Source organism: Streptomyces katrae (assembly GCF_000966975.1).
In the GTDB taxonomy this organism is placed as follows: Bacteria; Actinomycetota; Actinomycetes; order Streptomycetales; family Streptomycetaceae; genus Streptomyces; species Streptomyces katrae.
Genome location: NZ_JZWV01000019.1, coordinates 1 through 45,201, shown reverse-complemented (window position 1 = coordinate 45,201; position 45,201 = coordinate 1). Strand labels below are relative to the sequence as shown.

The 45,201-nt window shown below is 73.7% G+C and carries 32 protein-coding genes and 6 pseudogenes; 11 read left to right on the top strand and 27 right to left on the bottom strand.

Annotated features, from left to right (window positions below):
• Positions 1–66: 66 nt before the first annotated feature.
• Positions 67–771, top strand: a pseudogene (locus VR44_RS01590) (cytochrome P450); the annotation flags it as partial.
• On the opposite strand, the gene VR44_RS01585 reads toward VR44_RS01590, so the two are convergent.
• Positions 762–1,247 carry a hypothetical protein gene (locus tag VR44_RS01585; RefSeq protein ID WP_045945504.1) on the bottom strand — a complete coding sequence of 162 codons (486 nt, stop codon included), beginning with the start codon at positions 1,245–1,247 and terminating at the stop codon, positions 762–764. The pseudogene VR44_RS01590 and the gene VR44_RS01585 overlap by 10 nt on opposite strands.
• 34 nt (positions 1,248–1,281) lie before the next feature.
• The gene (locus tag VR44_RS01580) at positions 1,282–2,871 is read right to left on the bottom strand and encodes an MFS transporter (protein ID WP_052713410.1); all 1,590 of its coding nucleotides are present in this window, start codon (positions 2,869–2,871) and stop codon (positions 1,282–1,284) included.
• A 281-nt stretch (positions 2,872–3,152) separates the two neighbouring features.
• On the opposite strand from VR44_RS01580, the gene VR44_RS01575 reads away from it, so the two are divergent.
• Positions 3,153–4,943 (top strand): S9 family peptidase, encoded by a 1,791-nt coding sequence (locus VR44_RS01575; protein WP_245691575.1) that lies wholly within the window; start codon positions 3,153–3,155, stop codon positions 4,941–4,943.
• A gap of 89 nt (positions 4,944–5,032) precedes the next feature.
• Here VR44_RS01575 and VR44_RS48285 read toward each other — a convergent pair whose 3' ends face one another.
• From VR44_RS48285 to VR44_RS01555, 4 genes are read right to left on the bottom strand one after another with little or no spacing between them, the layout of a single operon-like run.
• On the bottom strand, positions 5,033–7,093 hold the full coding sequence (locus VR44_RS48285; RefSeq protein WP_045945503.1) for a dipeptide ABC transporter ATP-binding protein: 2,061 nt from the start codon (positions 7,091–7,093) through the stop codon (positions 5,033–5,035).
• Positions 7,093–8,079, bottom strand: coding sequence for an ABC transporter permease (locus VR44_RS01565; RefSeq protein ID WP_045945502.1), 987 nt, complete (start codon positions 8,077–8,079; stop codon positions 7,093–7,095). The genes VR44_RS48285 and VR44_RS01565 overlap by 1 nt, the downstream gene beginning before the upstream one ends.
• Complete coding sequence (locus tag VR44_RS01560) at positions 8,076–9,044, bottom strand: ABC transporter permease (RefSeq protein WP_045945501.1); 969 nt, start codon at positions 9,042–9,044, stop codon at positions 8,076–8,078. Before VR44_RS01560 ends, VR44_RS01565 begins: the two co-directional genes overlap by 4 nt.
• Before the next feature lie 23 nt (positions 9,045–9,067).
• Positions 9,068–10,810, bottom strand: a complete 1,743-nt coding sequence (locus VR44_RS01555) for an ABC transporter substrate-binding protein (protein WP_045945500.1) — start codon at positions 10,808–10,810, stop codon at positions 9,068–9,070.
• A 154-nt stretch (positions 10,811–10,964) separates the two neighbouring features.
• Here VR44_RS01555 and VR44_RS01550 point away from each other — a divergent pair, with 154 nt between their 5' ends.
• Entirely contained in the window at positions 10,965–12,386 is a 1,422-nt protein-coding gene (locus VR44_RS01550; protein ID WP_052713409.1) for a hypothetical protein, read from the top strand.
• Between the two features lie 168 nt (positions 12,387–12,554).
• On the opposite strand, the gene VR44_RS01545 is transcribed toward VR44_RS01550, so the two are convergent.
• From VR44_RS01545 to VR44_RS01505, 9 genes and pseudogenes are all read right to left on the bottom strand, one after another.
• Positions 12,555–13,265 carry a GntR family transcriptional regulator gene (locus tag VR44_RS01545; protein ID WP_045945499.1) on the bottom strand — a complete coding sequence of 237 codons (711 nt, stop codon included), beginning with the start codon at positions 13,263–13,265 and terminating at the stop codon, positions 12,555–12,557.
• 56 nt (positions 13,266–13,321) lie between these two features.
• A complete protein-coding gene (locus VR44_RS01540) occupies positions 13,322–14,284 on the bottom strand; it encodes an ornithine cyclodeaminase family protein (protein WP_245691574.1) in 963 nt (320 codons plus the stop codon).
• Positions 14,281–15,300 (bottom strand): proline racemase family protein, encoded by a 1,020-nt coding sequence (locus VR44_RS01535; protein WP_045945498.1) that lies wholly within the window; start codon positions 15,298–15,300, stop codon positions 14,281–14,283. Before VR44_RS01535 ends, VR44_RS01540 begins: the two co-directional genes overlap by 4 nt.
• A complete protein-coding gene (locus VR44_RS01530; protein ID WP_045945497.1) occupies positions 15,297–16,301 on the bottom strand; it encodes a proline racemase family protein in 1,005 nt (334 codons plus the stop codon). Before VR44_RS01530 ends, VR44_RS01535 begins: the two co-directional genes overlap by 4 nt.
• 62 nt (positions 16,302–16,363) lie before the next feature.
• Positions 16,364–17,302, bottom strand: coding sequence for a dihydrodipicolinate synthase family protein (locus VR44_RS01525; RefSeq protein WP_045945496.1), 939 nt, complete (start codon positions 17,300–17,302; stop codon positions 16,364–16,366).
• Between the two features lie 34 nt (positions 17,303–17,336).
• Positions 17,337–18,858, bottom strand: a pseudogene (locus tag VR44_RS42125) (FAD/NAD(P)-dependent oxidoreductase).
• Positions 18,839–19,150, bottom strand: a complete 312-nt coding sequence (locus tag VR44_RS01515; protein ID WP_094191359.1) for a (2Fe-2S)-binding protein — start codon at positions 19,148–19,150, stop codon at positions 18,839–18,841. The pseudogene VR44_RS42125 and the gene VR44_RS01515 overlap by 20 nt, the downstream one beginning before the upstream one ends.
• A gap of 79 nt (positions 19,151–19,229) precedes the next feature.
• Positions 19,230–20,313, bottom strand: a pseudogene (locus tag VR44_RS01510) (NAD(P)/FAD-dependent oxidoreductase).
• A gap of 91 nt (positions 20,314–20,404) precedes the next feature.
• Positions 20,405–22,792 (bottom strand): collagenase, encoded by a 2,388-nt coding sequence (locus VR44_RS01505; protein WP_045945494.1) that lies wholly within the window; start codon positions 22,790–22,792, stop codon positions 20,405–20,407.
• Positions 22,793–22,964: 172 nt separating this feature from the next.
• On the opposite strand from VR44_RS01505, the gene VR44_RS01500 reads away from it, so the two are divergent.
• Positions 22,965–24,341 (top strand): aminopeptidase P family protein, encoded by a 1,377-nt coding sequence (locus tag VR44_RS01500; protein ID WP_045945493.1) that lies wholly within the window; start codon positions 22,965–22,967, stop codon positions 24,339–24,341.
• Here VR44_RS01500 and VR44_RS01495 read toward each other — a convergent pair.
• Positions 24,338–25,240, bottom strand: a complete 903-nt coding sequence (locus tag VR44_RS01495) for a LysR family transcriptional regulator (RefSeq protein WP_045945492.1) — start codon at positions 25,238–25,240, stop codon at positions 24,338–24,340. The genes VR44_RS01500 and VR44_RS01495 overlap by 4 nt on opposite strands.
• Positions 25,241–25,351: 111 nt before the next feature.
• Between VR44_RS01495 and VR44_RS01490 the strand changes: the two genes are divergently transcribed.
• Together VR44_RS01490 and VR44_RS01485 are read left to right on the top strand one after the other, a co-directional pair.
• Positions 25,352–26,098 (top strand): SDR family NAD(P)-dependent oxidoreductase, encoded by a 747-nt coding sequence (locus tag VR44_RS01490; protein ID WP_045945491.1) that lies wholly within the window; start codon positions 25,352–25,354, stop codon positions 26,096–26,098.
• A gap of 40 nt (positions 26,099–26,138) precedes the next feature.
• Positions 26,139–26,363: a tautomerase family protein gene (locus tag VR44_RS01485; protein ID WP_045945490.1), complete on the top strand. Its 225-nt coding sequence runs from the start codon at positions 26,139–26,141 to the stop codon at positions 26,361–26,363.
• 64 nt (positions 26,364–26,427) lie between these two features.
• Here the strand turns inward: VR44_RS01485 and VR44_RS01480 are convergent, their stop codons facing one another.
• Both VR44_RS01480 and VR44_RS01475 read right to left on the bottom strand, forming a co-directional pair.
• Positions 26,428–26,841 (bottom strand): RidA family protein, encoded by a 414-nt coding sequence (locus tag VR44_RS01480; RefSeq protein ID WP_045945489.1) that lies wholly within the window; start codon positions 26,839–26,841, stop codon positions 26,428–26,430.
• Positions 26,838–27,962, bottom strand: coding sequence for an acyl-CoA dehydrogenase family protein (locus VR44_RS01475; RefSeq protein ID WP_045945488.1), 1,125 nt, complete (start codon positions 27,960–27,962; stop codon positions 26,838–26,840). The genes VR44_RS01480 and VR44_RS01475 overlap by 4 nt, the downstream gene beginning before the upstream one ends.
• Positions 27,963–28,095: 133 nt before the next feature.
• Here VR44_RS01475 and VR44_RS01470 point away from each other — a divergent pair.
• The 3 genes and pseudogenes from VR44_RS01470 to VR44_RS01460 all read left to right on the top strand — a co-directional run bounded on the left by VR44_RS01470 (position 28,096) and on the right by VR44_RS01460 (position 31,733).
• A pseudogene (locus VR44_RS01470) lies at positions 28,096–29,723 on the top strand (AMP-binding protein).
• Positions 29,724–29,727: 4 nt separating this feature from the next.
• Positions 29,728–30,538 (top strand): annotated as a pseudogene (locus tag VR44_RS46300) (PaaX family transcriptional regulator).
• 355 nt (positions 30,539–30,893) lie between these two features.
• A complete protein-coding gene (locus VR44_RS01460; protein WP_045945487.1) occupies positions 30,894–31,733 on the top strand; it encodes a GNAT family N-acetyltransferase in 840 nt (279 codons plus the stop codon).
• Positions 31,734–31,755: 22 nt separating this feature from the next.
• On the opposite strand, the pseudogene VR44_RS01455 reads toward VR44_RS01460, so the two are convergent.
• Together VR44_RS01455 and VR44_RS01450 are read right to left on the bottom strand one after the other, a co-directional pair.
• Positions 31,756–34,009: pseudogene (locus VR44_RS01455) on the bottom strand (bifunctional salicylyl-CoA 5-hydroxylase/oxidoreductase).
• A gap of 130 nt (positions 34,010–34,139) precedes the next feature.
• Entirely contained in the window at positions 34,140–34,967 is an 828-nt protein-coding gene (locus tag VR44_RS01450; RefSeq protein WP_045945486.1) for an enoyl-CoA hydratase family protein, read from the bottom strand.
• 238 nt (positions 34,968–35,205) lie between these two features.
• Here VR44_RS01450 and VR44_RS01445 point away from each other — a divergent pair, with 238 nt between their 5' ends.
• A complete protein-coding gene (locus tag VR44_RS01445) occupies positions 35,206–35,625 on the top strand; it encodes an ATP-binding protein (protein WP_045945485.1) in 420 nt (139 codons plus the stop codon).
• Positions 35,626–35,667: 42 nt separating this feature from the next.
• On the opposite strand, the gene argF is transcribed toward VR44_RS01445, so the two are convergent.
• The 7 genes from argF to VR44_RS01410 form a co-directional block, all read right to left on the bottom strand.
• Positions 35,668–36,678: an ornithine carbamoyltransferase gene (argF, locus tag VR44_RS01440; RefSeq protein ID WP_045945484.1), complete on the bottom strand. Its 1,011-nt coding sequence runs from the start codon at positions 36,676–36,678 to the stop codon at positions 35,668–35,670.
• A 131-nt stretch (positions 36,679–36,809) separates the two neighbouring features.
• Positions 36,810–38,036: an arginine deiminase gene (locus VR44_RS01435; protein ID WP_045945483.1), complete on the bottom strand. Its 1,227-nt coding sequence runs from the start codon at positions 38,034–38,036 to the stop codon at positions 36,810–36,812.
• A 54-nt stretch (positions 38,037–38,090) separates the two neighbouring features.
• Complete coding sequence (locus VR44_RS01430; RefSeq protein ID WP_245691573.1) at positions 38,091–38,549, bottom strand: hypothetical protein; 459 nt, start codon at positions 38,547–38,549, stop codon at positions 38,091–38,093.
• A 198-nt stretch (positions 38,550–38,747) separates the two neighbouring features.
• A complete protein-coding gene (locus VR44_RS01425) occupies positions 38,748–41,300 on the bottom strand; it encodes a polynucleotide kinase-phosphatase (RefSeq protein WP_045945481.1) in 2,553 nt (850 codons plus the stop codon).
• Positions 41,297–42,829 (bottom strand): 3' terminal RNA ribose 2'-O-methyltransferase Hen1, encoded by a 1,533-nt coding sequence (locus tag VR44_RS01420; protein WP_045945480.1) that lies wholly within the window; start codon positions 42,827–42,829, stop codon positions 41,297–41,299. Before VR44_RS01420 ends, VR44_RS01425 begins: the two co-directional genes overlap by 4 nt.
• 43 nt (positions 42,830–42,872) lie before the next feature.
• Positions 42,873–43,757 carry a homocysteine S-methyltransferase gene (gene mmuM / locus VR44_RS01415; protein ID WP_045945479.1) on the bottom strand — a complete coding sequence of 295 codons (885 nt, stop codon included), beginning with the start codon at positions 43,755–43,757 and terminating at the stop codon, positions 42,873–42,875.
• A gap of 48 nt (positions 43,758–43,805) precedes the next feature.
• Positions 43,806–44,729: an LLM class F420-dependent oxidoreductase gene (locus tag VR44_RS01410; RefSeq protein ID WP_045945478.1), complete on the bottom strand. Its 924-nt coding sequence runs from the start codon at positions 44,727–44,729 to the stop codon at positions 43,806–43,808.
• Positions 44,730–44,930: 201 nt separating this feature from the next.
• On the opposite strand from VR44_RS01410, the gene VR44_RS01405 reads away from it, so the two are divergent.
• Entirely contained in the window at positions 44,931–45,200 is a 270-nt protein-coding gene (locus VR44_RS01405) for a hypothetical protein (protein WP_045945477.1), read from the top strand.
• The last annotated feature ends 1 nt before the right edge of the window (position 45,201 follow it).

The following is a 45,201-nucleotide window of genomic DNA, read 5'->3' as shown; positions in this document are numbered from 1 at the left end:
CGCCATGAGAGATGTGTATAAGAGACAGGGCGCGGGGCGGGCCGGGAGGACCGGGAAGGTGAGGCGGGTGAGGAGGGCGGGCAGGATCTGCTGACCCTGCTGGCCGGGGCGCAGGGGGCGGACGGGGCGGTCTTCGACGCCGCCGAGCTGCGCGACCAGGTGCTGGTCTTCCTGCTGGCCGGGCACGAGACGACCGCCACCTCGCTGGCGTTCGCCCTGCACCTGCTCGGCCGCCACCCCGAGGAGCAGGCCCTGGCCCGCGAGGAGATCGTCCGCGTCCTGGGCGACCGTACGCCGGAGGCCGCCGATCTCGACCGGCTGCCGTACCTCACACGGGTGCTCAAGGAGGCGATGCGGCTGTATCCGGCCGCGCCGGTGATGGGCCGCAACGCGGTGGCCGCCACCGAGATCGACGGGTACGCCGTCCCCGCGGGCGCCACGGTGATCCTGGCCCCCTGGGTGACGCACCGCCACCCGCGGTACTGGAGCGACCCGGACCGTTTCGACCCCGGCCGGTTCACGCCGGAGGCCGAGGCGGGGCGGCCGCGCTACGCCTGGTTCCCCTTCGGCGGCGGGCCGCGCGCCTGCATCGGCCAGCACTTCTCGATGCTGGAGTCGGTGATCGCGCTGGCGATGCTCCTGCGGGCGTACGAGGTCGAGGCCGTGGACACCGAGGTGCCGGTGAGCGCCGGGATCACCCTGCGGGCCATGGGCCCGATGCGCTGCCGGATCCGCCCCGTGGAGAAGGAGGAGCCGGAGGGTCAGCGGTAGTCGTCCGGGTGGTCCTGCATCCAGGTGCTGATCTCGTCCCGGGCGCCGAACAGCGCGGGCTGGTGCCTCTTGAGGTTCTCGACGCCGTGGTCGGTGCCCAGTTCCCCGTCGAGGCGGGCGATCAGGGCGATCGGTTCGGGGAAGTGGCCGGGGCCCTTGGGGTCGGCCTTCATCGCACGGTCCATGCGGTGGAGTTCGTCGTGGACCCGGCCGAGGAGGAACGCGCAGTTGGCCGGGGTGCAGGAGTCGTCCAGGGTGGCCTGGAGCCCGGCGAAGGCGTCGCGCACCTTCTCCGGCTGCGGGGACGGAGCGGGCGGAGGACCCGGGTCGGAGGCGGAGGCGGCGAGCGCGGCCGCGGCGGCCTTCGGGCGGTGACCGCCGTCGCCGTCGCCCCCGCTGCCGCAGGAGACGGTGAGCGCCGCCAGGGTGGCGGTCAGGGCCGTCACGGCGGCGGCGCGCAGGATGGGTCGGAGCATCGGTTTCCCCCCGGTGTTCGATGACCAGGCGACCCTACCCGCCGGATTCCCCCTGGATTCCTGCCGGGGTGTGGTTGCCCTGGAGGCGTTCCAGGTCGGAGGGCCGGACCTGGATGGCGAAGACCGCGATCAGCGCGCCCATCAGCGTGAAGGCCGACGCCACCACGAAGGCGGTGCTCACGCCGGCGGTGAGCACCAGGTCCGACCAGGGCTTGGGGTACTGGTGGGTGCGGGCGAAGAAGGCCTTCTGCTCGGGGGTGGAGCCGCGTACGAACGCCACCGCCTGGGCCTTGGCCTCGTTGCGGCTCGCGGTACCGAAGACGGTGACGAGGATCGACAGGCCGAGCGAGCCGCCGACCTGCTGCATGGAGTTGAGGAGTCCGGACGCCGCGCCCGACTCCCGGTCGGGCACGTCGGACAGGGCCGTCAGGGTCAGCGAGACGAACTGCATGCCCATGCCGGTGGCGAACACGAGGAGCGGGCCGAGGATGCTGCCCGGGTAGGTCGAGTCGACGTCGATCCGGGTCATCCAGGCCAGTCCGGCCGCGCAGCACAGCGCTCCCCCGACCATGAAGGGTTTGGGCCCGAACCGGGGCAGCAGCCGGGACGTGACGGTGGCCGAGACGGCGACCATGACGCTGACGGGGAGGAAGGCGAGGCCGGCCCGCAGCGGGCTGAAGCCGAGGACGTTCTGCACGAAGAGGGTCAGGAAGAAGAACATGCCGAAGATCGCGCAGGCGAGGAAGAGCATGATCCCGTAGGTCCCGGCCCGGTTGCGGTCCGCGAACATGTGCAGCGGGGTGATGGGCTGCGGCGAGCGCCGCTCGTTGACGACGAACAGGGTCAGCAGCACCACGGCCGCGGCGAAGGAGCCGAGGGTGAAGCCGTCGGCCCAGCCGTGCTGGGAGGCGCGGATGAACCCGTAGACCAGCGCGACCATGCCGCAGGTGCCCAGCAGCGCGCCCGCGAGGTCGAAATGCCCGGCGTGGCGTGCGGACTCGCGCAGGACCCTGCGGGCCATCACGGCGATGACGACGGCGATGGGGACGTTGACGAAGAACACCCAGCGCCAGTTGAGCCATTCGACCAGCAGCCCGCCCGCGAGCAGCCCGATGGCGCCGCCGCCCGCGGAGACGGCGGCGAACACGCCGAAGGCCCGGTTACGCGCGGGCCCTTCGCGGAAGGTGGTGGTGATCAGGGCGAGGGCGGTGGGGGAGGCGATGGCGCCGCCGACGCCCTGGAGGGCCCGCGCCGCCATCAGCTGGCCCTCGTTCTGGGCGAGTCCGCCGAGCAGGGAGGCCAGGCCGAAGAGCAGGACCCCGGATATGAACACGCGTTTGCGGCCCAGGATGTCGCCGGTTCGGCCGCCGAGCAGGAGCAGCCCGCCGAAGGTGAGCGTGTAGGCGTTGACGACCCAGGACAGGCTCTCGGTGGAGAAATCCAGTGCCGTCTGGATGTGCGGGAGGGCTATGTTCACGATCGTGATGTCGAGGACGACCATGAGCTGGCAGGAGGCGATGACGAACAGGGCCAGCCCGTTCCCGTTCCCCGTGCCGTTCCCCTTGTCGGTTCCCGGGGCCGTGCCGCCGGTCCCGGTGCTGTGCGGCGATGCGTTCGGGTCCACCCGTCGACGCTACGCCCGCACCCCAAGGGTCACCACTCGAATGGGCTAGGCCATGTGATATTGCACATGGCACACTGGGATCATGGACGATTTCCTCAGGCGATCCGCCTCGACGGCCCGGTTCACCCATGGCTCGCCCCGCGCCTTCTCCTTCGGCGACTCAGGCCGCCTCCTGTGGTTCCTGCGCTCGACGGGCCCCGCCGACGCCTTCGAAAGCCTCTGGGTCCTCGACCGGCGGACTCCCCGTCGCCGAGCGCCGGCTGCGCGAGCGCATCCGGCTCGTGGCCGCCGGGATCGGCTCGTACGCCCTCTCCGGCGACGGCCGCCGCGCCGTCTTCCCGCTCCACGGACGGCTCTACGCGGTCACCTGCGACGGCGGCGCCCCCACCCAGCTCCCCACCGCCGGCCCCGCCTTCGACCCCCGCCCCAACACCGACGGTTCGCGCACCGCGTACGTGACGGACGACGCCCTGTACACCACCCCCGGCGGCCGCGTCAGCCCCTGTCTCTTATACACATCTCCCGCCGCCGCCGAGGAGCTCGACCGCGGCCGGGGCCACTGGTGGTCCCCCGACGGGGTCACCCTGCTCGCCGCCCGGGTGGACGAGAGCGCCCTCCAGCGCCGCCACTTCACCGACCCGGCGCACCCCGAACTCCCGGCCGAGGACTTCGCCTACCCCGAGGCGGGCGGCCCCAACGCCGACGTCCAGCTGTGGGTGCTGGGCCCCGAGGGCGGCCGGGTACGGCTCGACTGGGACGCGGAGGCCTTCCCGTACGTCTCCGACGCGGGCTGGGAGTCCGCGGACGAGATCCTGCTGACGGTCCAGGACCGGCTCCAGCAGAACGTCCTGCTGCTCACCGCCGACCCCGCCACCGGCCGCACCCGCGAGCTCTCGCGCACCACGCACCCCCTGTGGGTGGACCCCCTCCCCGGCACCCCCGCCCGCCTCCCCGACGGCCGTGTCCTCACCTCCGCCGACGTCGCGGACGGGGCCGCGCGCGGCCTCGCCCTCGACGGCGAGCCGCTCACCGGCGCGGGCGTCCAGGTCCGCGGCGTGGCCGGGACCCACCGGGGCCGGCTGCTGGTCGAAGCCGCCCTGCGCGACCCCTCCGAACAGCAGGTACTGCTGCTGGACCCGGCCGGCGGAGAACTCACCCCGCTCGCCGACGGACCGGGCGTGCACACCGTGTCCGCCTCGGCCGCCGGGCACCTGCTGCTGACCTCCGCCGGCACCGACGGCGTCCGCCGCACCCTGCGCACCGCCGACGGCCGCGAGCTCGCCCCCCGCGACCTGTCCGCGCCGCTGCCCTACCGGGTCGAGCCGCTCCTGGAACGGGTCACCGAGCTCGGCATCCCCACCGCCCTCGTCCTGCCCCGGGGCCACGTCCCCGGCCGGCGCCTGCCCGTCCTGATGGACAGCTACGGCGGCCCCGGCGCCCAGGACGTCAGCGCCGAGCCCCGCCGCTGGCAGTACCGCCAGTGGTGGGCCGACCAGGGCTTCGCCGTGGTCACGGTCGACAACCGGGGCACCGCGAACGTCTCCCCCGCCCACACCCACGCCATGTACCGGGGCTTCTCCGAGGTCACGCTGGAGGACCAGGTCGCGGCCCTGCGGGCCCTCGGCGCCCGCCATGGCGACCTCGACCTGGGCCGGGTCGGCATCCGCGGCTGGTCCTACGGCGGTTACCTCTCCGCCATGGCCGTGCTGCGCCGCCCGGACGTGTTCCACGCGGCCGCCGCCGGGGCCGCGCCGACCGACTTCCGGCACTACGACACCGCCTACACCGAGCGCTACCTGGGCCTCCCCCAGGAGCACCCCGAGGTCTACGAGCGGGACTCCCTGATCCCCGACGCGCCCCGGCTGACCCGGCCGCTGCTGCTGGTCACGGGCCTGGCCGACGACAACGTCCACCCCTCCCACACCCTGCGGCTGTCGCAGGCCCTGACGGACGCGGGCCGCCCGCACCAGCTGCTGGCGCTGCCCGGCGTCACGCACATGACCCCGGGCGGGGCGCGGGAGAAGATCATGGCGCTGGAGCTGGAGTTCTTCCGCCGCGAGCTGGCGCTGTAGCGGACCCCGGACACCGGACCCCGGACACCGGGAAGGGCCCCGCGGACGCTGTCGTCGGCGGGGCCCTCCCCTTCTTCCCGTGATCCCCGTCAGTCACCCGGGAAGTGACAGGCCACCTCTCGCGAGGCGGCGAGCCGCAGTAGCGGCCGCTCGGTGCGGCAGATCTCCTGCGCCTTGGGACAGCGCGGATGGAAGGTGCAGCCCGGGGGCGGGGCGGCCGGACTCGGCGGGTCACCGAGCAGCACGATCCGCTCGCGCCGCCGCTCCGCCGCCGGGTCGGGCAGCGGGACGGCGGACAGCAGCGCCCGGGTGTACGGGTGCTGCGGGTTCTCGTAGAGGGACTTCTTGTCCCCGATCTCGACGATCCGGCCGAGGTACATCACCGCGACCCGGTCGCTGACCCGCTTGACGACGGAGAGGTCGTGCGCGATGAACACGTAGGCCAGGCCCAGTTCGGCGCGCAGCCGCTCCATCAGGTTGACGATCTGCGCCTGCACGGAGACGTCGAGGGCGGACACGGGCTCGTCGGCGATCACCAGCCGGGGGCTGGTGGCCAGCGAGCGGGCGATGCCGATGCGCTGGGCCTGGCCGCCGGAGAACTCGTGCGGGTAGCGGTCGATGTGCTCGGGGATCAGCCCGGTCAGCTCCATCAGCTCGGCGGCCCGGCGGCGGGCGTCGGCCGCGCTCCAGCCCTGGACCAGCAGCGGGTCGGAGATGATCCGGGCGACGGTCTGGCGGGGGTTGAGGGAGGAGTGGGGGTCCTGGAAGACCATCTGGATGTTCCTGCGCAGCGGGCGCAGGGCGCTCTGGGAGAGCCGGCTGATGTCGCGGCCGGAGGTGGGTTCCAGCAGCCGCACCAGCATCCGGCCGGTGGTGGACTTGCCGCAGCCGGACTCGCCGACCAGGCCGAGGGTCTGCCCGGCCTCCAGGTCGAACGAGACCCCGTCGACGGCCCGCACCGGTGCGGAGCGGCGCCCGGTCAGGCTGCGCTTGCCGGGGAAGGTCATCGTCAGGTCGCGGACCCGCAGCAGCGGCGCGGCCTGCGGGCCCTCCCGCTCGGCGGCGGGATTGGGGCGGGTGGCCGGGGCCGTCATCGGGACACCTCCGGGGCAGGGGCGGCGGCAGCGGGCACCGGGCCGGCGAAGTGGCAGGCGGCCAGCCGGTCCGCCGAGCCGTACGGACGCAGCTCGGGCCGCTCGCCCGTGCAGCGGGCCGCGTCGTCGGCCGCGGCCGCGGCGGCCCCCGCCCGCGGCCGCGGCGGCCACCGCGCAGCGCGGGGCGAAGGCGCAGCCCGGCGCGGGGTGCAGCAGGGACGGCGGGGAGCCGGGGATGGACGGCAGCGGGACGTCGTCCGCGCTGTCGAGGCGGGGCAGCGAGTCCAGCAGACCCCGGGTGTAGGGGTGGGCGGGGTCGGCGAACAGGGCGTCGGCCGGGGCCTGTTCGGCGGCGCGGCCGCCGTACATGACCAGCACCTCGTGGGCGACGCGGGCCACCACCCCCAGGTCGTGGGTGATCATCACGACGCCGAGGCCGCGCTCCTGCTGGAGGCGGGCGATCAGCTCCAGGATCTGCGCCTGGACGGTGACGTCGAGGGCGGTGGTGGGCTCGTCCGCGATGAGCAGGTCGGGTTCGCAGGCCAGGGCCATGGCGATCATCGCGCGCTGGCGCATGCCGCCGGAGAACTGGTGCGGGTACTCCCCCGCCCGGCGGGCGGGTTCGGGGATGCCGACCTCGCCGAGCATGTCGACGGCCCGTCTGCGCGCGGCGGCCCGGCCGGCCCGGAAGTGCACGCGGAAGTGCTCGGCGATCTGCTCGCCGACCGTGTAGTAGGGGTGCAGGCTGGAGAGGGGGTCCTGGAAGATCATGGCCATCTTGCGGCCGCGGACCTTGGCGAGCTCCTTCTCGGGGAGCCCGGTGAGTTCCTGTCCGGCGAGTCTGACGGAGCCACTGACCTCGGCGCCGGCCCGGTGGAGGCCCATGACGGCGAGGGAGGTGACGGATTTGCCGGAGCCGGACTCGCCGACGATGCCGAGGGTGCGTCCGGCCTCGACGGTGAAGCCGAGGGAGTCGACGGCCCGTACGCTGCCGCGGGGGGTGGTGAACGTGACGCCGAGGTCGCGGACTTCGAGGAGGGGGGCAGGGGTGGTCATCAGTACCTCACCCTCGGGTCGATGACGGCGTACAGGAGGTCGACGACGAGGTTCGCGACGACGATGAAGAAGGCGGCGAGCAGGGTGACCCCGAGGACCACCGGCTGGTCGGAGCTGACGAGCGCCCCGTAGAAGAGCCGCCCGATGCCGGGGAGCCCGAAGATGGACTCGGTGATCACGGCTCCGGCGAGGAGGCCGCCGAGGTCCATGCCGAAGATGGTGAGGATCGGGGTCATCCCGGAGCGCAGCCCGTGCTTGACGACGACGGTCCGCTCGGGCATGCCCTTGGCGCGGGCGGTGCGGATGTACGGCTCGGCCATCGCCTCGATCATCGAGCCGCGGCTCTGCCGGGCGTACATGGCGGCGTAGAGCAGGGCCAGCGCGGTCCAGGGCAGCAGCAGGTTGCCGGCCCAGCCGAGCGGGTCGGCGGTGAGCTCGTGGTAGCTGGGGTAGGGCAGCAGCCCGGCGATGCGGATCACCCCGTAGATGAGCATCACGGAGGTGAAGTAGACGGGCAGGGAGGCGGCCGCGACGGCGCCGACCATCAGGGCCTTGTCGGTGGCGGTGTCCTTGCGCAGGGCGGCGGTGACCCCGGCGCCCAGGCCGAGGATCAGCCACAGCACGGCGGCGCCGAAGGCGAGGGAGGCGGAGACGGGGAGCCTGTCCATGAGCAGGTCCCAGACGGGCAGGGAGTTCTCGTACGAGTAGCCCAGGCAGGGGAAGTCGCACTGGACGGCGTACTGGCCGGTGCCGAGGGTGCGGCCGGTGAAGATGCCGGTGAGGAAGTGGGCGAACTGCTCCCAGAGCGGCTTGTCGAGGCCGAGGTAGGCGCGTACGTCGGCGAGCCGTTCGGGGCTGCAGGTCTTGCCGCAGGCCGCGGCGGCCGGGTCGGTGGGCAGGACGTAGAAGATCAGGAAGGTGACGGCGGCGATGGCGAGGAGCACGCCGGCCAGGGCGAGCAGCCGGCGCAGGAGGTAGAGGATCAACTGCGGCCGCCCCTCGGGTCGAGGATGTCGCGCAGGGCGTCGCCGAGGAGGGTGAAGGCGAGGACCGCGAGGAAGAGGAAGACGCTCGGGATGACGAAGTACATCGGGTCGGTCTCGTAGAAGGCGACGGACTCGGCGATCATCTGGCCCCAGGAGGGGGTGGGCGGGCGCACGCCGACGCCGAGGTAGCTGAGGGCGGCCTCGGTGCTGATCATGCCGGGGATCAGCAGGGTGGTGTAGGCGATGACCGGGCCGGAGACGCCGGGGAGGATGTCGCGGGTCAGGATCCGCCAGGCGCCGGATCCGCCGACGCGGGCCGCGTCGACGTACTCGCGGTGTTTGAGGGAGAGGGTCTGGCCGCGGACGACGCGGGCGACGCCGGGCCAGCCGAAGAGCCCGATGACGGAGGTCATCAGCACGATCCGGTTGACGTCCTTGGCCACGGACAGCATCGCGATCATGAAGATGAGCGAGGGGAAGGACATGGTGAGGTCCATGAGCCGGGACAGGACGGCGTCGGTGCGGCCGCCGAAGTAGCCGGCCGCGATGCCGGCGGCGGTGCCGGTGAGGACGACGATGGCGGTGGCGGCGAAGGCGATGAGGAGGGAGACCTGGGCGCCGTGGACGACGCGGGCGAACAGGTCGCGGCCGGTGACGGGTTCGACGCCCAGCCAGTGCTCGGGGCTGATGCCGCCGAAGGAGCCGAGGGGCTGGCCGGCCAGGTAGGGGTCGACGGCGGCCTTGTCGAACTCCTCGGGGGACCAGCCGCCGAGCGCGCCCAGCCAGGGGGCGGTCAGGGCCATCAGGACGAAGAGGAGGACGACGCAGAGGCTGACGCGGACGGCGGGGCGGCGGCGCAGTTCCCGCCGGGCGAGCTGCCAGGGGCTGCTGCCCGGGGGAACGTCCTTGGCCTGCGCCCCGGCCGGGGCCGCCTCGGGGGCGGCGCCGGGTGCGGTGGTGGTCATGGTGTCTTCCGGTTCCGGATCCCTCAGCCCTGGCTCTTCGAGGGGTCCTTGAGGCCGACGGTCCCGTAGTCGATGGTGCCGGTCCACACGGGGTGGCCGTAGGCGCCGGCGATGTTGGGTCCGACGAGGAGCGGCTTGCGTTCCAGCAGGACGGGGATGGACGGGGCCTTCTTCATGATCTCGGCGTCGAGGTCGATCCAGGCCTGGTTGGCCTGCTTGGCGTCGGCCATGGCGTTGATCTCGTCGATCCGCTTCATGACGGCGTCGTCGCGGAACTGGGAGTAGTTGCCCTGGTTGCCCTTGTCCTTGATGGTGCGCCCGTCGAAGACGAAGGGGATCCAGGTGGAGCCGGAGGGGTAGTCGGGGCACCAGCCGGTGAAGGTCATGTCGGGGGTGGTGGAGAGGTCGCCGATGACGTCGTAGTAGGCGCCGGGGTCGACGGTGTCGATGACGACCTCGATGCCGGCCCGGGACAGGCCCTGCTGGAGGGCCTCCGCCCTGGCCTTGTCGCCGGTGGAGACGGAGAGGGAGACCTTGAGGTGCTCCTTGCCGGCGGCCTTGAGGAGTTCCTTGGCCTTGGCGGGATCGCCGGAGGCGGGGATCTTCAGGGTGTCGGCCTGCTTGCCGCCGGTGAGGGCGGGGGGCAGGTAGGCGGTGGCGACCTCGTTGAGGGCCGGGCCGCCGGCCGCGGTGATGACGGCGTCCTTGTCGACGGCGTACTGCATGGCCTCGCGGACCTTGGGGTCGTTGAAGGGGGCGCGGGAGTTGTTCAGGTGGAGCATGGTCGTACAGCCCTGGGACTCGGCCAGCAGGCGGGCCTTGACGTCGGGCTTGGGCAGGACCTTCGGGGCGCTCTCGGGGCGCATGTTGAAGTACTCGACGGCCGAGGCGTCGGCGCCCTCGCCGGCGATGATGCGGTCGTCGACCTGGCCCCCCTTGAGGCCCATGACCACGACGAACCTGTCCGGGTAGGCCTTGCGGACGGAGTCGCTCTTCTGGTCCCAGTGCTCGTTGCGGACGAGGACCAGCTTCTTGTCCCGCTCGTAGCTCTCGATCTTGTACGGGCCGGAGGAGAAGGGGCGGGCGTCGTACTGGGTGCCCTTCTCCTGGGACTGCGGGACCGGGGAGAAGGTGGGGAGGGTGGCGGTCTGGGAGAACTCGGCGACGGGGCGCTTGAGTTCGAAGACGATCGTGCGGTCGTCGGGGGTCTTCACGGAGTCGAGGTGCTGCCCCTGGAGGGGGCCCTTGTAGCCCTCGGTGCCGGCCAGGTACTGGGCGGCGTAGTCGGGGCCGCCGGTGAGGTCGGGGGCGAAGGAGCGTTCGACGTTGTACTTGACGTCCTGGGCCTTGATCGGGCTGCCGTCCTCGTACTTCAGGCCCTCCTTGAGGGTGAAGGTCCAGGTGCGGCCTCCGTTGGAGGGGGTGCCGAGGTCGGTGGCGAGGTCGGGGACGAGCTCGCTGCCGGCCTTGCCGGGCTCGGCCTTGAAGGTGACCAGGGTGCGGTAGAGCAGGCGGGTGCCGAAGTCCATGGCCGGCATGACCCAGTTGCGGGCGGGGTCGAGGTGCGAGAAGTCCTGATTGGACAGGACGGTGAGGGTGCCGCCCTTCACGGGGGTGCCGCCGAGGGTCTTGCCGTCGTTGGCGGCGGCGGGGTTGGCGCCGCCCTTCCCCTCGGAGCCCTTCTTGGGGTCGGAGCAGCCCGAGGCGCCGAGTGCGAGCGTCGCCACCAGGGCGGTGGCGAAGGCGAGTTGAGTGCGCTTGGTCATGGGTCACTCCAGTGAAGGGCCGCGCTTTAGGATGTGACGGGTAACATAGTAATGTGAAATTGTACTGACAACCCCTTGCCGTCGCCGTTATCCAGCCGTGTCCAAATCGGCGCGGCTGCGGGAGAGTTGGCCGCACCTCCTTAGGGTCGGCGGCATGGATCACGACATACCCCTGCCGGAGCTGCTCCACCTGCCCTACGCGCTCTACGGCCTCGCCCTCAATCCCGCGACGCAGGCCGACCCTCAGCTCTGCGAGAGCCTCCTGGACGGCAGACCGGCCGGAAGACTCGCCCGCGGCGGAGCGCTGCCCGAGGAGATCGCGGCCCGGCTGGCGGCCCACGGGGACCCTGAAGTACGCGCCGTCCCCGCCGAGCGGGAGGGCGCGGACGGCGGGCGGCACGAGCTCTTCGCCGCCGACCCGGATGCCGAGGTGCGGATCGCGCTCGCACAGAACCCGGAGCTGTCACCGGAGTTGACGGCCCGGCTGGGCGCCGACACCGATCCGGCGGTCCGGGAGGCCGTCGCCCGGCGCGAGGAGGCCCCGGCCGAGGACCTCCACCGGGCCCTGCTGGCCGACCCCGAGCCGAAGGTGCGGGTGGCCGCCTGCCGCCACCGCCCGCCGGCCGACCTGCACGGGGCCCTGCTGGCCGATCCGGCGACGCGGCACCACGTCGTCCCCTTCCTCGACCTGGACCCCGAGACGGCGGGGCAGCTGGCCGCCGACCCCGACGACCGGGTCCGGGAGCAGCTCGCGGGCCACCCCTGCCTGCCCGCGGAGCTGCGCGCGGTCCTGGCCCGGGACGCCGACCCCGGCGTGCGCGGCAAGGTGTTCGAACGGGCCGACGCCACACCGCAGGAGCAAGCCGTGATCTTCGAATCGCTGACCGCGGGAGCACTCCGCTACGCGGAGGATCCCCGCGACTCCTCCGACGAGGACTTCCTCTGCGAGGCGATGCTCACCTGTCTGGACCTCATGCCCTACCCGTGGGTGGAGCCCGATCCCCTGCCGTACGCCGACTCGCCGTTCGCGGGTCTGCGCTGCGCGGCCGCGCGGAGTACGGCCCTGCCGGCCGAGGCCCGGACGCGGCTGCTGGCCGATGAGAACCCACGCGTACGGTTCCTCGCGCTGGCCGGGCTCGCGGAGGTGGACCTCACCGTCGCCGAGGAACTCGACCGGCGGCAGGGCGGGATGGTCAAGCACGGCGGCCGGCCCGCGGACTGCGTCACCTTCCCGCCCGAGACCCTGCGCCGCTTCGCGACCGATCCGGACCCCTGGATGCGCGTACTCGCCCTGCGCGACCCGGATCTGCCGGACGAGATGCTCGAACGCCTCGCGGCGGACCAGGAGGAATCGGTGCGGTGCGCCACCGCCGGGCACCCGCGGGTGCCGGTGGCTGCCCTGCTGCGGCTGCTCGGGGACACGGACGAGGAAGTCGTCGAGGCGGCCGCGGCCTCGCCGCTCCTGCCGGTGGAGGTGATGCGGGCGGTCCTCGACCGGGCCGACGCGGCCGGCGACCCGCCTCCTGCGCCCGTCCCCTGCGAGGGCGACTGCCGCCAGGGAGCGTTCGCGAAGTAGCGCCGTCCGCCCGGAGGACGGGCCCTGCGGCATCCTGTGCGCGCCTCGGCGTGCCGGGCGGGCGGGGCTGTGCGGACGTCTCCGGGCGGCGGCCCGGTTCCCCCGGCCGGAGCCCGAACGCGACTGTGCCGCCGGGCGGTTGCCCGGCGGCTCCAGAGGGGACGCCTCCTACAGGCCGGAGCCGAGGCGCCCCTGGGGGCGGCCCACCGGCTCGTCGCGGCCCTGGGCCCACAGGGAGCGGACGTGGCCGAGGTGGCGGACCATGCACGCCTCCGCCGCCTCCGCGTCGCCGGTCAGCATCAGGTCCAGCAGTTCCAGGTGCTCCTCGGCGGAGGAGACCAGCTTGCCCGCCTCGTCCAGGCCGGTCAGCCCGTACAGGCGGGAACGCTTGCGCAGGTCGCCGACGGTCTCGACCAGGCGCTCGTTGCCGGCGAGGGCGAGCAGACTGAGGTGGAAGCGGCGGTCCGCCTCCAGGTAGCCGATGAGGTTGTGCTCGCGGGCACTGCTGACGATCTCCTCGGCGATCGGGCGCAGCTCCTCCAGCTGCTCGCGCGTGGCCGTCCGGGTGATCCGGCCGATGGTCGGTACCTCGATCATCGTGCGCAGCTCGGTGTACTGGTCGAGGTCGCGCTCGCTGACCTCGGTGATCCGGAACCCCTTGTTACGGACCGGCTCGACCAGGCCCTCGCGCGCCAGGTCGAGCATGGCCTCGCGCACGGGCGTGGCCGACACGCCGAGCTCGGCGGCGAGGCCCGGCGCCGAGTAGACGCTGCCGGGGCGCAGCTCGCCCGCTATCAGCGCGGCCCGGAGGGCATGGCCGACCTGGTCGCGCAGCCGTTCCTGGGCCTTGATGAGACTGTGCTGCTTCAGGTCACCCATTGCTCTTCCTCCGAGACCCCGCACACCGCGGACGTGCGGAGGAACAGCGTACAATGTCACGTTTCGCCGTTCGCTCCGGCCGCGTGGTAGATCGCCACCGCGACGGCAAGATCTTCCCAGGCCATGCCGACGCTCTTGAAGAGCTGTGGACAACCGGGCCGCCCTCCGGGGGAATTGCCTCCCGCGACCAGCTCGGCCAGGGTGCCGCTGATATGACCGGGACCGATCGCCCCCTCGGCTTCCGGGATCAGCAGGTCCCCCGCCTCCCGCAGCGCCGCCGCCCGCGACTCCACGTACACCGCCGCGCGTCGCACGAGGGCGGTGTCCGTCTCCCGGGCGTCCGGCTCGTGCGAGCCGACGGCGACCACCACGGCCCCCGGGGCCACCAGCCGCCCGTCGAAGAGGGGCTCGCGGGCGGAGGTGCAGCACAGCACCAGGTCCGCTCCCGCCACGTCCTCGGGCGTGCCGGTACGGGCCGGGACGCCCAGGGTCCGGGCGTGCGCGGCCAGTTCCCCGGCCCGCCCGGGGTCGCGGGCCACGACCACCGCCTCCGCGAGCTCCCGCAGCTCCAGGACCGCTTCGAGGTGCCCGTACGCCTGCGGTCCCGCGCCGAAGAGCACCAGCCGCAGCGGGCGCCCCGGTCCGGTGAGGTACCGCAGGGCCAGGGCGGAGACCGCCGGAGTGCGCAGGGCGGTGAGGGCGGCGCCGTCCAGGAGGGCCAGCGGGCGCAGGGTGGGGCCGTCCAGGAGCAGGAAGCTGCCGGTGATCCGGGGCAGCCCGCGCGCCGGGTTGCCCGGGGCCACCCCGGCGATCTTCACCCCGGCGTACGCGCCCGACGCGGCCGGCATGAGCAGGAGTTCGCCGCCGGGCGCGGACACGCTGCTGCGCCGCGGGCAGGCCTCCGGGTCCAGGCCGGCGCGCAGGGCGCCGGCCAGGGCGTCGGCCGCCTGGGCGGTGGTGAGCAGGCCCGCCGTCCGTGCGGCGTCCAGCTGGAGGAGGCCCGCGGGGGTGCCCGTCACAGCAGGAAGCCCGCGCCGAGGGCGTCGTACGGGTCGGCGGTGAAGGCGTGGTCCCCCGTGCGGTAGGCGGTGCCGGTGACCTCGGTGACCCCGTCGGCGAAGATCCGGCCGGTGAACACCGTGCCGGTCACCGACTCGTGCAGCAGGTCCTCCCCGGGCCCCAGGCGGCCGTCCTCCGCCAGCAGCGCGAGGCGGGCGGAGGTGCCGGAGCCGCAGGGCGAGCGGTCGATCTGCCCGTCGGCGAAGACGGTGACGTTGCGCTGGTGCGGCCCGAACGGGGTGTCGGGCAGCTCCTCGTGGAGGACCACCCCGTAGACGCCGGAGAGCAGCGGGCCGTCCGGATGCCAGGTCGCGGGGTGGGTGGCGAGGGCGGCGCGGATCTCCCGTCCGGCGCGGACCAGTTCGGGCAGGGCGGCGCGGGTCACCTCCAGGCCGAGGTCGCGGGCGCGGACCGAGGCGTAGCAGGCCCCGGCGTGCGCGATGTCCACCTCGGCGATGCCCAGGGTGGTGGCCACGGGGACCTTCCGGGCGCCCACCCGGGCCGGGACGTTGCGGAAGGTGACCCCGGTGGTGCGGCCCTGGGCCCGGTGGACGGTGGCGGCGACCCGGCCCGAGGGCACGTCGATGCGGACCTGGACGTCCCCCTCGTCGGGGGCGGCGACCCGGCCGGAGTCCACGGCCCAGGCGCCGAGGGCCATGGTGCCGTGGCCGCAGGCGGTGGAGTAGCCGTCCTTGTGCCAGAACAGCACCCCGAAGTGGGCTCCGTCGTCGTCCGGGGGCACCACGAACCCGCCGTACATGCCGGCGTGCCCGCGCGGCTCCTGGACCAGCAGGCGCCGTACCTCGTCCAGCGGGCCGCGGCGCGGCGCGGTCCCCGAGCCGCCGGGGCCGATGGCGGTGGCACAGCGTTCGGCGACGGTGTCGCCGGGGACGGGGGGCAGTCCCTCCGCCACGATCCGGAAGGGCTCGCCGGCGGTGTGGTAGTCCACCGTGCGGACGGTGGTCGGGGCGGTCACAGCAGGAACCCTCCGGGGAAGGGGTCGGTCGGGTCGAGGAAGTACTGGGCGGTGCCGGTGATCCAGGCCCGGCCGGTGACCGTGGGGACGACGGCCGGGCGGCCGCCGACGGTGGTCTCCCCGACCAGGCGGCCGGTGAACTCGGTGCCGATGAAGGACTCGTTCACGAAGTCGGTGTCCAGGGGCAGCAGGCCGCGGGCGTGCAGCTGGGCCATGCGCGCGCTGGTGCCCGTACCGCAGGGCGAGCGGTCGAACCAGCCCGGGTGGATGGCCATGGCGTGCCGGGAGCGGCGGGCGTCGGAGCCGGGAGCGGCGAGGTAGACGTGCTTGACGCCGGCGATGGAGGGGTTCTCGGGATGGACGGGCCGGTCGGGGGAGGCGTTGACCGCGTCCATGACCGCCAGTCCGGCGGCGATCAGGTCGTCCTTGCGGGCCCGGTCGAAGGGCAGGCCCAGGGCGTCCAGTTCGACGAAGGCGTAGAAGTTCCCGCCGTAGGCGAGGTCGTAGGTGACCGTGCCGAAGCCGGGGACCTCCGCCTTCAGGTCGAGGCCGACGCAGAAGGAGGGGACGTTGGTGAGGGTGACGGCGGTGGCCGCGCCGTCCTCGACGCGTACGTCCACGCTCACCAGCCCGGCCGGGGTGTCGAGCCGTACCGTGGTGACCGGCTCGACGACGGGGACCATGCCCGTCTCGACCAGGACCGTGGCCACCCCGATGGTGCCGTGCCCGCACATGGGCAGCAGGCCCGACACCTCGATGTACAGGACGCCGTAGTCGGCGTCGGGCCGGGTGGGCGGCTGGAGGATGGCACCGCTCATCGCGGCGTGGCCGCGCGGCTCGTACATGAGCAGCGTGCGGAGCTGGTCCATGTGCTCGATGAAGTGGAGCCGCTTGTCCGCCATGGTGGCGCCGGGGATCACCCCGACTCCCCCGGTGATCACGCGGGTCGGCATGCCCTCGGTGTGGGAGTCCACCGCGTGGTAGACGTGGCGTGTGCGCATCGGGTCGCCCCTCCGGCCGGTCGCTGGTTCGTACTGGGTGGCTGGTGCTGGTCAGCCGGTGGCTAGTTGAGGCCCTCGGCGAGGGCCTTCTCGGTGGCGGCGCGCACGGCGGCCTCGGTCTCCCCGGTGAGCGGGAAGCGCGGGGGGCGGGTGGCGCCGCCGGGGCGGCCGGCCAGGTCCATGGAGAGCTTGATGGCCTGGACGAACTCGGTCTTGGAATCCCAGCGCAGCAGGGAGTGCAGGGACTTGTAGAGCGGCAGGGCGGTGGCGGTGTCGCCCGCGACGGCGGCCCGGTAGAGGGTGGCGCAGGAGCGGGGCAGGGCGTTGGGGTAGCCGGCGATCCAGCCGACGGCCCCGGCCAGGGCCAGTTCGAGGAGGACGTCGTCGGCGCCGATGAGCAGGTCCAGGCCCGGGGCGAGTTCGGCGATCTCGTAGGCGCGGCGGACGTCACCGCTGAACTCCTTGACGGCGACGATGCTGCCGTCGGCGTGCAGGCGCGCGAGGAGGGCGGGGGTCAGGTCCACCTTCGTGTCGTACGGGTTGTTGTACGCGACCACGGGCAGGCCGGAGCCGGCGACCTCGGCGTAGTGGGCGCGGACGGTCTCCTCGTCGGCGCGGAAGGCGTTGGGGGGCAGGAGCAGGACGGAGCCGGCGCCCGCCTCGGCGGCCTGGTCGGCCCAGCGGCGGGCCTCGGCGCTGCCGTACGCCGCCACGCCGGGCATGACGCGGGCGCCGTCGCCGGCGGCCTCGACGGCGGTACGGACGACACGGGCCCGCTCCTCGTCGGTGAGGGTCTGGTACTCGCCGAGGGAGCCGTTGGGGACGACGCCGTCGCAGCCGTTGGCGATCAGCCAGGCCACGTGTTCGGCGTAGGCGTCGTAGTCGACGGAGAGGTCCTCGCGCAGGGGCAGGGCGGTGGCGACCATGATGCCGTGCCAGGGGCGGGTGCGGGTGTCGGGGCCGGGGGTGGCGGAGGGCGCGGGGGTGGGCGCGTCGGTCATGTGAGGACTCCCTAGTGTGGTGTGTGACATTTTACTAGTGGGTGCGGATCGGCCACAAGGGGCCGGAGGCCGCCGATCGGGGGTTCCGCGACGGCAGTTGGGTCCGGCCGGCCTCAGGGGCGGGCGGGCTCCGGGCCGGGCGGGGCGGCGGGCAGGACAGCGGGCGCCGGTCGGGGGCGGGGGCCTCGCCGGCCAGGGCGGCTACCGCCGGGCCGCACATCCGGCCCTGGCACCAGCCCATGCCGGCCCGGGTGAGCAGCTTGACGGTCCGGGCGTCCCGCGCGCCCAGCTCCCGGGCCGCCTCGCGGATCCGGCCGGCCGGGACCTCCTCGCAGCGGCACACGTCGGTCTCCTCGCGCAGCCAGCCGGTCCAGCCGGGGCCGGGGCGGTGCGCGACGGCCATCGCCCCGGCGAACGCGCGCAGCCGGGCGCGGCGGCGGGTGAGGGCGGCGGGGACCGGCCGGCCGGCGATGGAGTGGGCGGCGATCTCCCCCTCCGTCAGGGCCAGCTGGGCCCCGCCGATGCCGCCGGTCTCGCCCGCCGACCAGATGCCGGGGACGGAGGTGCGCTGGGCCGCGTCGAGCTCCAAGGCGACCGTGCCGTCGGGGGCCTGGAGGGTGGCGCAGCCGAGGCCGGTGGCCAGCTCCAGCTGGGGCACGAGGCCGTGGCCCACGGCGAGGGCGTCGCACGGGATCCGGCGGGCCGTGCCCGGCAGCGGGCGCCAGTCCTTGTCGAGGCGGGCGATGGTGACGGCCTCGACGCGGGTGGTGCCGTGCGCCTCGGTGACGGCGTGCCGGGTGAGCAGGCGGATGCCGTGGCGCAGCAGGGCTCCGCCGTACGTGGCGCCTTCGGCGAGTTTGGCGGGGTTGCGGAGCAGGGCGGGGGCCTGGGGGGCGTACGCCGTGTACGAGGCGGCCTCCACCACGGCCGGGACGGTGGCTCCGGCGGCGGCGAGCGAGCCGGCCACGGCGAGGAGCAAGCAGCGGGCCGCTGCCGGCCACCACGACGCGGCGGCCGGGGAGGACCAGGTTGTTCTTCAGCATGGCCTGCGCCCCGCCGGCCCCGACCACGCCGGGCAGTGTCCAGCCGGGGAAGGGGAGTTGACGTTCGTAGGCACCGGTGGCGAGCAGGACGCGGCGGGCGCGGAGGGTCGCCGGGGTTTCGTCGGGGGCCTGGCCCGCGAGCGCGTGGAGGATCCAGGTACCGGGCTCGTCGGCGGGGACCACCGTCCACACGTGGTGCCGGGGGAGGTACGTGACGCGGCCCGCGGTCTCGTGCTCGCGGAGGGCGGCTTCGCGGGTGGCGAAGGCCCGCCAGTCGTGGTGCAGGGCCTCGGGGCGGGTGGCGCCGAGGGTGGCGGCGGGGTGGCGGTAGTACTGGCCGCCGGGGCGCTCCGCGGTGTCGAGGAGGGTGACGCGCAGGCCGAGCCGTGCGGCGGTGACGGCGGCCGCGAGGCCTGCGGGGCCGGCCCCGACGACCGCCAGGTCGGTGGTCCCCGTGGGGGCGGCCTGGGCGACGGCGGCCTTGGCGGCGGGGTCAGACGGCGAGGTCGGCATGGCCGGTGCCTTCCTGGGTGGTGACGGTGTCTCCGGGGCGGGCCGGGACGAGGCAGGCGCGCTGGTTGGGGCGGCCGTTGACGGTGACGAGACAGTCGTAGCAGGCGCCGATCCCGCAGAAGGCACCGCGCGGGGCTCCTCCGTCGCGGGTGGTGCGCCAGGAGAGGATCCCGGCCGCCCAGAGGACGGCTGCGATGGTCTGGCCTTCCTGGGCGGGCAGTTCGCGGCCGTCGAACGCGATGGGGTACGTGGCCGCCGGGCTGCCGCCGACCAGCTCGCGGGGGCTGCGCATCAAGGGGCTCCTCGGGGGGTGGGTGTCCGTGCCGTTGCCCTGGCCGGGCGGTTACGGGCCGGGGGGGCCGGGGGCGGCGTCATCGGGTGAAGCGGTCCGGCCGGAAGGGAGTGGGGTCGAGCGGGGGTTCGGTTGCCGTGAGGGCCGCCGCGATCAGTTGGCCCGTGGCGGGGGCCAGGCCGATGCCGGCGCCCTCGTGGCCGCAGGCGTGGAGGAGGCCGGGGACCCGGGGGTCCGGGCCGATGGCCGGGAGGTGGTCCGGGAGGTAGGGGCGGAAGCCGTGGTAGGTGCGCATGACGCGGATGTCCGCCAGGACCGGGAAGAGGGCCGCCGCTTGGGCGGCGAGGCGGCGCAGGGCGGTGGTGGAGAGCGCCGATCAGGACCGGGCCCGAGGGGGTGCCCTCGACCACCGCCGAGGACTGGAGGGACGCCGAGTCGCTGGCCACGTCCGCGATGTAGTCCGCCGCGTACACCTTGTGGCGGATGAGCCGGGGAAGCGGCTCCGTCACCAGGACGAAGCCACGGCGGGGGAGGACGGGGAGGGCGGTTCCGGCGAGTTCGGCGATCCGGCCGGCCCAGGTGCCGGAGGCGTTGACCACGGCGGGGGCGCGGAGGGTGCGGCGGGAGGTGCGGACGCCCTTGACCATGTTCTTGTCCAGGAGGAGTCCGGTCACCTCTTCGCCCAGGTACAGGGTCGCGCCCGAGGCCTTCAGGAGGTGGGCCGCCGCGAGGGCCGGCTGGACCTGGGCGTCCTGGGGGTAGTGGAAGCCGCCCGCCAGGCCCGGGGCCAGGTGGGGTTCCAGGTCGTGCAGGGCCTCGGTCTCCGTGGCGACGACGCCTGCCGCACGCTGGCCCTCGGCGAAGTGACGCAGGGCCTTGAGGGTGGTCTCGTCGGGGGCCACCACCAGGCCGCCCTTGGGTTCGTACTCGATGGGCCGGGGGAGTTCGGCGGACAGTTCCTGCCAGAGGCGGCCGGAGAGGAGGGCCAGGTCCAGTTCGGGGCCCGCCTCCTTGTCCGAGACGAGGAGGTTGCCCTCGCCGGCTCCGGTGGTGCCGCCGACCACGGGGCCCCGGTCCACCACCGCCACGGAGAGACCGGAGCGGCTCGCGTAGTACGCGCACGCGGCTCCGACGACGCCGGCGCCAATGATCACGACGTCCATGTCAGTAATATGTCACATTCTTTTGGTAGTGCCTAGGCGCCCGGGCCGGTTCCGCCCCCCGTACGGAATCGGAACCGGCCCGGGCGGGCGGTCAGCTGCGGAGGGGGCCCTCACAGCTGTAGGAGGAGGTGCCCGCCGCCTTGTTGTCCCAGATCTCCACCGGCCCGAAGGAACAGTTCATGTCCGCCAGGTTGTTGGAGGCCGCGCCCGCCCGGTCGAGGATGAAGTAGTCGACCGTCTCGGACATGTCCTTGAAGTTCTGGTCGTCGCTGCGCCAGTTCTTCAGGTTCGCGGTGATCCGGCCCGTACAGGTGAAGCGGCGCTTGCCGGTGTCGCCGTTCTCCACGCAGTCCGGGGTGTTGTACGTCGCCGCGGCGAAGGAGGACTTGACCGAGGCGAGCGCGGAGTCGCGCAGCTGGTCGTTGGCGGTGAAGGCGGTGTTCGGGACGTACAGCTGGTCCACCTTGGCGATCTGGGCGTCCAGGAAGCGGTTGTAGTCGCGCTGCAGGTAGGTGTCCGCCCCCATCCGGTTGCGCCAGGCGTCGAAGCCGGCGACGTCGTTGGCGCGCAGGTAGCCGTACATCTCGCGCAGCAGCGAGGGCTTCTCGGTCCAGAGGAACTCGAAGAACGTGCCCGCGTAGTTGTAGAAGCGGAAGCCGTCGCCGTCGTAGGTGGCGTGCAGGAGCTGGTCGATGCTCATGCGCGGGCCGCCGCCGGAGGTGTCGTTGATGATGCCCCGGACCAGGGACTTGCGGACGGCGATGCCGTTGTCGCGGGTGGAGCCGTCGAAGAACTCGGCGGTTCCCTCGTCCATGGCGGTGGTGCGGTCGCCCTGGTACCAGTCGCCCTGCCCGAAGAAGCCGGGGACGGCGAAGCGGCCGTTCAGGTAGTGCGTGTACTCGTGACGGAAGAGCTCTTCCAGGGTGAGGGAGGAGTCCTGGGGCACGCGGCGCTGGTAGGTGTAGAAGGTGGCGCCGTTCTCGATGTAGATGCCGCCGTTGTTGGTGCCGTAGCCGGTCAGGATCGGGTGGTAGTTCTCGTAGTCGGCGCGGGAGGCGTAGAGCACGATGTTCAGCGTGCTGTTGGGGTCCCCGGCGAGGGGCTGGTCGGTGCCCAGGACGCGGTGGAACTGGGTCTTGACCTGCTTGCTCGCGTAGTACAGCTGGTCGACGGTGGCCCGGTCGAGGGCGGTGCGGACCTTGATGCCGCCGTTGTCGTAGGTGTAGGTGTTCGGGAAGAGCTGCTTCTCGATGTCCTCCTTGCACACCCCGTACGGCTTGCAGGCCCCGTAGAAGTTGAGCCAGGAGACCAGCTTGGCCCACTGCTCGCTGCCGTTGCCCCAGCTCGACTTGACGGGGTCGAGGAGGGCGCCGAGGTCGGCGGTGATCTGGTCCTTGAGGCCGTCGACCTGGCCGAAGCGGCCGTACTCGCCCAGGGCGTCGCGGGCGGCCCAGGCGTTGGCGGTGCCCTTGAGGTGGGTGTATCCCGCGAAGGCCTTGAAGACGGCGCGGTACGCGGGGTCCGCCGTGACGGCGGAGTGGAAGGCCGCGTCCTGGTTGCCGGGGTAGACGCCCAGGTAGTTGACGGAGAGGGCCGCGAGGGCGGCGCCGCCCCAGGAGGCGTCCGTGTTGGTGGCCGGGTGGGAGGCGTCCAGGGTGGACAGGACCTTCTTGATCAGGCCGAGCTGGTGCTGGCGCAGGCCGGGGGCGCTGCCCGCGTAGAGGGCCTCGCGCAGGGTGCGGGCGTTGGAGGGCGTGACGTCGAAGGTGTGGGCAGCGTTCCCGAAGTCGGCTATGGCCCGGCGCATGGCGTCGACGGTGGGGGCGTCGGTGACGTCGATCTCGCTGCGCGAGTAGTCGTGGTAGACCACGGCGTGCAGGTAGGTGAACATCTCCTCCAGGTGGGAGGAGTCACGGCCGTCGTGAGCGGCGGCCAGGCTGGATATCCGCCGGGAGACGGCCTGGACGTGGGCGTCGGACATGACGGGCGCGAGACGCGCGTCCCAGGTCCATATGAGGGTGCGCAGGCAGCCGTCGGCGGTGACGGCCGGGTCGCCCAGGAAGTCGGCGAACTGCTCCGGGCCGAGGTTGGTGATCCCGTCAAGGGTGCAGGGGACGCCCGCGGCGACGCTCTTCGCGGTGGGCGCCGCCTGGGCGGTGGCCGTCTTGCGGCCCTTGTCGGCGGCGGGGGCCGCGTCGGCGGCACCGGGAACCCGGTTGTCGGCGACGGACTTGCCGCCGGGGGCCGGGGCGGGCGCCGGGTCGAGCTGCTTGGCCTCGGCCAGGCGGTCGACCTCGTCGAAGGGGTTCGGCGCGGCGGCCGGACCGGCGGCGAAGGCGGCGGGCGTGGAGGCGGCCGGCCCGGCGGCGGGGGTGCCCCGCTCGGCGGCCTGGGTCACCGCCTGGCCCGCGGTGGCGAGGAGGGTGACCGCGACGGCGGCGGAGAGGAGAGACGTACGCACAGCTCTGTGCTGGGACACCTTGAGGCTCCTGTGGGAAGGGAGGTGGGGGTAGTGGTGCGTGAACTGCCCTGCGTCACACGGCGTTTGACGGGGATTAACGTGCCGCGGTGTGAGCTGTAACATAGTAATGTGAAATTGCACTGACAAGACCTGTGCGCCCATCAGTTCAGTCCTTCTTGAGGGAGCCTCCGTGACCGACACCTCCTCCCGCCTCAACACCGGCAGCCATGACCTGCCGGTATCAGCGGAGTTGTCCCGCTTCATGGCGGGGAACTGGGCTCCCTCACCCCTGCCGGCCGGCTCCCGGGTCACCGCGTACGAGGTCACCCCCGCCCGGCGCGCCCGGCTCTCCGCCCGCTTCCCCGGCGAGCGGCTGATCATCCCGGCCGGTGAACTGCGGGTCCGCTCCAACGACTGCGACTTCCGCTTCCGCCCGCACAGCGCGTACGCCTGGCTCACCGGCCTGACGGGCGAGGACCAGGTGGGCCACGTCCTGGTCCTGGAACCCGCCGGCGCGCACGGCCACGAGGCCGTCCTGTACCTGCGCCCCCGCTCCGACCGCTCCGACGGCACCGAGGAGTTCTACCGGGACCGGCGCTACGGCGAGTTCTGGGTCGGCCGCCGCCCCGACCTCGCCGAGGCCGAACGGCTCACCGGGCTGCGCTGCGCCCACCTCGACGCGATCGGCTCCCCCACCGGCCGCAACGCCGCCACCGACACCGAACTGGCCGCCGCCCTCTCGGAGCTGCGGCTCGTCAAGGACGCCTGGGAGGTCGACCAGCTCCAGCTCGCCGTCGACCACACCGCCGCCGGGTTCGAGGACGTCGTACGGGCCCTGCCCACGGCCCTCGCCCACCCGCGCGGCGAGCGCTGGATCGAGGGCGTCTTCAACCTGCGGGCCCGCGCCGAGGGCAACGGCCTCGGCTACGAGACCATCGCCGCCTCCGGCGCGCACGCCTGCGTGCTGCACTGGATCCGCAACGACGGCAGGCTGGACCGAGACGAACTCCTGCTGCTGGACGCGGGCGTGGAGACCGACAGCCTCTACACCGCCGACATCACCCGCACCCTGCCGCTGTCCGGGCGCTTCTCCCCCGTCCAGAAGCAGGTCTACGAGCTGGTCCTCGCCGCCCAGGAGGCCGGGATCGCCGCACTGCGGCCCGGCGCGAGCTTCCGCGACTTCCACCGGGCGGGCATGCGGGTCATCGCCGAGGGCCTCGCCGAGTGGGGCGTGCTCAAGGACGCCGACGGCGACCTCCACCGGCGCTACACCCTGTGCAGCAGCGGCCACATGCTCGGCCTCGACGTCCACGACTGCGCCCAGGCCCGCGCCGGCACCTACCTCGACGGGGTGCTGGAGGAGGGCCAGGTCCTGACGGTCGAGCCGGGCCTCTACCTCCAGCCGGACGACGAGACCCTCCCCGCCGAACTGCGCGGCATGGGCGTGCGCATCGAGGACGACCTCGTCATCACCTCCGACGGGGCCCGCCTGATGTCCGGCGCCCTGCCGCGCACGGTGTCCGGCATCGAGGAGTGGATGGGCACCCTCCTCGACTCCGCCTCCTAGGCCGTCGTCCCGAGGCGGGCCGCCAGCTCCTCCACGAAGGCGTCGAGGTGGGGCGGACGGGGGCCGGGACGGGTGGCGCAGAACCAGGTGCGCGTCAGCGGCCGCGCCCCGATGCGGACCAGCGCCAGGCCGTGGGAAGCGGTATAGGGCGCCGCCACCCAGTTCGGCAGCACGCTCACGCCCTGGCCGCCCGCCACCATCTCGACGACCAGGTCGGTCACCACCGGCATCGTGGTGATCCGGCCGGGCCGGGCCCCGACGGGGATCGGCAGCGGGATCGACGGGATGCGCTTCTGGTCGTAGAAGTCGTAGAGCACGAGGTCGGCGCCGTCGAAGTCACGTGCGGTCAGATGCGCGCGGGAGGCCCACGGGTGGCCGGCGGGCACCACCGCCACCATCTCGTCGTCGAAGAGCCGGGTGAGGGTCACCCGGTCCATCTGCACGTCCGGCTTGGTGACCAGCGCGACGTCGACCTGATCGGCCAGCAGGGCCGGGATCGGGGCGTCGTCGGCCACCGTCGCGATCCGTACGTCGATGCCGGGCTCGCGCGCACGGAACGCACGCAGCACCGGCGGCAGCCACGGGAAGGTGGTGCTGCACTGGGCGGTGAACCGCACCCGCCGGTCGCTGCCCTCCCGGATCTCCCGCAGGTCCCGGGTGGCCGACTCCAGTTCACCCAGCACGCGGTCGGCGGCGACGAGCATCCGCCGGCCGGCGGCGTTGGGCACCAGACGCCTTCCCTGCCGGTCGAAGAGCCGCATGCCGAGACGGTCCTCCATACGGGTCAGCCGCTGGCTGAGTGCGGGCTGGCTGACGTACAGCTTCTCCGCGGCGGCGGTCAGGGAGCCGGCGGCGGCGGTCGCTTCCAGGAGCTCCAGGTCACGCAGATCCACATCCATAACGGGGGATTATCACATGCTCCAATTTCCGTCGTGGTGTTATGGGTTGGAGGCCCATACGTTTCTGGTGTCGCTCCGACGAACCCCGTCCGCCACGAAAGGCACCAGACCATGACGCACACCACCGACCGCACCACCGCCGTGATCACCGGCGCCTCCAGCGGCATCGGGCTGGACATCGCCCGCGCCTTCCTGGCCGACGGCGCGAACGTCGTCCTGGGCGGCAGGGACGCCGACCGCCTCGCCAAGGCCGCCGCCGGCCTCGGCCGGCCGGAGCGGACCGCCTGGTTCGCGGGCAGCATCGCCGAGCCGGAGACCGGCGAGGCCCTCGTCCGGACCGCAATCGACCGTTTCGGCGGCATCGACGTGCTGGTCAACAATGCCGGCACCTTCGCCTCCAGGCCCTTCACCGAGGTCACCGAGGAGGAACTCGACGGCTATCTGACCGGCAACCTCAAGGGCACCTACCTCACCACCCAGGCCGTCGTACGGGCGCTGCGCGCCCAGGGCCGGGGCGGCAGCATCGTCAACATCGGCACCGTGCTGGTGGACCACGCGCTGGCCGGCGTCCCGGCCTCCGCGCCGGTGGTCAGCAAGGCCGGTGTGCACGCGCTGACGACGAGTCTGGCCACCGAGCTCGCGGCCGACGGCATCCGCGTCAACCTCGTGGCACCCGGGATGATCCGCACCCCGCTGCACGCGGGCTACGACGTGGACTCCCTCGGTTCGGTCGCCCTGCTGGACCGGGTCGGCGAGGTCTCGGAGATCTCCGAGGCGGTGCTCTACCTGGCGGGGGCCGAGTTCGTCACCGGCCACGCCCTGCGCGTGGACGGCGGCTACGTCACCGGCCGCCGCTGACCCGCCATCCGCGCCCTCCTCCGCCGAAAGGACTTCCGCCGTGCCGTACGTCAACGTCAGGATCACCCGCGAGGGTGCCACCGCCGCCCAGAAGGCCGAGATCATCGCGGGCGTCACCGACCTGCTGGTCAAGGTCCTCGACAAGGACCCCGCCACCACCTTCGTCGTCATCGACGAGGTCCCCCTCGAGAACTGGGGCGTGGGCGGGGTCCCGACCGAGGAGTACCGCCGCCGCACCCGCCCCCGGGAGGCGTCGGCAGAGTAGCGCCGGCACCTCCCGGCCGGGGCGGTCGGCGGGAGCTCGCGGACACCCCCGGGGGCCGGCCGCGCTACGGGAGCACCGCGATCCCGTCCAGCTCCAGCATGGCCTCGGTGTCCCAGAGGCGGACCACGCCGACCACGGCCATCGCCGGGTAGTCGCGGCCCGCCAGCCGGCGCCAGACCCGTCCCAGCTCGGCGGCGTGGGCGCGGTAGTCCTCCACGTCCACCGCGTACACCGTCACCCGGGCCAGGTCCGAAGGGGCGCCGCCGGCCGCCGCGAGGGCCGTCAGGAGGTTGGCCAGGGCGCGCTCGAACTGCTCCGGCAGGGTCTGGCCCACCACCTTGCCCGAGCCGTCGAGCGCGGTCTGGCCGGCCAGGAACACCAGCCGGCCCCCGGTGGCGGCGACGGCATGGGAGAAGCCCGTCGCCGGGGACAGCTCCGGCGGGTTGATCCGGTCCGGGCCGGGGCGGCCGGCGCTCATCGGGCCGCCACCCCCCGGTACAGCTCCTTGGCGATGATCCCGCGCTGCACCTCACTGGCCCCCTCGTAGATCCTCGGCGCCCGCACCTCCCGGTACAGGTGCTCCAGCAGATGTCCCCGCCGCAGGGCGACCGCCCCGTGCAGCTGGACGGCGTGGTCGACCACGTACTGGGCGGTCTCCGTCGCGAGCAGCTTGGCCATCGCCGCCCGGCGGGGCACATCCGGGGAGCCGCTGTCGTAGGCGCCGGCCGCCGCGTACACCAGCAGCCGGGCGGCCTCCGTCCGGGTGGCCATCTCCGCCACGCGGTGCGCGACGGCCTGGAGGTCGGCCAGCACCCCGCCGAAGGCGGTACGGCCGGCGGTGTGGGCCAGCGTGGCGTCCAGCGCGGCCCGCGCCATGCCCACCGCGAAGGCCCCCACGCTCGGCCGGAAGAGGTTCAGGGTCTCCATCGCGACCCGGAACCCCTGTCCCGGCCCGCCCAGGACGTCCTCCCGGCCGACGGGCACCCCGTCGAAGGAGAGGGAGCCGATCGGGTGCGGCGAGAGCATGTCGAGGGCCTCCCCCGTCAGCCCGGGCCGGTCCGCCGGGACCAGGAAGGCGGTGATGCCCTTCGCTCCCGGCGCCTCACCCGTCCGGGCGAAGACGGTGTAGAAATCCGCCTCGGGGGCGTTGGAGATCCAGCACTTGGCCCCCTCCAGCCGCCAGCCCGCCCCGTCCGGGGCGGCCGCCAGGGCCAGGGCCGCCGCGTCCGAGCCCGCGCCCGGCTCGCTCAGCGCGAACGCCGCCACCAGCCGCCCCGCCCGGACCCCCGGCAGCCACCGCTCCCGCTGGGCCGCAGTGCCCGCCCGCAGCACCGGATGGCCCCCGAGGCCCTGGAGCGCCAGGGCCGTCTCCGCCTCGGTGCACCCGTAGGCGAGGGACTCCCGCAACAGGCACAGCTCCAGCGCCCCGGAGCCGAAGACCCGTTCGAGCAGACCCAGTTCCCCCAGCTCCGCCAGCAGCGGCCGGTTCACCCGGCCGGGCTCGCCCTTCTCGGCGAGCGGCCTCAGCCGCCGCTCCGCCAGGGCGCGCAACTGCCCGCACCACTCCTCTTGTTCCACTCCGAGCGCGAATCCGGCCATCCGAAGGCCCCCAAGTCCCGTCGTGTTCCTCTATCGCGTCCTGTTGACTGCCGTCACCATCACGATACGCTCTGGACAGATCAGCACGGCCGGCGCCACCCCAATCCGGACGTCGCAAGGGGGCGAACCCGCCTTGGAGCTCAAGCCTTCCGCCCACACGGACACCTTCGCGCGCGACAACCTGCCGCCCGCACACGCCTGGCCGCAGCTCCTCTTCGAGCTGCCCGAACTGGCCTATCCGGACCGGCTGAACTGCGGCGCCGAACTGCTCGACACCACCATCGGCCGGTTCGGCCCGGACCGGCCCGCCTTCCGCAGCGGCTCGGGCGAGGTGTGGTCGTACGGGGAGCTGCGCGAGCGCGTCGACCGCCTCGCCCACGCCCTCACCGTCGATCTCGGCGTCGTCCCCGGCAACCGGGTGCTGCTGCGCGGGCCCACCGGGCCCTGGCTCGCAGCCTGCTGGCTGGCCGTGATGAAGGCGGGCGCGGTGGCCGTCACCGTTCTGGCCCAGCAGCGCGCCCAGGAACTGGCCACCGTGTGCGCCATGGCCCAGGTCCGGCACGCCCTCTGCCACACCGACGCCCTGGACGACCTGGCCCGGGCCGGGGTACCCGGGCTGCGGATCACCCCGTACGGCGGCGACTCCCCCGAGGACCTCCTGCGGCTGGCCGAGGCCCACACCTCCCCCTACCCCGCCGTCGAGACCTCCGCCGACGACGTGGCCCTCATCGCCTTCACCTCCGGGACCACCGGCCGCCCCAAGGGCTGCATGCACTTCCACCGCGACCTCCTCGCCGTAGCCGACACCTTCTCCCGCACCGTCCTCAGACCCCGCCCCGACGACGTGTTCGCCGGCAGCCCGCCCCTCGGGTTCACCTTCGGCCTCGGCGGACTGGTCGTCTTCCCGCTGCGGGCCGGCGCCTGCGCCCTGCTGCTGGAGGAGGCCGCCCCGCGCCGCCTGCTGCCCGCCTGCCCGCCCTGGCCGAGCACCGGGTCAGCGTCCTGTTCACGGCCCCCACCGCCTACCGCTCGATGCTGGACACCCTGGGCCCCTACGACACCGGCGCCTACGACCTGTCCGCGCTGCGCCGCTGCGTCTCCGCCGGCGAGAACCTGCCCGCCGCCACCTGGCAGGCCTGGTACGAACGCACCGGGCTGCGGATCATCAACGGCATCGGCGCCACCGAGCTTCTGCACATCTTCATCTCCGCCGCCGACGAGGACATCCGCCCCGGCACCACCGGCCGGGCCGTCCCCGGCTGGCAGGCCCGCGTGGTGGACCCCTCCGGCCGGCCCGTGCCCGACAACGAACCCGGGCTGCTGGCCGTACGCGGGCCGGTCGGCTGCCGCTACCTGGCCGACCCCCGCCAGGGCGACTACGTCCGCGACGGCTGGAACCTGACCGGCGACACCTACGTCCGCGACCCCGACGGCTACTTCCGCTACGTCGCCCGCGCCGACGACATGATCATCTCCTCGGGCTACAACATCGCGGGCCCGGAGGTGGAGGAGGCACTGCTGCGCCACCCCGACGTCGCGGAGGCAGCGGTCGTGGGCCGCCCGGACGAACGGCGCGGACAGGTCGTGGTGGCGTACACCGTGCCCCGCGAGGGCGCCGTGCTCACGGAGGAGGAACTGCGGACCTTCATGAAGGAGGAGCTGGCCCCCCACAAGTGCCCGCGGTCCTTCGTCTTCCTGCCCGCGCTGCCACGGACCCCCACCGGCAAACTTCAGCGGTTCCGGCTGCGCGATCTAGAGTGAACCCGTGGCCGAGCAGCACACTCCGCGATCCCTGATCGTCACCTTCTACGGAGCCTACGGGCGGTCCTTCGAGGGCGCCGTCCCGGTGTCCGCGCTGGTCCGCCTCCTGGGGGCGGCCGGGGTGGACGCGCCCTCCGTCCGCTCCTCCGTGTCCCGGCTCAAGCGGCGGGGCTTCCTGGTGCCCGCGAAGGCCGCGGACGGCTCGGCCGGTTACGAGCTCTCCGAGGAGGCCCGGGGGCTGCTGGAGGACGGCGACCGGCGGATCTACGGAGAGGTACCCGTCTCGCCCGAGTGGCTCGTCGCCGTCTTCTCCGTCCCGGAGCAGGAACGGCACAAGCGGCACCTGCTGCGCTCGCGCCTGGCCCGGCTGGGCTTCGGGTCGGTGGGCCCGGGGGTGTGGATCGCACCGGCCCAGCTGGCCGAGGAGACGGAACACACCCTGGAGCGGCTGCACCTGACGGCGTACGTGGAGCTCTTCCGCGGCGCCCATCTCGGATTCACCCCGACGGCCGAGGCGGTGGCCCGCTGGTGGGACCTGGCCGCCCTGGCCAAGCAGCACGAGGAATTCCTCGACCTGCACGAACCCGTCCTCCGGGCCCTTCAGTCGGGCCCCGAACCCACCCCCGAGGCCGCCTACCGCGCCTACCTGCCCGCCCTGGACACCTGGCGGCGGCTGCCCTACGCCGACCCGGGGCTGCCGCGGGAGCTGCTCCCGGCCGACTGGCCGGGCGACCGGGCCGCGGCGGTCTTCGGCGGTCTTCGCCGAGCTGCACGCCCGGCTGCGCGACACCGGCGCCCGCTTCGTACAGCCGTAGCGGCGCCCGGACCGCCGCCCGGGCGGGCCCGTGGGCGCACGCGGGTGCGGGAGCGGGTGCGGGTGCGGGTGCGGGTGCGGGTGCGCCCACGGGTACACGTACGGGTAGGGGTGCGGGGGTTTCGTGAACGCCCATGGTTCCTCCTCGTCCGACGGCCCGCCACGGTGGCGGAGCCCGGTCCTGCTCGCACTCCCAAGGTCCCAGCCCCGCCCGGGCCGTCCCTCCCCCACACGGGGGGATCGTCTCCCCCGCCCGGGGGAGCGCGCGCCCGCCACCCGCGGCGCCCCCGGCCACCGGTGCGCGGCCGCGCGGAAAACCCGGTGCGGGCCGCTTCCCGGGCCCGTCACGATGGGACATGACCTGGACCTTCAGCACCGACCTGGCGGCCTGCCTGGCCGCCGCGCGCCCGTCCGTGGCAGCGCACCCCATCGTCAACACCACCCTGCTGAGCATCCTCGACGCCCTGGAGCGGCGCGGCCCGCACGCCTACGGCGACACCGACCCCGTCTTCGGCTGGTGGACCGCGGCCGACGGGACCGTCGACGGAGCCGTGGTGCACACACCGCCGTTCCCGCTGGTGCTCGGCGCCCTGCCACCGGAGGCGGTCCGGGCCCTGGGCGGCGCGCTCGCGGCCGATCCCCTGCTCGCCCGCGTCACGAAGTTCAACGCCCGCCGCGCCGACGCCGGGATCCTGGCGGAGGCATGGGGCAGGCCGACCCGCGTCGCCGAGGAGCTCCGCCTGTACCGGCTGGGCGCCCTGAGGGCCCCCGACCCGGCCCCCGAGGGCCGGGCCCGGCCCGCCACCGAGGCGGACCTCCCGCTGCTGGCGCGGTGGACCGCGGAGTTCAGCCGGGAGTGCGACATCCCGGCCACCCCCTCCGAGGCCTCCCTGCGCGACCGGATCTCGTACGGCGGGTTCCTCATCTGGGAGCACGGCGGCAGGCCGGTGTCCCTGGCCGCGTTCTTCCGTCCGATCGGCTCGGCCTCCCGCATCGGCCCCGTCTACACCCCGCCCGCCGAACGGCGCCGCGGCTACGCCGCCGGAGTGACGCACGCGGCGAGCGGGGCGGCGCACGCGGCCGGGGCCGGCGAGGTGCTGCTCTTCACCGACCTGGCCAACCCGACCAGCAACAGCGTCTACCAGCGGCTCGGCTTCACCGCCGTCGAGGACCGCGTCGAGCGGGTCCGCGCCTGAGGCCCAGCCCCCTGAGGCCGTCTCACCCCTTCCCGGTCGGCGGCTTCCGGCTGCCCGCCCGGTACGGGGCCGGCCAGGGCGCGCCCGGGCCCGCGTACCCCTGGTCGGCGGCCGCGTGCAGGGTCCAGTGCGGGTCGTACAGGTGCGGACGGCCCAGGGCGCACAGGTCGGCGCGTCCGGCCAGCAGCAGGGAGTTGACGTCGTCCCAGGAGGAGATCGCGCCGACGGCGATGACGGGGATCCCCAGCGCGTTGCGGATCCGGTCGGCGTAGGGGGTCTGGTACGAGCGCCCGTACTCGGGGGCCTCGTCCGACACCACCTGTCCGGTGGACACGTCGACGGCGTCGGCGCCGTGCGCGGCGAACGCGGCGGCGATCCGCTCCGCCTCCTGAGGTGTGGTACCGCCGGGGGCCCAGTCGGTGGCCGACAGCCGGACGGTCATCGGGCGCTCCGCGGGCCAGACCTCGCGTACGGCGTCGAAGACCTCCAGGGGGAAGCGCAGCCGGTTCTCCAGGGAACCCCCGTAGGCGTCCTCGCGTCGGTTGGTGAGCGGGGAGAGGAAGCCGGACAGCAGGTAGCCGTGCGCGCAGTGCAGTTCCAGCAGGTCGAAGCCGCAGTCGGCGGCCCGTGCGGCGGCCGCCGCGAACTCGGAGCGGATGGCGGCGAGGTCGGCGCTCTCCAGGGCGCGGGGGACGGCGGAGACCCCGGGTTTGTAGGGCAGTGCGGAGGCGGCGACCAGGGGCCAGTTGCCCTCCGGGAGCGGTTCGTCCATGCCCTCCCACATGAGCCGGGTCGAGCCCTTGCGGCCGGAGTGCCCGAGCTGTACGCCGAGGGCGGTGCCGGGCGCCGAGGTGTGGACGAAGTCGGCGATCCGCTTCCAGGCGGCCGCCTGCTCCGCCGTCCACAGCCCCGCACAGCCGGGGGTGATCCGGCCTTCGGCGCTGACGCAGACCATCTCCGTCATGACCAGCCCGGCCCCGCCCAGGGCCCGCCCGCCCAGGTGCACCAGGTGGAAGTCGCCCGGCACCCCTTCCTCGGCGGAGTACATGTCCATCGGCGAGACGACGACCCGGTTGCGCAGGGTCAGCCCGCGCAGGGTGAACGGGGTGAACATGGGCGGCGTCGCCGGCCCGTCGGGCCCCTCCTGCGGGCAGCCGAAGTCGGCCTCCACCGCGCGGGTGAAGCGGGGGTCGCGCAGCCGCAGGTTCTCGTGCGTGACGCGGCGGCTGCGGGTGAGGAGGTTGAAGGCGAACTGCCGGGCGGGCTGGCCGACGTAGCCGCCGATCTCCTCGAACCAGCGCATGCTGGCGGCGGCGGCCCGCTGGGTGCTGGCCACGGCGGGCCTGCGGGCGGCCTCGTAGGCGGCCAGGGCCTCGGGGACCTCCGGGTGTGCGGCGACGGCCTCGGCGAGCGCGAGGGCGTCCTCGACGGCGAGTTTGGTTCCGGAGCCGATGGAGAAGTGGGCCGTGTGGGCGGCGTCGCCGAGGAGGACCACGTTCCCGTGGGTTCCCGTGGGACCAGCGTTCGTTGACGACCGTGCGGAACCGGGTCCACGCGGAGCGGTTCCCGCGCAGCGGCCTGCCCCGCAGCGCCTCGGCGAAGGTCTTGGCGCAGCGCGCTGCGGACTCCTCCTCGTCGCAGAGGTCGAGGCCGGCGGCCCGCCACACCTCTTCGCGCATCTCGACGATGGCGGTGGAGGAGTCGGCGGAGTAGGGGTAGGCGTGCAGCTGCATGATGCCGTGCTCGGTCTCCGCGATCTCGAAGCGGAAGGCGTCGAAGGCGAAGTCGGCGGCGAGCCAGACGTACCGGCAGCGGCCGGGGGTGACGGTGGGGCGGAAGTGGGCGGCGCCGCTCTCCCGGGTGGCGCTGTGCACCCCGTCGGCCGCGACGACCAGGTCGTACGAGCGGGCCAGGGTGAAGGCGTCGGGGGCCGCGGTGCGGAAGCGGAGCCGGACGCCGAGGGCCTCGCAGCGCGTGTGCAGGATTTCGAGGAGGCGCCGGCGGCCGAGGGCGGCGAAGCCGTGGCCGCCGGAGGTCAGCAGGCGGCCCCGGTGGACGACGTCCACGTCGTCCCAGCGGACGAACTCGGCGGCGAGGGCGGCATGGACGACGGTGTCGGCCCGTTCGATGCCGCCCAGGGTCTCGTCGGAGAGGACGACCCCGAAGCCGAAGGTGTCGTCGGGGGCGCCGCGCTCCCACAGGTCGACGCCGTGCCCCTGCCGGGCCAGCAGCGCGGCGGCGTAGAGCCCGCCCGGTCCCCCGCCGACGACGGCCACCCGCTTGGCGGACCGGGCGGACCCGGATCCGGACCCGGACCCGGGCCCGGGCCCGGAGACCGGCAGGGGGACGGGAGCGGCTGAGGGCGCGGCGGCGGGCCTGAAGACGGGCTCGGACACGGCCACGGTGCTACCTGCCCTTCCACTGCGGCGGCCGCTTCCCGGTGAAGGCGGCGTGGAACTCGGCGTAGTCCTGGCCGTGCATCAGCAGGGCCTGGGTGCTGGCGTCCAGCTCCACGGAGGCGGCCAGCGGCATGTCCAGCTCGGCGGTGAGCAGGGCTTTGGTCTGGGCGTGGGCGAGGGCCGGGCCGGCGGCGAGGCGGGCGGCGAGTTCGGCGGCGCGCGCGTCGGCCTTGCCCTCGTCGACCAGCTCGCTGAGCAGGCCGATGCGTTCGGCCTCGGGGGCCCGTACGGGCTCGCCGAGCATCAGGATCCGGGTGGCGTGGCCGAGGCCGACGACCCGGGGCAGCAGGTAGGCGGCGCCCATGTCGCCGCCGGAGAGGCCGACGCGGGTGAAGAGGAAGGCGAAGCGGGCGGTGGGGTCGGCGATGCGGAAGTCGGCGGCGAGGGCGAGGACAGCGCCGGCGCCGGCGGCCACCCCGTGGACGGCGGCGATCACCGGGAAGGGGCATTCGCGGACGGCGCGGACCACCTGGCCGGTCATCCGGTTGAAGTCGAGGAGGTCGGAGGTGTCCATGGCGAGGGTTGCGCCGATGATCTCGTCCACGTCCCCGCCGGAGCAGAAGCCCCGGCCCTCGCCGGCCAGGACGAGGGCGCGGACGGAACGGGTGCGGGAGAGTTCGGCGAGCAGATCGCGCAGGTCGGCGTAGGCGCCGAAGGTGAGCGCGTTCAGCTTCTCGGGGCGGTCGAGGGTGACGGTGGCGATGCCGTCCTGCCGGGTCACCCGGAGGTGGCGCCACCGTTCGGTCGCTGGTGTGGAACCGGTGAAGGGGCTCACGCGTACGACGCTATCACCGACTTGTGACCGCCGTCACGGAAACGCGACAACGCTGGGCCGTACGGGGCCGCGCCCCGGCCCGAGCCGAAGGTCCCTCCGTGCCGCGGCCGTGGGTCCGTCCCGTTCACGCCGGGGTGCCCTACGGGGCGCCCGCGCCGCTCCGTATCGTTGTAGTTGAATCCGAGAGCTTCCCCCTCCCCGCCCCCTCCCCCGACGGAACGGAACGGACGGACCGGTCATGCCCGACGCCTCCGCCTGGCGGCTCGCCCTGCCGCACACGGCCGCCGCCGTGCCCATGGCCCGCGCCCTGGTCCGTACCGCCCTGACGGACACGGGACCGTCCGCCGACCGCGACACCGCCGAGCTGCTGACCGCCGAGCTGGTGGCCAACGCGGTGGAGCACACCACGGCGGGGGCGCCGATCGAACTGGTCGTGGAGATGCTGGCGGACGGCTGCCAGGTGGAGGTCCACGACGGCGATCCGCGGCCGCCGCGCGAGCTCGTCACCCGGCCGCGCGAGGGCCACCCGGACCCCTGGCAGGAGCACGGCCGAGGCCTGTTCCTGCTCCGGGCCCTGAGTTCCGCCTGCGGCCACCGCCCCACCGAGCGCGGCAAGGCCGTCTGGTTCACCCTGCCGGCCGGCGCGACGAGCGCCTGAGCCCCTGAGTCCCGACGCGCCGCCGGGGCACGGCCCGCATGACTATGCGGCGGGCTTCGCCATCGTCGCGACGAGTACGGCCTTGATGGTGTGGAGCCGGTTCTCCGCCTCGTCGAAGACGACGGAGTGCGCCGACTCGAACACCTCGTCCGAGACCTCCAGCCACTCCAGCCCGTGCCGCTCGTGCACTTCCCGGGCCACCTTGGTGCCGAGGTCGTGGTAGGCGGGCAGGCAGTGCAGGAACCGCACGTCCGGGTTGCCGGTCGCGTGCAGCACGTCCATGGTGACGGCGTACGGGGCCAGGGCCGCGATCCGCTCGTCCCAGACCTCCTTCGGCTCGCCCATGGAGACCCACACGTCCGTGGCCACGAAGTCGGCCTGCGCCACGCCCTCCGCGACCTCCTCGGTCAGGGTGATCCGCGCCCCGCTGGAGGCGGCCAGCTCGCGGGCCCGCGCGACGACCGCCTCGGCCGGCCAGTACTCCTTCGGCGCCACGATCCGTACGTCCATGCCCAGCAGCGCGCCGGTCACCAGGTAGGAGTTGCCCATGTTGAAGCGGGCGTCACCCAGGTAGGCGAAGGCGATCCGCTCCAGCGGCTTGGCGCAGTGCTCGGTCATGGTGAGCACGTCGGCCAGCATCTGGGTGGGGTGCCAGTCGTCGGTGAGGCCGTTGAAGACGGGCACGCCGGAGTACGCGGCGAGCTCCTCGACCGCCTGCTGGCTGTCGCCCCGGTACTCGATGCCGTCGAACATCCGGCCGAGCACCCGCGCCGTGTCCCGGACGCTCTCCTTGTGGCCCATCTGGGAGCCGGAGGGGTCGAGGTAGGTGGTGTGGGCACCCTGGTCGGCGGCGGCGACCTCGAAGGCGCAGCGGGTGCGCGTGGAGGTCTTCTCGAAGATCAGCGCGATGTTCCTGCCCTGGAGGCGGCGCTCCTCCACGCCCGCCTTCTTGGCCGCCTTGAGTTCGGCGGCGAGTTCGACCAGGCCGCGGAACTCGGCGGCGGTGAAGTCGAGCTCCTTGAGGAAACTGCGACCGAAGAGGTCGGTGGCCATCGGGACTCCAGGGGGACGCTGACAGGGGATTGCGGAAGTCTATACGATCCCTCGTATTGATATGCAGTCTGGTGGATCACATGTGCGACTCCGCACCCGTGATCCACCAGTCCGTCCCCCTCAGCCTGCGCTCAGCAGGCGTCCCGTTCCACCGGGCAGCTCATGCAGCGCGGCCCGCCACGGCCCCGTCCCAGCTCGCTGCCGGGGATCTCGATCACCTCGATGCCCTCCTTGCGCAGATGGGTGTTGGTGGTGACGTTCCGCTCGTAGGCGACGACCACCCCGGGCTCCACGGCCAGCACGTTGCACCCGTCGTCCCACTGCTCGCGCTCGGCGGAGTGGACGTCCTGCCCCGCGGTCAGCACCCGCACCTTGTCCAGGCCCAGAGCGGCCGCGATCGCCCGGTGCATGTGCTCCGGGGGGTGGTCGCTCACCTGGAGCTCGCTCGCCCCCCGCCCCGGCCGGATCGTGTAGGAGCGCAGCATGCCGAGGCCCGCGTACTGGGTGAACGTTTCCGCGTCGACCATCGTCATCACCGTGTCCAGGTGCATGAAGGCACGCCGCTTGGGCATGTCGAGCGCCACGATGGCCGACGCCGACCCGGCCGCGAACAGGCCGCGCGCGAGCATCTCCACCGCCTGCGGGGTGGTCCGCTCGCTCATCCCGATGAGGACGGCGCCGTTGCCGATGACCAGGACGTCACCGCCCTCGATGGTCGAGGGGTAGTCCGGCTGGCCCTGCGACCAGTAGTGGAAGGGGCCGGAGCCGGTGAAGAGGGGGTGGTGCCGGTAGATCGCCTCGAAGTGCACGGTCTCGCGCTGCCGGGCCGGCCACCGCATGGCGTTGATGGACACCCCGTCGTAGATCCAGGCGGAGGTGTCACGGGTGAAGAGGTGGTTCGGCAGCGGCCCCAGCAGGAAGCCGTCCATCTCCAGCGCGTGGAAGCGCACCGACACCGGCTCGCTGTGCCGCTCCAGGAACTCCCGCTTGGTCATGCCGCCGACCAGCGCCTCCGCGAGCTCGGCCGAGGTCAGTCCGTCGAAGACCGAGCGCAGGTGGTCGGTGGCGAGGGGCCCGTACTCCTTCTCGTCGAAGACCCGGTCCAGGACGAGGTGGCGCGCCTCGGTGATGTCGAGGGACTCGCGGAGCAGGTCGCCGAAGAGGTGGACGGAGACGCCCCGGTCGCGCAGCACGTCCGCGAAGCCGTCGTGCTCCTGGCGGGCCCGGCGCACCCACAGCACGTCGTCGAAGAGCAGGGCGTCCTTGTTGCTTGGTGTGAGCCGCTTCAGCTCCAGATCGGGGCGGTGGAGGATGACGCGGCGAAGCCGCCCGGTCTCGGAGTCGACATGGAATCCCATGCCGTAGACGTACCCAGACCGGACGGCTTTGCGACCCGGCGTCGGGTGCGCGGCTCAGCGCAGCCCGAGGAGCGCCGAGGGGGCGCCGATGATCTCCGGGGCGACCACACCGAGCTTGGGGGCGGTCAGGTTCGGGATGCCCCGGTTGCCGGCGTCGGGCATGGTCAGCGGAGCACCGACGACCGCACCCGGGGTCCGGGTGAGCAGGGTGGTCGCCGGCGACTCCAGGGAACCCTCGCCGTCCGTCTCCTTGGAGCCCAGCAGGTTGGGCACGGGGGAGACGACCTTGGTCAGCCCGAGGTCGGTGGCCACCGGGACCGCCGGGAGCAGTGGGTTGGGGAGCAGGTCGCCCTTGTGCAGGACCGGCGCCTCGGGCGCGCCGACGACCGGCATCGGGACCGCGGTGCCCACCTGCGGGGTGGGCACGCCCAGCGTGGTCTCCACGGCGTCCAGCGGGACACCCACCGGAACCGTGGCGGCGGCGGCCGGGGAGGCCGCGGCGGCCGCGGCCATACAAGTCATGAGCGCCGCAATGCTTCCGCGCGCGGTCATCTTCATAAGTGACGTTCCGTCCTTCCAGGGTCGCGGACACTCCGCTGCCCTGGTTGAACGATCCCGCCCCCGGTTTCCCCGGCCTTCTCCGCGAAAGTTCCCCCATACGACCTAATTCGGGGCCGTACGGGGGCCGCCGCTTTACGCGGTCCTCTCACCTCACAGCCGGGGGTCGACCGGCTCCGACTCCAGGGCGAGGACGGCGAACACCGCCTCGTGGACCCGCCACAGCGGCTCCGCCGCCGCCAGCCGGTCCAGGGCCTCCAGCCCCAGCGCGTACTCGCGCAGCGCGAGCGAGCGCTTGTGCCCGAGGAACCTCTGGCGCAGCCGCTCCAGCTGGTCGGGGCGGGTGTACTCCGGGCCGTAGATGATCCGCAGGTACTCGCGCCCGCGGACCTTGAGCCCCGGCTGGACCAGCCGGCCCTTGCCGTCCCTGGCGTAGGCCTGGAGGGGTTTGACGACCATGCCCTCGCCGCCCGCCCCGGTCAGCTCCAGCCACCAGTCGGTGCCCGCGCGGACGGATTCCCCGTCGGCCGTGTCCACGTACACCCTGCGGGTGCGGCGCAGCAGCGGGGCGGCGGAGCGCTCGTCGGCGTCGGCCAGGCGGTCCAGCCAGGCCAGCTGCTCGTCGTGCGGGACGGCCGCCAGCGACCGCCCGGCCGCCGCGAGCAGCTGGAACGGCGCGAAGCGTACGCCGTCCAGCCCGTCGGTGGTCCAGCAGTAGCGCCGGTACGCCTCGGTGAAGGCCTCGGCGTCGACGGCCCGGCCGCGCTGGCGTTCCAGGAGCCCGCCCGTGTCCACGCCCCGGGCCTCGGCGGCCGCCAGGGCGGCCACGGCGTCCGGGAGGACGGCGCGGGAGGCCGCGCCCACGGCCGCGTACTGACCCTGGAGCAGGCCGGTGGACTTCAGGGACCAGGGCAGCAGTTCCCCGTCCAGCAGCAGCCAGTCCGTGCCGAGCTCCTCCCACAGGCCGGCGCCGTCCACGGCCGCGCGCAGCCGGGTGAGGAACTCCTCGGTGAGCCCCGGGTCCTGGAAGAAGGGGCGTCCGGTGCGGGTGTAGAGGGAGCCGGTGGGGCCGTCCTCGACGCCGAAGCGGGTCCGGGCGGTGACGGCGTCCCGGCACAGCAGGACGGTGGCGCGGGAGCCCATGTGCTTCTCCTCGCACACGACCCGCCCGATGCCGTCGGCCCGGTACTGGGCGAAGGCCTCGGCGGGGTGCTCCAGCCATCCCTCCTCCCCGGAGGTGGCCGTCGGCGCCATGGTCGGCGGCAGGTACGGCACCAGGCGGGGGTCGACCGCGAACCGGCTCATGACCTCCAGGGCGGCCGCCGCGTTCTCCTCGCGCACGCTCACGTTGCCCAGGTGGCGGGTCTCCACGACACGGCGGCCGTGCACGTCGGCCAGGTCGAGCGGGCGGCCGTCGAGCCCTCCGGGCGCCTCGGCGGCCAGCGGCCTGACCGGCTCGTACCAGACCTTCTCGGCCGGTACGTCGACCAGTTCGCGCTCGGGCCAGCGCAGGGCGGTCATGCGGCCGCCGAAGACGGCGCCGGTGTCGAGGCAGATGGTGTTGTTGATCCAGGTGGTGTCCGGGACGGGGGTGTGGCCGTAGACCACGGCGGCCTTGCCCCGGTAGTCCTCGGCCCACGGGTAGCGCACGGGCAGGCCGAACTCGTCGGTCTCACCGGTGGTCTCGCCGTAGAGGGCGTGCGAGCGGACCCGGCCGGAGGTGCGCCCGTGGTACTTCTCGGGCAGCCCGGCGTGGCAGACGACCAGCCGGCCGCCGTCGAGGACGTAGTGGCTGACCAGGCCGGAGATGAACTGCCGGACCTCCTTCACGAACTCCTCGCTCTCGCGGGAGAGCTGCTCGACGGTTTCGGCGAGGCCGTGGGTCAGCTGGACCTTGGAGCCCTTGAGGTAACGGCCGAGCTTGTTCTCGTGGTTCCCGGGCACGCACAGCGCGTTGCCGGACCCGACCATGCCCATCACCCGGCGGAGCACGCCGGGGCTGTCGGGGCCGCGGTCGACCAGGTCGCCGACGAAGACGGCGGTACGGCCGGCGGGGTGGACCCCGTCCTCGTAGCCGAGCTTGGCGAGCAGGCTCTCCAGCTCGGAGGAGCAGCCGTGGATGTCGCCGATGATGTCGAAGGGGCCGGTGAGGTGGGTGAGGTCGTTGAAGCGCTTCTCCAGCACCACCTCGGCGGAGTCGGCCTCCTCCGGGGTGCGCAGGACGTGCACCTTGCGGAACCCTTCGCGCTCCAGTCCGCGCAGCGAGCGGCGCAGTTCGGAGCGGTGGCGCTGGATGACGCGGCGCGGCAGGCCGGCCCGGTCGGGGCGGGACGCGTTGCGTTCGGCACAGACCGACTCGGGCATGTCGAGGACGATGGCGATGGGCAGGACGTCGTGTTCGCGGGCCAGACGGACGAGCTCGCGGCGGGACTCCTGCTGGACGCTGGTGGCGTCCACGACGGTGAGGCGTCCGGCGGCCAGCCGCTTGCCGGCGATGTAGTGGAGGACGTCGAAGGCGTCCTTGCTGGCGCTCTGGTCGTTCTCGTCGTCGGCGACCAGGCCCCGGCAGTAGTCCGAGGACAGGATCTCGGTGGGCTTGAAGTGCTTGCGGGCGAAGGTGGACTTGCCCGATCCGGTGGCCCCGATGAGGACGACGAGGGCCAGGTCGGTGACGGGGAGCACGCGGTGGTCCGTACGGGTGGTCATGCTGCCTCGCCCTCCTTCAGGGTGGCCGTGGTGCCGGTGCCGGTTGTGCCGGTCTCCACGCCGTCGGCGGCGCGGGTGAAGACGGCCATCTGGGTCGGCGGCCCGACCTCGGGGTCCTCGTCGCCCACGGGCCGGTGGGCGACGGTGTAGCCGTGCCGGGCGGCGACCCGCTCGGCCCAGGTCCGGAACTCCTGGCGGGTCCATTCGAAACGGTGGTCGCGGTGGCGGACCCGCCCCGCGGGCAGGGATTCCCAGCGGACGTTGTATTCGACGTTCGGGGTGGTCACGAGGACCGTGCGGGGGCGGGCCGAGCCGAAGACGGCGTACTCCAGAGCGGGCAGCCTGGGCAGGTCCAGGTGCTCGATGACCTCGCTGAGCACCGCCGCGTCGTAGCCGGCCAGCCGCTTGTCGGTGTAGGCGAGGGAGCCCTGGAGCAGCCGGACGCGGGAGCTCTGCCGCTCCCCCATCCGCTCCAGCCGCAGCCGGCGGGAGGCGGTGGTCAGGGCCCGCATGGAGACGTCCACGCCGACGATCTCGGTGAACGCGGTGTCCTTCAGGAGCGCCTGGACCAGCTGCCCCTCCCCGCAGCCCAGGTCGAGGACCCGGGCCGCGCCGGCTTCGCGCAGTGCGGCGAGGACCGCGTCACGGCGGCGCACCGCGAGGGGTACGGACCGGTCGCGGGCGACGTCGTCCCGGTCGGCGGCGTCGTCCGGGGAGTCGCCGACGGCGTTGTCGAGCTCCTCGGCCTCGCTGCCGTCGGCCTCCGCGAGCCGGGCGAGCTCCAGGCGTTCCATGGCACTGCGGGTGAGCCGCTTGTGGCGGGCCAGGTAGCGGGCGGTGATGAGCGCGTGCTCGGGGTGCGCCGCCAGCCAGCCGTCCCCGGCGCGCAGCAGCTTGTCCACCTCGTCCGGGGCGATCCAGTAGTGCTTGGAGTCGTCGAGCACGGGCAGCAGCACGTACAGCTGGCGCAGGGCGTCCTCCAGCCGGAGCTCTCCCTCCAGGACCAGCCGCAGATAGCGGCTGTCGCCCCACTCGGGGAACCGTTCGTCCAGGACGATCGGGGTGGTCTCCACGGAGTCCCAGCCCAGCGGGGCGAACAGCCGGCGCACCAGCTCCGCACCGCCGCGGGCGGGCAGTACCGGAATCTCCACGCGCAGCGGGCGCTCCTGCCCGGGCAGTTCGGGCCGGGCGGCGCACTGACCCTTGAGGGCGGTGCGGAACACCGTGCTCAGGGCGACTGCGAGCAGCGAGGAGGCCGCGTACGGCCGGTCGTTGACGTACTGCGCGAGCGCGGTGTCGGGAGCCCCGCCCCGGCCCTTGCCCCGGCCGCGCCGGACGAGCGCGACGGGGTCCACCTCCAGGAGCAGCGCGGCCGTGCACCTCTGGTCCGTCGCCTCGGGGTAGAACACGTGGGCGGTGCCGTGGGAGGTGCCGAAGGCCTGCGTCTTCCCGGGATGCTTGTGCAGCAGGAATCCCAGGTCAGTGGCGGGTTTCTCCGTGGTGCCGGTCGTGCCGATCGTCAGGAACATGCGCTTCAGTATGTGCCGGGGCTCCCGGGCGGCCCACTGATTTTCATACCCCGGGCGGCGGGGGTCCGAGGGTGGCACGGAGTCCGGCGATCCGGTCCGGTCCGACGCGGCAGCAGCCGCCGAGGAGGCGGGCTCCGGCCGCCCGCCAGGCGGCTGCCGGCCAGGGGGCGGGGGATGCGGGGGCGTGCCAGGTGCGGGTGCCGGCGTCCCAGACGGAGCCGTCGTTGGGGTACGCCAGCAGCGGCTTGGCCGTGACGGACGCGGCCGCCTCGAGGGCGGGCAGCACGTCCTGCGGGTCACAGCAGTTGACGCCGACCGCGATCACCTCGGGGGCCTCGGCGGCGAGGGCGAAGGCCTCCCGCAGGGGCTGCCCGGCCCGGGTACGGCCGCCGGCGACGGTGTAGCTGAGCCAGGCCCGTGCCCCCGTGCCGGCGAGTACCCGCAGCAGGGCCTCGGCTTCGTCCGAGTCCGGGACGGTCTCCAGTGCCAGGACGTCCGGCCCCGCCGCGAGCAGCGCCTCGATCCGGGGGCGGTGGAAGGCGGCCAGCGCGTCCCGGCCGAGCCCGTACCGGCCCCGGTACTCGGAGCCGTCCGCCAGCACCGCCCCGTACGGTCCCACCGAGGCGGCCACCCACACCCCGTGCCCGGCGGTCCGCGCCACGCCGTCGGCCACCCGGACGGAGCGCTCCAGCAGGCCGGGGTCGTCGCCGATCTGGTAGCTCGCGGTGATCAGCACCTCGGCGCCGGCCCGGGCGTACGCCGTGTGGGCGGCCGCCACCTGGTCCGGGCGCTCGGTCAGCACCCGGCCCGTCCAGAGGGGGCCGGACAGGTCGCAGCCCTGGTCGGCGAGCTGGTTGCTCAGCCCGCCGTCCAGGAGTACGGGCCAGCGGGCCAGGGCTTCGGCGAGCGGGCGGGTGGCTCGGGGCACGGGTGGGGTCCTCCGTCCGGTGGTGCGGGTCGACCGGGCTCGGGCGGATCAGCCGAGCTGGGACATGACCTGCCCGGCGATCAGTTCCAGGTGGTCCAGGTCGTCGAGGTCGAGGACCTGGAGGTAGACGCGGGAGGAGCCGATGGCCGCGTAGGTGCCGAGTTTCTCGACGACCTCGGCCGGGGAACCGGCCAGACCGTTGGCCTTGAGCTCGTCGACCTCGCGGCCGATGGCGGCGGCCCGCCGGGCGACCTCGGCGTCGTCCTTGCCCACGCACACCACCAGGGCGTTCGAGTAGACGAGCTCCTCCGCCTTGCGCCCGGCCTCGGCGGCGGCCTCCCGGACCCGGGCGAACTGCCGACGGCTGTCCTCGACCGAGGCGAAGGGCATGTTGAACTCGTCCGCGTACCGGGCGGCGAGGCGCGGGGTGCGCCGCGCTCCGTGCCCGCCGATGAGTACGGGGACCTTGGCCTGGGCCGGTTTGGGCAGGGCCGGGGAGTTCTCCACCTGGTAGTGGGTGCCCTGGTAGTCGAAGGTCGCGCCGGGCTCGGTGGCCCACAGGCCGGTGATGATGGCCAGCTGTTCCTCGAGGCGCGCCATCCGCTCCGCCGGGAAGGGGATCCCGTACGCCTTGTGCTCCTCCTCGAACCAGCCCGCGCCCAGGCCGAGTTCCACCCGGCCGCCGGACATCCGGTCGACCTGCGCCACCTGGATCGCGAGGACGCCGGGCAGCCGGAAGGTGCCGGCCGTCATCAGCGTGCCCAGCCGGATCCGCTTGGTCTCGCGGGCCAGGCCCGCGAGGGTGATCCAGGCGTCGGTGGGCCCGGGCAGCCCGTCGACGGACCCCATCCGCAGATAGTGGTCCGACCGGAAGAACGCGTCGAACCCGAGTTCCTCGGTGGCCTTGGCGACGGTCAGGAGGGTGTCGTAGTCGGCGCCCTGCTGCGGCTCGGTGAAAATGCGAAGATCCATGCCTCCATCCTGCCCTTCCCGCTCCCCTGCCGGGTGAATCTGCGTCAACCGGGAGGCGCGCGCCCCGCCGCGTCAGTGACCAGCGCGGATGGGGATCGTTGGCTCGGACGGGGCCGGACCGCCCGGCCCGCGCGCCGGCCTCCCGCCGGTACGACCACCGCCCCCTTCCGCACCGGAAGGGCCAGGGCCGAGGAGGCCGCCATGTCCCACGAGTCCGTGCCGGAGTACCCCGGACAGACCGGACAGGCAGCACACGACCACGCACGCCAGGAGCCGGCGGTGCCCGCCCAGGGCGGTGCGCCGAAGGGCCTGCTGCAGCAGATGGAGGAGCTGATGGCGGCGCTCAACGCCGACCTGTCGCAGCTCGACGCCGACCTCCAGCACTCCGCGGACCGCACTCCCCCCGCCGCGCCGGTCACCCCGGGCAGCCGCGCCTACGACAGCGAGCACCGCTCCGACCGGTCCTTCTGAG

Coding starts and splice junctions, on each gene's coding strand:
- VR44_RS01585 (WP_045945504.1), bottom strand. CDS start 1,247: ATGCTCCGACCCATCCTGCGCGCCGCCGCCGTGACGGCCCTGACCGCC.
- VR44_RS48285 (WP_045945503.1), bottom strand. CDS start 7,093: ATGACCACCCCTGCCCCCCTCCTCGAAGTCCGCGACCTCGGCGTCACG.
- VR44_RS01560 (WP_045945501.1), bottom strand. CDS start 9,044: ATGACCACCACCGCACCCGGCGCCGCCCCCGAGGCGGCCCCGGCCGGG.
- VR44_RS01555 (WP_045945500.1), bottom strand. CDS start 10,810: ATGACCAAGCGCACTCAACTCGCCTTCGCCACCGCCCTGGTGGCGACG.
- VR44_RS01550 (WP_052713409.1), top strand. CDS start 10,965: ATGGATCACGACATACCCCTGCCGGAGCTGCTCCACCTGCCCTACGCG.
- VR44_RS01545 (WP_045945499.1), bottom strand. CDS start 13,265: ATGGGTGACCTGAAGCAGCACAGTCTCATCAAGGCCCAGGAACGGCTG.
- VR44_RS01530 (WP_045945497.1), bottom strand. CDS start 16,301: ATGCGCACACGCCACGTCTACCACGCGGTGGACTCCCACACCGAGGGC.
- VR44_RS01525 (WP_045945496.1), bottom strand. CDS start 17,302: ATGACCGACGCGCCCACCCCCGCGCCCTCCGCCACCCCCGGCCCCGAC.
- VR44_RS01515 (WP_094191359.1), bottom strand. CDS start 19,150: ATGCGCAGCCCCCGCGAGCTGGTCGGCGGCAGCCCGGCGGCCACGTAC.
- VR44_RS01495 (WP_045945492.1), bottom strand. CDS start 25,240: ATGGATGTGGATCTGCGTGACCTGGAGCTCCTGGAAGCGACCGCCGCC.
- VR44_RS01490 (WP_045945491.1), top strand. CDS start 25,352: ATGACGCACACCACCGACCGCACCACCGCCGTGATCACCGGCGCCTCC.
- VR44_RS01480 (WP_045945489.1), bottom strand. CDS start 26,841: ATGAGCGCCGGCCGCCCCGGCCCGGACCGGATCAACCCGCCGGAGCTG.
- VR44_RS01475 (WP_045945488.1), bottom strand. CDS start 27,962: ATGGCCGGATTCGCGCTCGGAGTGGAACAAGAGGAGTGGTGCGGGCAG.
- VR44_RS01460 (WP_045945487.1), top strand. CDS start 30,894: ATGACCTGGACCTTCAGCACCGACCTGGCGGCCTGCCTGGCCGCCGCG.
- VR44_RS01445 (WP_045945485.1), top strand. CDS start 35,206: ATGCCCGACGCCTCCGCCTGGCGGCTCGCCCTGCCGCACACGGCCGCC.
- argF (WP_045945484.1), bottom strand. CDS start 36,678: ATGGCCACCGACCTCTTCGGTCGCAGTTTCCTCAAGGAGCTCGACTTC.
- VR44_RS01435 (WP_045945483.1), bottom strand. CDS start 38,036: ATGGGATTCCATGTCGACTCCGAGACCGGGCGGCTTCGCCGCGTCATC.
- VR44_RS01430 (WP_245691573.1), bottom strand. CDS start 38,549: ATGGCCGCGGCCGCCGCGGCCTCCCCGGCCGCCGCCGCCACGGTTCCG.
- VR44_RS01425 (WP_045945481.1), bottom strand. CDS start 41,300: ATGACCACCCGTACGGACCACCGCGTGCTCCCCGTCACCGACCTGGCC.
- VR44_RS01420 (WP_045945480.1), bottom strand. CDS start 42,829: ATGTTCCTGACGATCGGCACGACCGGCACCACGGAGAAACCCGCCACT.
- VR44_RS01410 (WP_045945478.1), bottom strand. CDS start 44,729: ATGGATCTTCGCATTTTCACCGAGCCGCAGCAGGGCGCCGACTACGAC.
- VR44_RS01405 (WP_045945477.1), top strand. CDS start 44,931: ATGTCCCACGAGTCCGTGCCGGAGTACCCCGGACAGACCGGACAGGCA.